This is a genomic window from Streptomyces sp. NPDC031064 (genome assembly GCF_055570965.1).
Window position 1 is genome coordinate 180,786 of the sequence record NZ_JBVIGF010000004.1, and the last position, 56,023, is coordinate 236,808.

General features: G+C 69.3%; 56 protein-coding genes (2 of these 56 only partly in view). 28 read left to right on the top strand and 28 right to left on the bottom strand.

Translation table 11 applies throughout. From position 1 onward, the window contains the following. Positions 1 to 498 carry the 3' end of a YibE/F family protein gene (locus ACZ46W_RS16130; RefSeq protein WP_468337481.1) on the top strand. Its footprint begins 837 nt before the window's first position, so 498 of the gene's 1,335 nt are visible here — the last part of the coding sequence; its start codon lies beyond the left edge, outside the window; its stop codon occupies positions 496 to 498. 13 nt (positions 499 to 511) lie between these two features. Here ACZ46W_RS16130 and ACZ46W_RS16135 read toward each other — a convergent pair whose 3' ends face one another. The 4 genes from ACZ46W_RS16135 to ACZ46W_RS16150 all read right to left on the bottom strand — a co-directional run bounded on the left by ACZ46W_RS16135 (position 512) and on the right by ACZ46W_RS16150 (position 2,788). Next, positions 512 to 946 carry an SsgA family sporulation/cell division regulator gene (locus tag ACZ46W_RS16135; protein WP_366128505.1) on the bottom strand — a complete coding sequence of 145 codons (435 nt, stop codon included), beginning with the start codon at positions 944 to 946 and terminating at the stop codon, positions 512 to 514. 149 nt (positions 947 to 1,095) lie between these two features. Next, on the bottom strand, positions 1,096 to 1,833 hold the full coding sequence (locus tag ACZ46W_RS16140; protein WP_468338764.1) for an IclR family transcriptional regulator: 738 nt from the start codon (positions 1,831 to 1,833) through the stop codon (positions 1,096 to 1,098). A 271-nt stretch (positions 1,834 to 2,104) separates the two neighbouring features. Continuing rightward, positions 2,105 to 2,326, bottom strand: coding sequence for a DUF5326 family protein (locus ACZ46W_RS16145; RefSeq protein ID WP_468337483.1), 222 nt, complete (start codon positions 2,324 to 2,326; stop codon positions 2,105 to 2,107). A gap of 144 nt (positions 2,327 to 2,470) precedes the next feature. Further along, the gene (locus ACZ46W_RS16150; RefSeq protein WP_351815522.1) at positions 2,471 to 2,788 is read right to left on the bottom strand and encodes a cupin domain-containing protein; all 318 of its coding nucleotides are present in this window, start codon (positions 2,786 to 2,788) and stop codon (positions 2,471 to 2,473) included. 51 nt (positions 2,789 to 2,839) lie between these two features. Between ACZ46W_RS16150 and ACZ46W_RS16155 the strand changes: the two genes are divergently transcribed. From ACZ46W_RS16155 to ACZ46W_RS16175, 5 genes are all read left to right on the top strand, one after another. Further along, positions 2,840 to 3,220: a phage holin family protein gene (locus ACZ46W_RS16155; RefSeq protein ID WP_468337486.1), complete on the top strand. Its 381-nt coding sequence runs from the start codon at positions 2,840 to 2,842 to the stop codon at positions 3,218 to 3,220. 71 nt (positions 3,221 to 3,291) lie between these two features. Beyond that, on the top strand, positions 3,292 to 3,732 hold the full coding sequence (locus ACZ46W_RS16160; RefSeq protein WP_468338766.1) for a low molecular weight protein-tyrosine-phosphatase: 441 nt from the start codon (positions 3,292 to 3,294) through the stop codon (positions 3,730 to 3,732). Then, entirely contained in the window at positions 3,729 to 4,850 is a 1,122-nt protein-coding gene (locus tag ACZ46W_RS16165; RefSeq protein WP_468337488.1) for a cystathionine gamma-lyase, read from the top strand. The genes ACZ46W_RS16160 and ACZ46W_RS16165 overlap by 4 nt, the downstream gene beginning before the upstream one ends. A 217-nt stretch (positions 4,851 to 5,067) precedes the next feature. After that, positions 5,068 to 5,964: a LysR family transcriptional regulator gene (locus tag ACZ46W_RS16170; RefSeq protein ID WP_366127974.1), complete on the top strand. Its 897-nt coding sequence runs from the start codon at positions 5,068 to 5,070 to the stop codon at positions 5,962 to 5,964. Positions 5,965 to 6,026: 62 nt separating this feature from the next. Next, positions 6,027 to 6,506, top strand: a complete 480-nt coding sequence (locus ACZ46W_RS16175) for an NUDIX hydrolase (protein ID WP_366127975.1) — start codon at positions 6,027 to 6,029, stop codon at positions 6,504 to 6,506. Between the two features lie 12 nt (positions 6,507 to 6,518). Here the strand turns inward: ACZ46W_RS16175 and ACZ46W_RS16180 are convergent, their stop codons facing one another. Both ACZ46W_RS16180 and ACZ46W_RS16185 read right to left on the bottom strand, forming a co-directional pair. Next, on the bottom strand, positions 6,519 to 8,396 hold the full coding sequence (locus ACZ46W_RS16180) for a globin domain-containing protein (protein ID WP_468337492.1): 1,878 nt from the start codon (positions 8,394 to 8,396) through the stop codon (positions 6,519 to 6,521). Between the two features lie 278 nt (positions 8,397 to 8,674). After that, on the bottom strand, positions 8,675 to 9,316 hold the full coding sequence (locus ACZ46W_RS16185; protein ID WP_468337495.1) for an HAD family hydrolase: 642 nt from the start codon (positions 9,314 to 9,316) through the stop codon (positions 8,675 to 8,677). Positions 9,317 to 9,392: 76 nt separating this feature from the next. On the opposite strand from ACZ46W_RS16185, the gene ACZ46W_RS16190 reads away from it, so the two are divergent. After that, the gene (locus ACZ46W_RS16190) at positions 9,393 to 9,947 is read left to right on the top strand and encodes a DUF2269 domain-containing protein (RefSeq protein ID WP_468337498.1); all 555 of its coding nucleotides are present in this window, start codon (positions 9,393 to 9,395) and stop codon (positions 9,945 to 9,947) included. A gap of 5 nt (positions 9,948 to 9,952) precedes the next feature. On the opposite strand, the gene ACZ46W_RS16195 is transcribed toward ACZ46W_RS16190, so the two are convergent. Together ACZ46W_RS16195 and ACZ46W_RS16200 are read right to left on the bottom strand one after the other, a co-directional pair. Beyond that, positions 9,953 to 10,378, bottom strand: coding sequence for a GlcG/HbpS family heme-binding protein (locus tag ACZ46W_RS16195; RefSeq protein ID WP_468337501.1), 426 nt, complete (start codon positions 10,376 to 10,378; stop codon positions 9,953 to 9,955). A gap of 44 nt (positions 10,379 to 10,422) precedes the next feature. Continuing rightward, positions 10,423 to 11,637, bottom strand: coding sequence for an MFS transporter (locus ACZ46W_RS16200; protein WP_468337504.1), 1,215 nt, complete (start codon positions 11,635 to 11,637; stop codon positions 10,423 to 10,425). 141 nt (positions 11,638 to 11,778) lie between these two features. Between ACZ46W_RS16200 and ACZ46W_RS16205 the strand changes: the two genes are divergently transcribed. Beyond that, a complete protein-coding gene (locus tag ACZ46W_RS16205) occupies positions 11,779 to 12,240 on the top strand; it encodes a MarR family winged helix-turn-helix transcriptional regulator (RefSeq protein ID WP_468337507.1) in 462 nt (153 codons plus the stop codon). Between the two features lie 47 nt (positions 12,241 to 12,287). After that, a complete protein-coding gene (locus ACZ46W_RS16210; protein WP_468337510.1) occupies positions 12,288 to 12,740 on the top strand; it encodes a GNAT family N-acetyltransferase in 453 nt (150 codons plus the stop codon). A 30-nt stretch (positions 12,741 to 12,770) separates the two neighbouring features. Here the strand turns inward: ACZ46W_RS16210 and ACZ46W_RS16215 are convergent, their stop codons facing one another. The 3 genes from ACZ46W_RS16215 to dnaB form a co-directional block, all read right to left on the bottom strand. Beyond that, positions 12,771 to 14,147: a serine hydrolase domain-containing protein gene (locus ACZ46W_RS16215; protein ID WP_468337513.1), complete on the bottom strand. Its 1,377-nt coding sequence runs from the start codon at positions 14,145 to 14,147 to the stop codon at positions 12,771 to 12,773. A 41-nt stretch (positions 14,148 to 14,188) separates the two neighbouring features. Next, positions 14,189 to 15,277 (bottom strand): DNA polymerase III subunit beta family protein, encoded by a 1,089-nt coding sequence (locus tag ACZ46W_RS16220; protein WP_468337515.1) that lies wholly within the window; start codon positions 15,275 to 15,277, stop codon positions 14,189 to 14,191. 70 nt (positions 15,278 to 15,347) lie between these two features. Next, positions 15,348 to 16,838, bottom strand: coding sequence for a replicative DNA helicase (gene dnaB, locus ACZ46W_RS16225; protein ID WP_468337518.1), 1,491 nt, complete (start codon positions 16,836 to 16,838; stop codon positions 15,348 to 15,350). Between the two features lie 424 nt (positions 16,839 to 17,262). Between dnaB and ACZ46W_RS16230 the strand changes: the two genes are divergently transcribed. Next, entirely contained in the window at positions 17,263 to 18,600 is a 1,338-nt protein-coding gene (locus ACZ46W_RS16230; protein WP_468337521.1) for an MATE family efflux transporter, read from the top strand. 154 nt (positions 18,601 to 18,754) lie between these two features. Here the strand turns inward: ACZ46W_RS16230 and rplI are convergent, their stop codons facing one another. From rplI to rpsF, 4 genes are all read right to left on the bottom strand, one after another. Further along, positions 18,755 to 19,201 (bottom strand): 50S ribosomal protein L9, encoded by a 447-nt coding sequence (gene rplI / locus ACZ46W_RS16235; protein ID WP_126884150.1) that lies wholly within the window; start codon positions 19,199 to 19,201, stop codon positions 18,755 to 18,757. A 17-nt stretch (positions 19,202 to 19,218) separates the two neighbouring features. After that, a complete protein-coding gene (rpsR, locus tag ACZ46W_RS16240; RefSeq protein ID WP_005315025.1) occupies positions 19,219 to 19,455 on the bottom strand; it encodes a 30S ribosomal protein S18 in 237 nt (78 codons plus the stop codon). A gap of 62 nt (positions 19,456 to 19,517) precedes the next feature. Further along, complete coding sequence (locus ACZ46W_RS16245) at positions 19,518 to 20,099, bottom strand: single-stranded DNA-binding protein (RefSeq protein WP_366127987.1); 582 nt, start codon at positions 20,097 to 20,099, stop codon at positions 19,518 to 19,520. 75 nt (positions 20,100 to 20,174) lie between these two features. Then, positions 20,175 to 20,465 carry a 30S ribosomal protein S6 gene (rpsF, locus tag ACZ46W_RS16250; RefSeq protein WP_004950685.1) on the bottom strand — a complete coding sequence of 97 codons (291 nt, stop codon included), beginning with the start codon at positions 20,463 to 20,465 and terminating at the stop codon, positions 20,175 to 20,177. Positions 20,466 to 20,737: 272 nt separating this feature from the next. Between rpsF and ACZ46W_RS16255 the strand changes: the two genes are divergently transcribed. The 3 genes from ACZ46W_RS16255 to ACZ46W_RS16265 all read left to right on the top strand — a co-directional run bounded on the left by ACZ46W_RS16255 (position 20,738) and on the right by ACZ46W_RS16265 (position 23,387). After that, complete coding sequence (locus ACZ46W_RS16255) at positions 20,738 to 21,052, top strand: hypothetical protein (protein ID WP_468337524.1); 315 nt, start codon at positions 20,738 to 20,740, stop codon at positions 21,050 to 21,052. Positions 21,053 to 21,160: 108 nt separating this feature from the next. Continuing rightward, entirely contained in the window at positions 21,161 to 22,279 is a 1,119-nt protein-coding gene (locus ACZ46W_RS16260) for a lipid II:glycine glycyltransferase FemX (protein ID WP_468337527.1), read from the top strand. 76 nt (positions 22,280 to 22,355) lie between these two features. Next, positions 22,356 to 23,387: an alanine racemase gene (locus ACZ46W_RS16265; protein ID WP_366127990.1), complete on the top strand. Its 1,032-nt coding sequence runs from the start codon at positions 22,356 to 22,358 to the stop codon at positions 23,385 to 23,387. A gap of 117 nt (positions 23,388 to 23,504) precedes the next feature. On the opposite strand, the gene ACZ46W_RS16270 is transcribed toward ACZ46W_RS16265, so the two are convergent. After that, positions 23,505 to 24,992, bottom strand: coding sequence for a glycosyltransferase family 87 protein (locus tag ACZ46W_RS16270; protein WP_468337531.1), 1,488 nt, complete (start codon positions 24,990 to 24,992; stop codon positions 23,505 to 23,507). A gap of 212 nt (positions 24,993 to 25,204) precedes the next feature. Beyond that, positions 25,205 to 27,925: a transglycosylase domain-containing protein gene (locus ACZ46W_RS16275; RefSeq protein WP_468337534.1), complete on the bottom strand. Its 2,721-nt coding sequence runs from the start codon at positions 27,923 to 27,925 to the stop codon at positions 25,205 to 25,207. A 373-nt stretch (positions 27,926 to 28,298) separates the two neighbouring features. On the opposite strand from ACZ46W_RS16275, the gene ACZ46W_RS16280 reads away from it, so the two are divergent. The 3 genes from ACZ46W_RS16280 to ACZ46W_RS16290 all read left to right on the top strand — a co-directional run bounded on the left by ACZ46W_RS16280 (position 28,299) and on the right by ACZ46W_RS16290 (position 31,491). Next, positions 28,299 to 29,015 carry a PadR family transcriptional regulator gene (locus tag ACZ46W_RS16280; RefSeq protein WP_468337538.1) on the top strand — a complete coding sequence of 239 codons (717 nt, stop codon included), beginning with the start codon at positions 28,299 to 28,301 and terminating at the stop codon, positions 29,013 to 29,015. Between the two features lie 49 nt (positions 29,016 to 29,064). Further along, the gene (locus tag ACZ46W_RS16285; protein WP_468337541.1) at positions 29,065 to 30,147 is read left to right on the top strand and encodes an inositol-3-phosphate synthase; all 1,083 of its coding nucleotides are present in this window, start codon (positions 29,065 to 29,067) and stop codon (positions 30,145 to 30,147) included. A gap of 75 nt (positions 30,148 to 30,222) precedes the next feature. Beyond that, positions 30,223 to 31,491 (top strand): MFS transporter, encoded by a 1,269-nt coding sequence (locus ACZ46W_RS16290; protein ID WP_468337544.1) that lies wholly within the window; start codon positions 30,223 to 30,225, stop codon positions 31,489 to 31,491. 22 nt (positions 31,492 to 31,513) lie between these two features. Here ACZ46W_RS16290 and ACZ46W_RS16295 read toward each other — a convergent pair whose 3' ends face one another. Further along, a complete protein-coding gene (locus tag ACZ46W_RS16295) occupies positions 31,514 to 31,669 on the bottom strand; it encodes a hypothetical protein (protein ID WP_468337547.1) in 156 nt (51 codons plus the stop codon). Between the two features lie 108 nt (positions 31,670 to 31,777). Here ACZ46W_RS16295 and ACZ46W_RS16300 point away from each other — a divergent pair, with 108 nt between their 5' ends. Beyond that, complete coding sequence (locus tag ACZ46W_RS16300) at positions 31,778 to 32,098, top strand: LppU/SCO3897 family protein (RefSeq protein ID WP_468337550.1); 321 nt, start codon at positions 31,778 to 31,780, stop codon at positions 32,096 to 32,098. A gap of 96 nt (positions 32,099 to 32,194) precedes the next feature. Here the strand turns inward: ACZ46W_RS16300 and ACZ46W_RS16305 are convergent, their stop codons facing one another. Continuing rightward, complete coding sequence (locus ACZ46W_RS16305) at positions 32,195 to 33,661, bottom strand: CCA tRNA nucleotidyltransferase (protein WP_468337553.1); 1,467 nt, start codon at positions 33,659 to 33,661, stop codon at positions 32,195 to 32,197. Between the two features lie 205 nt (positions 33,662 to 33,866). On the opposite strand from ACZ46W_RS16305, the gene ACZ46W_RS16310 reads away from it, so the two are divergent. The 7 genes from ACZ46W_RS16310 (at position 33,867) to trxA (ending at position 43,468) form a co-directional block, all read left to right on the top strand. Then, positions 33,867 to 36,248, top strand: a complete 2,382-nt coding sequence (locus tag ACZ46W_RS16310) for a DUF6049 family protein (RefSeq protein WP_468337555.1) — start codon at positions 33,867 to 33,869, stop codon at positions 36,246 to 36,248. A gap of 46 nt (positions 36,249 to 36,294) precedes the next feature. Beyond that, positions 36,295 to 38,469, top strand: coding sequence for a murein biosynthesis integral membrane protein MurJ (murJ, locus tag ACZ46W_RS16315; protein WP_468337558.1), 2,175 nt, complete (start codon positions 36,295 to 36,297; stop codon positions 38,467 to 38,469). A 117-nt stretch (positions 38,470 to 38,586) separates the two neighbouring features. Then, a complete protein-coding gene (locus tag ACZ46W_RS16320; protein WP_468337561.1) occupies positions 38,587 to 40,320 on the top strand; it encodes a serine/threonine protein kinase in 1,734 nt (577 codons plus the stop codon). 61 nt (positions 40,321 to 40,381) lie between these two features. After that, on the top strand, positions 40,382 to 41,086 hold the full coding sequence (gene sigM / locus ACZ46W_RS16325; RefSeq protein ID WP_468337563.1) for an RNA polymerase sigma factor SigM: 705 nt from the start codon (positions 40,382 to 40,384) through the stop codon (positions 41,084 to 41,086). After that, entirely contained in the window at positions 41,083 to 41,976 is an 894-nt protein-coding gene (locus ACZ46W_RS16330) for a hypothetical protein (RefSeq protein WP_468337566.1), read from the top strand. Before sigM ends, ACZ46W_RS16330 begins: the two co-directional genes overlap by 4 nt. 125 nt (positions 41,977 to 42,101) lie before the next feature. Next, positions 42,102 to 43,076 (top strand): thioredoxin-disulfide reductase, encoded by a 975-nt coding sequence (gene trxB, locus ACZ46W_RS16335; protein ID WP_468337569.1) that lies wholly within the window; start codon positions 42,102 to 42,104, stop codon positions 43,074 to 43,076. Positions 43,077 to 43,120: 44 nt separating this feature from the next. Further along, entirely contained in the window at positions 43,121 to 43,468 is a 348-nt protein-coding gene (trxA, locus tag ACZ46W_RS16340; protein WP_468337573.1) for a thioredoxin, read from the top strand. A gap of 94 nt (positions 43,469 to 43,562) precedes the next feature. On the opposite strand, the gene ACZ46W_RS16345 is transcribed toward trxA, so the two are convergent. The 9 genes from ACZ46W_RS16345 to rpmH all read right to left on the bottom strand — a co-directional run bounded on the left by ACZ46W_RS16345 (position 43,563) and on the right by rpmH (position 50,417). Beyond that, complete coding sequence (locus ACZ46W_RS16345) at positions 43,563 to 44,180, bottom strand: GNAT family N-acetyltransferase (protein ID WP_084900672.1); 618 nt, start codon at positions 44,178 to 44,180, stop codon at positions 43,563 to 43,565. Positions 44,181 to 44,516: 336 nt separating this feature from the next. Beyond that, the gene (locus tag ACZ46W_RS16350; RefSeq protein ID WP_468337576.1) at positions 44,517 to 45,620 is read right to left on the bottom strand and encodes a ParB/RepB/Spo0J family partition protein; all 1,104 of its coding nucleotides are present in this window, start codon (positions 45,618 to 45,620) and stop codon (positions 44,517 to 44,519) included. Next, positions 45,617 to 46,693, bottom strand: a complete 1,077-nt coding sequence (locus ACZ46W_RS16355; protein WP_382665590.1) for a ParA family protein — start codon at positions 46,691 to 46,693, stop codon at positions 45,617 to 45,619. Before ACZ46W_RS16355 ends, ACZ46W_RS16350 begins: the two co-directional genes overlap by 4 nt. Before the next feature lie 235 nt (positions 46,694 to 46,928). Beyond that, positions 46,929 to 47,639 (bottom strand): 16S rRNA (guanine(527)-N(7))-methyltransferase RsmG, encoded by a 711-nt coding sequence (gene rsmG / locus ACZ46W_RS16360; RefSeq protein ID WP_468337578.1) that lies wholly within the window; start codon positions 47,637 to 47,639, stop codon positions 46,929 to 46,931. Between the two features lie 159 nt (positions 47,640 to 47,798). Next, positions 47,799 to 48,308, bottom strand: a complete 510-nt coding sequence (locus tag ACZ46W_RS16365; RefSeq protein WP_126884172.1) for a Jag family protein — start codon at positions 48,306 to 48,308, stop codon at positions 47,799 to 47,801. A 14-nt stretch (positions 48,309 to 48,322) separates the two neighbouring features. Further along, positions 48,323 to 49,561 carry a membrane protein insertase YidC gene (gene yidC, locus ACZ46W_RS16370; protein WP_468337581.1) on the bottom strand — a complete coding sequence of 413 codons (1,239 nt, stop codon included), beginning with the start codon at positions 49,559 to 49,561 and terminating at the stop codon, positions 48,323 to 48,325. Positions 49,562 to 49,564: 3 nt separating this feature from the next. Continuing rightward, entirely contained in the window at positions 49,565 to 49,891 is a 327-nt protein-coding gene (yidD, locus tag ACZ46W_RS16375) for a membrane protein insertion efficiency factor YidD (RefSeq protein WP_468337584.1), read from the bottom strand. Then, entirely contained in the window at positions 49,888 to 50,259 is a 372-nt protein-coding gene (rnpA, locus tag ACZ46W_RS16380; protein WP_366128010.1) for a ribonuclease P protein component, read from the bottom strand. The genes yidD and rnpA overlap by 4 nt, the downstream gene beginning before the upstream one ends. Positions 50,260 to 50,279: 20 nt before the next feature. After that, on the bottom strand, positions 50,280 to 50,417 hold the full coding sequence (rpmH, locus tag ACZ46W_RS16385) for a 50S ribosomal protein L34 (protein WP_018846094.1): 138 nt from the start codon (positions 50,415 to 50,417) through the stop codon (positions 50,280 to 50,282). Between the two features lie 359 nt (positions 50,418 to 50,776). Here rpmH and dnaA point away from each other — a divergent pair, with 359 nt between their 5' ends. From dnaA to recF, 4 genes are all read left to right on the top strand, one after another. Further along, on the top strand, positions 50,777 to 52,555 hold the full coding sequence (dnaA, locus tag ACZ46W_RS16390) for a chromosomal replication initiator protein DnaA (protein WP_468337588.1): 1,779 nt from the start codon (positions 50,777 to 50,779) through the stop codon (positions 52,553 to 52,555). An 853-nt stretch (positions 52,556 to 53,408) separates the two neighbouring features. Next, positions 53,409 to 54,539 carry a DNA polymerase III subunit beta gene (gene dnaN / locus ACZ46W_RS16395; protein WP_126884177.1) on the top strand — a complete coding sequence of 377 codons (1,131 nt, stop codon included), beginning with the start codon at positions 53,409 to 53,411 and terminating at the stop codon, positions 54,537 to 54,539. A gap of 140 nt (positions 54,540 to 54,679) precedes the next feature. Further along, complete coding sequence (gene gnd, locus ACZ46W_RS16400; RefSeq protein ID WP_468337591.1) at positions 54,680 to 55,558, top strand: phosphogluconate dehydrogenase (NAD(+)-dependent, decarboxylating); 879 nt, start codon at positions 54,680 to 54,682, stop codon at positions 55,556 to 55,558. A gap of 67 nt (positions 55,559 to 55,625) precedes the next feature. Continuing rightward, on the top strand, positions 55,626 to 56,023 hold the 5' portion of the coding sequence (recF, locus tag ACZ46W_RS16405) for a DNA replication/repair protein RecF (RefSeq protein WP_468337594.1). 721 nt of this gene lie beyond the right edge of the window; 398 of the gene's 1,119 nt are visible here — the first part of the coding sequence; its start codon is at positions 55,626 to 55,628; the stop codon falls past the right edge of the window.

Genomic DNA, 56,023 nt, shown 5'->3' on the forward strand with positions numbered 1-56,023 from the left:
ACCGGCAACACCGACGACAACACGGGCCTCATCCACGGCCTCTACCCGAACATCGACATGTCCGGCCTGCTGCTGGCCGGTGTCATCATCGGTTCGCTCGGTGTGCTCGACGACGTGACGGTGACCCAGACGTCGGCGGTGTGGGAACTGCACCAGGCGGACCCGAGGATGGGGCCGCGCGCCCTGTACCGGGCCGGCATCCGGATCGGCCGCGACCACATCGCCTCGGTGGTGAACACGCTGGTGCTCGCCTACGCGGGTGCGGCACTCCCCCTGCTGCTGCTGTTCTCGATCGCGCAGAGCAGCGTGGGGACGGTCGCCAACAGCGAACTGGTCGCGGAAGAAATCGTGCGGACTTTGGTGGGTTCCATCGGTCTGGTGGCCTCGGTCCCGGTGACCACCGCGCTGGCCGCCCTGGTCGTCTCGGCCGACCGGCCGGGTGCCGAGGCCCCCGCGGCGGCGCGCGCCGGGGGACGGGGCCGGCGACGTAAGCGGTAGCCACCGGGAGCGGTCAGCCGGCGTTCTCCTCGGCGAGGATCCGGCCGAGCGCTTCCTCCAGGTGGTCCTCGAAATCACCGAGCGTGCGCTCCTGCCCCAGCGGCACCAGCTTGTCGGTGCGGTCGAGGAAGGCCACCAGGGGCGGCGCGCTGGACCGGAACACCGCACGGTCGCCACCGACCTGGAGCCGGATGCTGACGTCCGACAGGTCCTCGGGCCCGGTCGGCGTGATGTGCACATCGCCGTCACCGGTCGGCCCGTTGATGCCGTCCACCAGCAGTTCCCTGCCGAATGCCCACGTCACCGGCGTATCGCCGGGCAGGTGGAACGTCATCCGGACCGCGAACGGGTCCCTCGTCTCGTACCCCAGCTCGACCGGAATCCTGAAGGAAAGCTCCTCGGAGACGACGAAGCTCATCAGGACTTCGGCCTGAACCGACTCGCGCATCATGTACCCCGCAGTGGATGAAGCAGTGGTGAACAACAGCAGATGAAGATCGGTGAGAAAGCGGCTGGAAAATCGGCCGGGAATGATCGGCGCCTGACCTCTTGACGCCATCGTCCTGTACGCGCTACAGGATCACAAGGAGTGAGTTTTCAGATACTGATAGAGAACACGAGTGAGCTGAAGAGCCTCCCCACCTCCTTGCGCAGCCGGTCGACCGCCGGCAGCAACCGTTGTTCCTGGTGGGAGGGCACGGAAATGGCCATCGTGGCGGCGGTGGAGCCCGCGGTGATGGGGATGGCCGCGCAGACAGTGCCGAGCGCGTACTCCTGACGCTCGACGACCGGCTGCATCCGTTCCGTGTTCTTGAGCCGTTCCAGCAGCGTCCGCCCGTCACGGACGGTGTACGGGGTGATCGCCTGCACGGGGTGGCGGTCCAGGTGGTCCCGGCGGGCCCGGTCGTCGAGCTGGCTCAGCAGGCACTGGCCGATGGCGTGGGCGTGCCCGGTCTCGCGGAAGTCCGCCCACTCGTCCACGGCGGGGGCCGCCGGAGTGTCGGAGACCGAGATCAGCTCGATCTCCCCGTCGCGGTAGACCGCGAAGTACACGGGAACGCCGATCACGTCGCGCCAGTGCGCGAGCGAACTCTCGATCTTGCTGCGACGATTCTGCAGAGCTCCGCCGCCCGCCAGCCGCGCTGCCGCCTCACCGAGCAGGAACACCCCGTTCTCCCGGCGCAGATAGCCCTCGTGCGTCAGGGTCCGCAGCAGGTGATAGGCGGTGGGCAGCGGCAGCCCCGTCTCGCGCGCCAACTGCTTGGCGGGGGCACCGTCGGCATGGGATCCCACCGCCTCCAGCAGCCTCAGCGCCCGCTGCACGGAACCGATCAGCGTGGGGGAAGGCGTGGGGGAAGGCGTCGTGGAAGGGACAGGGGTACGGGTGGGAGGGGAATGCGGTGCCGTGGCCAAAGGTCACCCCCAGGCGTTTCGCCCATTCAGTCGTACAAACCGCTGGTAGGGCGTTCGTAAACCCCTTGATTCCAAGGCCAGCGGAGGCTTGCCACTCTAATGGCAGCCTCCGTTCGGGGTGAGGTTTCGCCGGTGCCGTTCCCCCGCCCGGGCTAACACCCGGGCGGACGGCCGGACGAATGGCCGGGAGAACTCACCAGTCGCTCCGGGACGACGAAGAGGACATGAACTTCCGTACGACATAAATGAGTCCACCGACCAGAACGGCGAACACCAGCACCTTGAACAGCAGACCGATCAGCACACTGATCACGGTCCCGATGAGGCTCCCGAAGACCACCAGGGCGATGACGGGTATGGCGATCCACTTAACCCACCAGGGCATCCCTGTGAGAATTTCCCGTACCGCCGCCATTGTCCCTACCTCATCTCTGGTGACATTTCCTACCGTTGGACACCTTCGATGCTAGGTGCCGGGAGCTGGCCGCGGGCGCTCCGCGGCCCCCGCTCTCCCCTGATCCTCCCCCTAGGGAACCCGGACCCCGCCGGGCGCCCGCCGTCAGCTCTCCGGAGGAGAGAAGACCACCATCACCCGCAGGTCCTCGGTGATGTGGTGGAACTTGTGCGGGACGCCGGCCGGCACGTACACCACGCTGCCCCGCCCCACCTGTGTCGTCTCCATCCCCACCGTGATCGACGCGCGCCCGCTGACGACGAAGTAGACCTCGTCCTCCTTGTGCGGCTGCTGCGGATCGAGCTGCCCGGCGTCGAGCGCGTACAGGCCCACCGACATGTTCCGCTCCCGAAGGAACTGCAGATACGCGCCGTCATTGGCGACGCGCTCCGCCTCCAGCTCATCCAGTCGGAATGCCTTCATCGCCCGTCCGCCCCTGCCCTTGGTCCGATCACTTCTGCCACGATCAGACACATGATGAATTTCCTAGTCAAGACGATCGCGAACGCGGCCGCTCTGGCCGTGGCGATCTGGCTGCTCGCCGACATCACACTGACCGGTGACAGCACCGGCAAGAAGGCCCTGACCCTGATCCTGGTGGCCCTGGTCTTCGGCATCGTGAACACGCTCGTCAAGCCGGTCGTGAAACTGCTCACACTGCCGCTGTTCATCATCACGCTGGGCCTGTTCACCCTGGTCGTGAACGCGCTGATGCTGCTGCTGACCTCGTGGCTCGCCGACAAACTGGACCTGAACTTCCACGTCGAGGGCTTCTGGACGGCCGTACTCGGCGGCCTGATCATCTCCGTCGTCTCGTGGGCCATGAACGTCGTTCTGCCCGACGGCAGGGACTGAGCAAGGTGAGACCGGTGAGCACCGCATACCGTGTCTGCTTCGTCTGCACCGGCAACATCTGCCGTTCGCCGATGGCCGAGTCCGTCTTCCGCGCGCGGCTGGCGGAGGCCGGGCTCGACGGCGTGGTCGAGGTGGACAGCGCGGGCACCGGCGGCTGGCACGAGGGGGACGGCGCCGACCCGCGGACCGTCGCCGTCCTCGCCGAGCACGGTTACGGGACCGATCACACCGCCCGGCAGTTCCGCGCGTCGTGGTTCGCGCGGCTGGACCTGGTGATCGCGCTGGACGAGGGCCACCGGCGTGAGCTGATCCGGCTCGCGCCCACGCCGCTGGAGGCCGCGAAGATACGGCTGCTGAGGTCGTACGACCCGGCGGCACCGGCCGGCCTCGACGTCCCCGACCCGTACTACGGCTCGCGCGCCGGCTTCGAGGAGTGCCTGGAGATGGTGGAGGCGGCGAGCGAGGGGTTGCTCGACGCCGTACGGGAGAGCCTCAAGGAGCGTGCCGCATGACGTGGGGCGACGGAACCAGGGCGGTACGGGCCGGACTGCCCGAACCGAAGGCGTACGAGCCGACCCTGCCCGGGCCGGTGTTCGCGGCCCACTACCACCTGCCCGGCGAGCCGACCGGCCCGTACACGTACGGGCGGGACGAGAACCCCACCTGGACGCATCTGGAACGCGCCATCGGCGAGCTGGAAGCACCCGGCGAACCGGATGTCGAGACAGTCGTCTTCGCATCCGGGATGGCCGCCATCTCCTCCGTACTGTTCTCGCAGCTCAGGGCCGGTGACGCGGTCGTCCTGCCGGCCGACGGCTACCAGGCACTGGCGCTGGTACGCGAACAGCTTCAGGCGTACGGAATCGACGTGCGCACCGCGCCGACCGGTGGCGACGCCCAGCTCTCGGTGCTGGACGGGGCGCGGTTGCTGTGGATCGAGACCCCGTCGAACCCGGGGCTGGACGTGTGCGACATCCGGCGGCTGGTGGCCGCCGCGCACGCCGGGGGCGCGCTCGTCGCGGTCGACAACACGCTCGCCACCCCGCTCGGGCAGCGCCCGCTGGAGCTGGGCGCGGACTTCTCCGTGGCCAGCGACACGAAGGGCCTGACCGGGCACGGTGACATCCTGCTCGGCCATGTGACCTGCCGTGACGCGGCCCTGGCGGCTTCGGTGCGGCGCTGGCGCAAGATCGCCGGGGCGATCCCGGGGCCGATGGAGGCGTGGCTCGCCCACCGCTCGCTGGCGACGCTCCAACTGCGCGTCGACCGGCAGTGCGGGACCGCGCTGGCGCTCGCCGAGGCGCTGTCGGGGCGCGAGGACGTGTCCGGTCTGCGCTACCCCGGGCTGCCGGGCGACCCCTCGCACAAGGTGGCGGCCGGGCAGATGCGGCGGTTCGGGTCGGTCGTCTCCTTCGTCCTGTCCGACCGGGAGCGGGCGGAACGCTTCCTGGCCGGGCTGCAGCTGGTGGACGACGCGACCAGCTTCGGCGGGGTGCGGTCCACGGCCGAGCGGCGCGGACGGTGGGGCGGGGACGCGGTGCCCGAGGGCTTCGTCCGCTTCTCGGTCGGCGCGGAGGACGCCGACGACCTGGTGGCGGACGTACTGCGCGCGCTGGACGAGGCGGGCTGAGCGGTTCCGCTACGACGAACGGACGGTCCGAGCCTCCCCCCTCATGGCTCGGACCGTCCGCGTTTTCCTGCGGATGACCGCGAGAACAAGGCTAGTTGACTCTGTGTCAGTGTCCAATCACGCTAGCGACAGCGACCTATCGACTTATTTATAGTTGGACGGTCGGATTTGAGGTGACGTCAGCCGCGCGTGGCCGGGGGTGGAAGGGGCGAGGCGCATGGACCTGGCGTTGCTGCGTACGTTCGTCACGGTGCACCGGGCAGGTTCCTTCACCCGCGCCGCCGCCCTGCTGGGCCTCTCCCAGCCGGCCGTGACCAGCCAGATCCGCACGCTGGAGCGCCAGCTCGGCCGCCCGCTGTTCCTCCGCCAGGCCCGCGGCGTCACGCCCACCACCATCGGCGACGAACTCGCCCACCGGGCCGCACCGCACCTGGACGCCCTCGTCGAGATCGCCGAGGCGGGGCTCGACGACGAGTCCGGGGTACGCACCCTCCACCTCGCCGGGCCGCCCGAGTTCACCTCCGTACGCGCCCTGCCCGCCCTCACCACCCTGGTCTCCCAGGGGCTAGCGGTCCGCACGTCACTCGTCTCCGCCGCCGAGGAGGTCCTCGACGGGCTGGCCGCCGGCCACCACGACCTGGCCATCGCCACCGCCCGCCCACGCGGCGGTCTGCTCACCGCGACCCCGCTCTGCGACGAGGAGCACGTCCTGGTCGCCTCCCCGCGCTGGGCCGCCCGGCTGGCCCCCGGCGTCCTGCTCCGCAAGGGCGCCGTCGTTCTGGAGCAGTTACCGGTCGTCGAGGTCCACGAGTCGCTGCCGTTCGTGGCCCGCTACTGGGCGGCCGTCTTCGAGTCCAAACCGGCCGCCGCGGCCACCGTCATCGCCCCCGACCTGCGCGCCGTCCAGGAGTCGGCCGCCTCGGGCGCCGGCTTGGCCGTGCTGCCCCGCTACCTCTGCGAGGACGACCTGGCCAGTGGCCGGCTGGTCGCGCTGCTGGACCCGCCGGTGCCCCCGCTGCGCACGTACTTCGTGGTCGTGCGCACCGGCACGCTCTCCCTGCCGCACATCGCGCGGGCGCACGAGTCGCTGCTGCGCGCTGCGACGGACTGGTGACGGCAGGTCGATGCGGGTGCCGGAGGTGTTTCAGAAGGGGCCCGCCGGGCCATTTTCAAGCCATGACCGAACGTCCAGTGGTCAAGCGCACCGCACGCGCCATCCTGCTCGACGGCGACGACCTCATTCTGATCAAGCGCACGAAGCCCGGCATGGATCCTTACTGGCTCACTCCGGGCGGCGGTGTCGAGCCGGGCGACACGACGGTCGTCGACGCGCTCCACCGGGAGGTCCACGAGGAACTGGGCGCCAAGATCACCGACGTGGTGCCCTGTTTCGTCGACACCGTCGAGCACATCGTGGACGGCGGCGTCTCGGGCGTGAAGGTGCAGCACTTCTTCGTCTGCCGACTGGAGTCCATGGACCCCGCACAGCGGCATGGACCGGAGGTGGACGAGCCGCTCGGCGAGTACGAAATCGTCCGGGTGCCCTTCAGCCGGGTCGGGATCGCCGCCGTCAACCTCGTACCGCTGTCGCTGCGGCACTACCTGGACGGCAACATCGAGGGCGTACGGGCGATGCACGCCCCCGACCTGGGCTAGCGCCCCGTCCCGCTAGTCGGCCGCTGCCACGAGTTCTTCCAGCGAGTCGTGACGGATCCGCTCGTAGGGCACGCCGACGCCCCTGAGCGCGTCGACGCCGCTGCGGATCATGCCGACCGGACCCGAGAGGTAGGCGTCGTACTCGTTCCACGGCCCGTACTCGCGCACCACGTCCGGCAACTGCGTCTTTCCGTCGATGATCGCGCGCACCTCCAGCCACGGGTGGGACTGCTGGAGCCGCAGCATGGTGTCGATGTCGTACAGGTCGTGATCGGTACGGGCCCCGTAGAAGACCTCGACGGGGCGCCGCGCGCCGTGCTCGGCGACATCCTCGACCAGCGCCTTGATCGGCGCGATGCCCGTGCCGCCGCCCAGGCAGAGCAGGCCGTTGTCCCTGGTGTGGTCCACGGTCATCGAACCGGCCGGCGGGCCCAGCCGCAGGACGTCGCCGGGGCGGGCGTGGTGGACCAGCGCGTTGGACACCCAGCCCGCCGGGACCGCCTTGACGTGGAAGGACAGCAGTCCGTCCGAGCGGGGCGCGGACGCGAAGGAGTAGTGCCGCCAGATCCGCGGCCACCAGGGCGTTTCCAGGCTCGTGTACTGGCCGGCCAGGAAAGGGTACGGCTGGTCGGGGCGGACCGTGATGACCGCGATGTCGGGCGTTCTCAGGTCGTGCGAGACCACCTCGGCGTGCCACCAGGCGGGCGCGTGCCGCTCGTTCTCGGCGGCCGCGTCGATCATGATCTGGGAGATCGTGGTGTACGTCCGGACCCAGGCGGCCTCGGTCTCCTCGTCCCACGTCGTCGTCGCGTACCGGCTGAGCGCCCCGATGAGCGCTTCGCCGACAGCCGGGTAGTGCGAGGCCTCGGTGCCGTACTTGCGGTGGCCGCGGCCCAGGTGCTGGAGGTAGTCGGTGAGCACGGCGGCGTTGTCCATGTGCTCGGCGGCGGTCAGCAGCGCCTTGAGGAGCCGGTCGCGCTGGGCCTCCATGGCGGCCGGGAAGAGCGCGCGCAGCTCGGGGTTGCGGGTGAAGAGCAGGGCGTAGAAGTACGACGTGACCTTGTCGGCCACGGGCCCCACCTCGGCGAGCGTCCGCCGCACCCGCACGGCGTCGGGGGACCCGGTCTCCACGGCGTCCACCCGCGCCGGTCCGTCGGCGGCGTCGCCGGCTGAGGGCGGGGCCTGGCCCGGCTGCTCGGCGCCGTGGCGGCTGAAGGCGTCACCGCCGACGCCGTGGCCACCGCGGCCACCGTGGCCGCCAGGAGCGTCGTACGGGGCGTCCCGGCGCTCGGCGGCGTACGAGGTGCCGAGGGGGGCACCCTGGGCCGCGGGGCCGGTGGGGCGGTCGGAGGGATACGTCACGTCGACGGGGCCGCCCTCGGCCGCGGGGGCGGTGGGGCGGTCGGAGGGATGCTCGCGTACCGGCTCCGCGGAGCCGCCGGGCCACGGCACGTCCGAGGGCTCGGGTGTGTCCGCTTCAGGCGCCGGAGAGGCCGGGGCCTGGGGGTCGGGCGCCTGGGTGCCGGGGGCCGGGGGCGGGGATGCCTGGGTGCCGGGGGCCGGGGACGGGGAATCCGGGCGCTGGCCGTCGGGGGCCGGGTCGGCGGGGGCCGGGGAGTGGGGGGCCGGCTTTGGCTGGGCCGTGCGGGTCGCGCCGGAACCGACCATGCGTATGGACGTGAGCGGCCGGCGCGGGCCGGCTATCCGTTCCTGGCTGCCGTCCGGGGCCTCCCGGGCATCGGACGGTTGGCCGGGCCGCCCCTCGGCGCGGGCAGCCCCGGATTCGGCGGGCCGGTCGGTGACCGGCTTGCGGGGAGTGAACCAGCCGCCGCCCCCGCCGCTGCCGCCGGAAGTGCCGTTGTCGGCCGACGTGGTGGTCGGAGCGTCCATAGAGTGCCTCGCCTCGAACATCTTTCGGTCGGTCTGCGCACGTTCCGCCGGCCCGGAAGGTGCCTCAATTCGCCGCTTTTCGGCTCGTATTCGCTGCCCGCCGCCCACAGTAACTCTCAGCCACACCACGAATCGGGACGAGTGCGACTGGCTGTGACATTGACCGCAGTTGCTGTGGTCGCAGCATGGCAGGAGTTGCCGGCTCGTCTGAGCGAGAGTGGAAAGCCCGGATTTCGTCCCCAGTTTTCGTTAGGCTGCGTTACCGTCGTGTCCTTGAACTAACGGCCGAGTCGTACCAGTTCGTAAGCCTCGCGGAGATCGCCTCCCGTATAAGCGTGTGTGGCAAGCCCGGCCAGATGATGGTCCGCGTTGATCGCCACCGCTACCGGGACCGTCGCGAAGATCTCCGCGTCGGACATGGAATCACCGTATGCAACACACTCGTCCAGTTCCACCCCCAACTCTGCACAGAGTTGGTTCGCGATCTTCACTTTCGCCGACGCATTGAGAATGCCCTCCCGATTGACCGGCTGGGTGAATGGCACGGCAGGCCAACGTGAACCGTGGGCGGCATGCGCTCCCCAGTCGAGCAGACGCTCGACGAAGAAATCGGGTGACAGGGAGATGACCGCGCAGAAGCCACCGCCGGCCCGGATGTCCGCCCAGACCTCGCGGATGCCCTCCAGCCATGGCGCGCCGTCGAACGCCGCCGCGACATGCGCCTGGGTCAGCTCGGACCACAGTTCCCTGGCCCGTACCGCGAACTCGTCCGGAGTCAGGGACCGGGCCAGGAACGCGCGCTCCAGCTCGGCGATCTCGGCGCTCAGTCCAAGCTGGCGGGAGATCTCCACAGCCGCCGCGGACCCGCGGATCAGCGTGCCGTCGAGGTCGAACAGATGGAGTCTGGGTGGGATCGCCATGTACGCCGAGGTTAGTACGTGGGGTTACTCCCGTCGTCAGACGCCTTGGCGCATCCTGCCCGGGACCGTGTTTCACGTGAAACCACTCAAGCGTCCCGCTCGCCGGGCTCTCCTCGTCCTCCACGTCGCCGTGTCCGTGAGCTGGCTGGGCCTCTCGCTCGGCCTGCTGGCGCTCGGTGTGACCGCCTATACGACCGCCGATACCTCCCTCACCGAGGCCGCCTACCGTGCCATGCAGGTCTTCGGTGACTGGCTGCTCGCCCCGGTCGCACTGGCCTCCCTCATCAGTGGCCTCGTCCTGTCCCTGGGCACACCATGGGGCCTGGCCCGGCACCGCTGGGTCTGGATCAAGTTCTGGCTCACCGTGATCACGGCGGCGGCGACGGTCTTCTCCCTACGGCCGGAGATCGACCGGGCGGCGGCCGCCGGGGTGCCCGACAGCAGCCTGGTGGCGGCACCGCTCGTCGCCACCGTCGCGTATCTCTTCATGACGGCGCTCTCCGTCCTCAAGCCCTGGGGGCTCACCCGGCGTGGCCGCCGCCTCCGCGCCTCGACGCCGGCGAAACAGGCTCGTCCCCCTGGCCGGGAACCGTTCCAGGCCAGGGGGACGAGGGTGAAGCAGGTCCGCTGACGCCCTTACGCCAGGGCCTCCAACGCCGCGATGGCGAAACCGTGGTCCTGCTCCGGGGCGCCGCCACCCACGCCGATCGCGCCAATCAGGCGGCCGTCGCGGTGGACCGGGACGCCACCCGCGATGAATAGGAGCGGGCGGTCGAGGGCGGTGGGGAGGGTGTGGAAGGGGCCGCCGGGCTGGACGGCGTCGACCAGGTCGGCGGTCGGGGCGTTCAACTGAAGGGCGGTGAACGCCTTACGGGTGCTGGTCTCACCGGCGATCAGAACGGCGCGGTCGTCGCGACGGAAGGCCAGCAGGTGGCCGCCCGCGTCCAGGACGGTGATGGCGACGGTGACCCCGGCCGCTTCAGCGGCACGACGGGCGGTGTCCACGAGGGTCTCGGCGTCCTGGGTCGTCAGCGGGGCGACGGCGGTCGTGGTGGTGCTCATGGGGGGAGGCTCCTTGATGAGGGGATTTCGAAGGGTTCGGCGTTTCAGTGGCGAGCCGCCGGGACGGCGGCCTGCTCGGGGGTGGCGCCCGCGACGATGCGGCTCACGTACCGCCCGTCCCGGCGCTCCAGCGCGCTGGAGAGGACCGCGAGAAGGAGCGCGGAGGCGGCGAGGGCGGCCCCGACCCAGTTGGGGGCCGTGAAGCCCAGGCCGGCCGCGATGACGAGGCCGCCGAGCCAGGCCGCCAGCGAGTTGCCCAGGTTGAAGGCGCCGATGTTCACGGCCGAGGCCAGCGTCGGAGCGCCGGATGCGTAGTCGAGCACCCGCTTCTGGAGGGGCGGCACGGTCGCGAAGCCGAGCGCACCGACCAGGGTGAGAGTGATCGCGGCTGCCACCTTGTCGTGGGCGGTGAAGGTGAACAGGGCGAGGACCAGGGCGAGCGCACTCAGCGACACGTACAGCAGGGGCATCAGCGCGCGGTCGGCGTACTTGCCGCCGATCAGGTTGCCGCCCACCATGCCGAGGCCGAAGAGGACCAGCAGCCAGGTGACGGAGCCGGCGGAGTATCCGGCGACATCGGTCATCATCGGGGTGATGTAGGTGATCGCGGCGAAGACACCGCCGAAGCCCAGGATCGTCATCGCCATGGCGAGCAGGACCTGCACGTTGCGGAAGGCCGCGAATTCATGGCGAAGCCGCACGCCCTCGGGCCTGGGCTGTTCCGGTACGAGCTTGGCGACACCCAGCAGGCCCAGCACTCCGAGCGCGGCGACCAGGAAGAACGTGGTCCGCCAGCCCGCGCTCTGCCCGATGAAGGTGCCGAGGGGCACGCCCACCACATTGGCGACGGTCAGACCGGTGAACATCATGGCGATCGCTCCGGCCTTCTTCTCGGGGGCGACCAGGTCGGCGGCCACCACCGAGCCGATGCCGAAGAAGGCACCGTGGGCGAACGAGGCGACCACGCGGCCGGCGAGCATCACGCCGAAGACGGGCGCGATGGCGGAGAGCAGGTTGCCCGCGATGAACAGGGCCATCAGCAGCATCAGCATCCGCTTGCGGGACACCCGCGTGCCGAGGACGGTCATCAGAGGGGCACCGAGGACCACGCCGAGGCCGTAACCGGTGACCAGCAGCCCGGCCGTGGGAATCGAGACGTGGAAGTCGGTCGCCACCTCGGGAAGCAGGCCCATGATCACGAATTCCGTGGTCCCGATGCCGAAGGCCCCGATGGCGAGGGCCAGAAGCGCGAGCGGCATGAAGTACACCTTCCAGAAGTTTGCATCTGCGCCTTACGAGCGTTGACAATAATTGCAAACGCGGGTTAATTGCAAGCGCGGGCTATTGCAGCGGTCGTCTATCCTGGTGGACAAGCCGCTCCGGGACGGAGGAGAGACCCCATGACAGCCACAGATCCGGCGCTCACCGCCCTCTCCCAGGGCTGGTGCGCACTCTCGCTGCTCCACGGGAAGATCGAGGCCCGTATCGAACGCGAGCTGGAGGCCAAGCACGGCCTCAGCGTGCGCGAGTTCTCTCTGCTCGACGTCCTCAGCCGACAGCACAACGGCCCCGGCGGCCATCTCCAGATGAAGCAGGTCGCCGACGCCGTCGTCCTCAGCCAGAGCGCCACCACCCGCCTGGTAACCCGCCTGGAGGACCGCGGCCTGCTCACGCGGTACCTCTGCGACACGGATCGACGCGGCATCTACACCGACGTCACCGAGGCCGGCCTGACGCTGCTCGCGGAGGCCCGGCCCACCAATGACGCGGCCCTGCGCGCAGCGCTCGACGAGGCCGCGAAGAACCCGGGGCTCGTCCCGCTGGTCAGGGTCGTCGAAGAGCTGCACGCGCCCGTGAGCTGACCGGCCGCCGAAGGGGCGGGCGCAGCAGGAGAAGTAGTCTGCGCCCCATGAGCGATCTTGAGATCAGGCCCGCCACACCTGCCGACATTCCCGCGATCGTGGCCCTGCTCGCCGACGACCCCCTGGGGGCGCAGCGGGAGTCGCCCGACGACCTCACTCCGTACACGGCCGCCTTCGAGCGGCTGGCGGACGACCCGCGTCAGCACCTGGTCGTCGCCGTACGCGAGGAGCGGGTCGTCGGAACACTTCAGCTCACATGCGTTCCCGGGCTGTCACGGCGTGGCGCCACCCGTTCGATCATTGAAGCCGTCCGCATACACGCCGATGAGCGCGGCGGGGGCCTTGGCACTCAGCTCATCGAATGGGCCATCGCCGAATCGCGGCACCGGGGCTGCCAGTTGGTTCAACTGACGTCCGACGCCACCCGCACCGACGCCCACCGCTTCTACGAGCGGCTGGGGTTCCAGGCCTCCCACCTGGGCTTCAAGATGACGCTGTGATGCCCTGGGCGCACCGTTTCACGTGAAACATCACAGGCCGCGCCAGCCGTCCGGGTCCACACCGCCCGGCACCGCGTCCCCGGCCTCGTACGGCTTGCGCGTGAACACGAACGACCCCAGGTCGAGGTGGCTCACGGAGCCGTCCTCGCGCCGCATGACTCGCAGCGTCTCACCCGCGTAGTAGCCGTCCAGGCCGGTCCAGGTGCCATCCGCCTCCGCCCGGAAGTGCGAGGCACGCCCTTGGCCACGCAAGGGGCACAGCTCCACACCGCCATTGGCGACCACCCTCAGCCCGTAGGCGTACGTGCCCCAGTACCAGGGCCCGGCCAGCTCCAGCAGCGCCGGATCGACGTCGGGCAGCGGCCGCCACGGCTCAGGGATACGTGGCTCGGCGTCGGCCACGATCCGTACGAGGTCTGCGGCGACGGCGCCGGGCATGGGGCCCGAGGTGGCGTTGGCCAGCACGACGGCGGCGACACCGTCCTCCACGCTGACCCACAGCCCCGCGAGGAAGCCCGGCAGGGAGCCACAGTGGCCCACCAAGGTGCGCCCGTCACTGCGTACCAACTGCAACCCGAGCCCATAGCCACCGTCCCAGTTGCCCGCCTCCGGCGGCACGGCAGGCGTCCGCATCTCCCGCAGCGTCTCGGCCCTCAGCACCCGCTCGTCGCCCTCCGCCAGGAAGGAGGCGAACCGGCACAGATCCGAGGCGGTCGACCAGAGCTGGCCCGCCGACGCCATCAGCCCGAGGTCCTCGGCCGGTTCGGGCAGCATGACATCGGCCCACGGGTGCACCGCCCAGCCGCCGGCATGCGGCGCCATGGGCTGGGTGCTGGTACGTCCCAGTCCCAGGGGCTCCAGGATCTCCGCCTTCAGCGCCTCCTCCCAGCTCACCCCGCGCACGGCCTCGACCAGCGAACCCAGCAGCGTGTAACCGGTGTTGGAGTAGTGGTGACGCCGCCCCGCCGGATGCAGCAGCGGCCGCTCACCCAGCACGTCGGCGAGCTCCGGCCGTACCGTCCCCGGCGTACGCTCCCACCACGGTGACGGTGACTCGGCCGCCAGACCGGCACTGTGACCGAGGAGCTGAGCGATCGTCACATCGCCCACGCCCGTCCCGGGCAGGTGCTTCTCCAGCGGGTCGCCCAGGTCGAGCAGCCCCTCGTCCCGCAGCCGCATCACCAGGACCGCTGTAAAGGGCTTGGTGATGGAACCGATCCGGTACTGCGTATCGGCATCGGGCACATGCCCGTCCACACAACTGCGCCCGCCCTCCCACCGCAGTTGACCATCCCTGGCGACCGCGCCGACGAGAGAGGGCGTCCGGCCTTCCGCCTGCGCGGTGGCCACCCGGTGCAGCAGAGCGCGTTCGGTGCTGGGGAGAAGTGCTTCGAAGGATGACGTCATGGCCCAGGTGTATCCGCCCGCACGGGCCACCGTCGACCGCTTTAGGCCGCCACCGGCATGACCAAGGTGGTGAAGCTGCCCTGGTCGGCGGAGCGGACCACGACGGGCTGCGTCGGCGACGACATCTCCAGCAGGACGTCCGGCCCGACCGCCGCGTCGAGCGCCGCCAGGAGCACACCCGGGTCGAAGGCGATGCTCACCGGCGCTCCGGAGCAGAGGCCACGGAGCGTGGTGCGTGCCGTGTCGGCGCCGGAGACCACCAGCCGCTGCTCTTCGGTGTCCAGGACGACCGCCCGACTGCCGCAACGGTCTGCCAGAGCCTCGCGGAGGTCGCCCCGTGCGGTGATGATCCGGTGCCGGGGCCGTGGCAGGCCGTCCAGGACCATCCGGTAGTCCGGGAACGTGCCGTCATGAACCGGCACCGTACGGGTCCGGTCACCGCTGTGGACGCGGACGCCCTGCCCGTCGACCGTGACGGTGACGGTGACCTCAGGCAGGCACAGGGCCCAGGACGCGAGGTCCCTCATCTCGGAGACGTCCACCAGCGCCTGCCGTGGCTCGCCCACGACAGGGTCGGCGCGCAGCACCCGGACCGCCATGCGGAAACGGTCCGTCGCCACGAACCGCACTTCCTGGCCGTCGAGTTCGACCAGGACACAGCCGAGCTCGGGGAACTCCTCCCGTACGCCCGCACCGGCCACGGCCGGCGCCACCTGCCGTACGGCGCTGGCGAGCTCCGCTCCGCCGATCCGGGCCCGGGTGCCAGGCGCCGCTCCCGTCTCCGCCGCACCGGGCAGGTCGCGGAGGATGTCCTCGACGGCCGCCTGGACCGCCGCAGCCGTGTCGCGGCTCCTGCGCGCATGGTCCGCCAGCACCGAACGAGCCGCCTCCCGACCGCCGTCGAGCACCACCAGGGCGTCCACCAGCGGCAGCTCCGCCTCCCGCAACCGCCGCACCAGACGCGCACGCGCCTCTTGGCCCGGCTCGTAGTAGCGGTAGCCCGTCAGGCCGTCGACGTGGGCGGGACGCAGAACCCCGCAGTCGTCGTAGAACCGCAAGGCACTCGGCGCCAGTCCCACCCGCCGGGCGAAGGCTCCGATGCTCAACCGTGCTTCGGTCTCGTCGTCCATGGGCGTGATTGTTGACCTTCAAGCAACATGAAGGTCAAAACGGGTTCGTCCGGCGTCCGGAGCGGTCCGGTCAGGTCTGCGCCATGTCGACGAACCGCGAGTAGTGACCCTGGAAGGCCACGGTGATCGTCGCGGTCGGGCCGTTACGGTGCTTGGCCACGATCAGGTCCGCCTCGCCGGCGCGGGGCGACTCCTTCTCGTAGGCGTCCTCGCGGTGCAGCAGGATGACCATGTCCGCGTCCTGCTCGATGGAGCCGGACTCACGGAGGTCCGAGACCATCGGCTTCTTGTCCGTACGCTGCTCGGGGCCACGGTTGAGCTGCGACAGCGCGATCACCGGCAGTTCCAGCTCCTTGGCCAGCAGCTTCAGGTTTCGCGACATGTCCGAGACCTCCTGCTGCCGGCTCTCGGCGCGCTTGGAGCCGCCGGACTGCATGAGCTGGAGGTAGTCGATGACGACCAGCTTGAGGTTGTTCCGCTGCTTGAGCCGGCGGCATTTCGCGCGGATCTCCATCATCGACAGGTTCGGGGAGTCGTCGATGTAGAGCGGGGCCTGCGAGACGTCCGGCATACGCCGGGCCAGTCGCGTCCAGTCCTCGTCCGTCATCGTGCCGGAGCGCATGTGGTGCAGCGCCACGCGGGCCTCCGCCGACAGCAGACGCATCGCGATCTCGTTGCGGCCCATTTCAAGGGAGAAAATGACGCTCGGCAGGTTGTTCTTGATCGATGCTGCGCGTGCGAAGTCCAGGGCCAGCGTCGACTTACCCATGGCGGGACGGGCCGCGATGACGATCATCTGGCCGGGGTGCAGGCCGTTCGTCAGCGAGTCGAAGTCCGTGAAGCCGGTCGGTACGCCGGTCATCTCGCCGCTGCGCGACCCGATCGCCTCGATCTCGTCGAGAGCGCCCTCCATGATGTCGCCGAGCGGCAGGTAGTCCTCGCTGGTGCGCTGCTCGGTGACCGCGTAGATCTCCGCCTGGGCCGAGTTGACGATCTCGTCCACGTCGCCGTCGGCGGCGTATCCCATCTGCGTGATCTTGGTGCCGGCCTGGACGAGCCGGCGGAGCACCGCCCGCTCGTGGACGATCTCCGCGTAGTAGGAGGCGTTCGCCGCGGTCGGAACCGACTGGACCAGGGTGTGCAGGTACGACGCACCACCGACGCGGTTGATCTCCCCGCGCTTGGTCAGCTCCGCGCCGACCGTGATGGGGTCCGCCGGCTCGCCCTTGGCATAGAGGTCGAGGATCGCGGTGTAGATCGTCTCGTGGGCCGGCTTGTAGAAGTCATGGCCCTTGATGATCTCCACGACGTCCGCGATCGCGTCCTTGGAGAGCAGCATGCCGCCGAGCACGGACTGCTCGGCGTCGAGGTCCTGCGGCGGCACGCGCTCGAAGCCGCCGGCGCCGCTGTCCCAGGGCCCGCTCTCGCTGCCCCGCTCGTGCTGCTCCTCACGGCTCAGGCCACGCCCGCGACTGTCGCTCCCCCGCTGACGGGTGACGGGCAGACGGTCACTGGGCCCGGTGTCGGCCCAGGGGTCGTCCAAGGGCTCGGGAATGCTCACCGGCCCACCTCCTCCCGTCCGCTCCGCGGACCCTCGCCGTGCCACTCTTTCTACGGCACGACACTGACAAAGCGAGAGGCTCAACTCCGCTTCTGGCGCGTCGAGCGCCGGACCACGGTAGGCCCGCGGGCACCGTCAGCCAATCTGGTTATCCACAGGGCCTGTGGGTGAAGACCCAGATGCTGTGGAGAACCCCGCAGAACCTGTGCACGGAGCGGGGGACAGCCGTGTGGACAAACTCATAGCCAAACCGACAGACCCCGTCTGACCTGCTGTTTTTCCATCCACCGGCTGTGGGGGAGAAAAACTTTCCCAGCCGGACCAAGATCAGAACAAACGGCGCACACCAGAAGCGTCAACTCCCTGATGAGTAAGGATCACTAGGCCCTTGCATGTCTTACCTGTGGAAGATTAGATTGCACCCATGACCGAGGCCCTCACCCGACCGAAGAGCGAACGACGCCGGCACGACCGCGAGATCATCGCGCTCGCCGTGCCGGCCTTCGGCGCGCTCGTCGCCGAGCCTCTCTTCGTGATGGTCGACAGTGCCATCGTCGGCCACCTCGGCACCCTCCAGCTCGCCGGTCTCGGCATCGCGGCCGCCCTGCTGGCCACCGCCGTGAGCGTCTTCGTCTTCCTGGCCTACGCCACCACTGCGGCCGTCGCCCGACGGGTCGGCGCCGGTGATCTGCCGTCGGCCATCCGGCAAGGCATGGACGGCATCTGGCTGGCGTTGCTCCTGGGCCTGGCCGTTATCGCCGTCACCCTCCCCGCCGCACCCTGGCTGATCGACCTGTTCGGCGCCTCCGGCACCGCCGCCCCGTACGCCACCACCTACCTGCGCATCTCCAGCCTGGGGATACCGGCGATGCTGATCGTGCTGGCCGCCACCGGCGTGCTGCGCGGCCTCCAGGACACCCGGACGCCCCTGTACGTCGCCATCGCCGGCTTCGCGGCTAACGCGGTGCTCAACGTGGCGCTTGTGTATGGCGCCGGCCTCGGTATCGCCGGCTCCGCCTGGGGCACCGTGATCGCGCAGTGCGGCATGGCCGCTGCCTACCTCTTCGTGGTCGTCCGAGGAGCACGGCTCCACGGCGCCTCGCTGCGGCCCGATGCCGCCGGTATACGGGCCAGCGCCCAGGCCGGGGTGCCGCTCCTGGTCCGTACGCTCTCGCTGCGCGCGATCCTGATGATCGCCACCGCCGTCGCCGCCCGGCTGGGCGACGTCGATGTCGCGGCCCACCAGATCATCCTGTCCCTGTGGAGCCTGATGGCCTTCGCTCTGGACGCCATCGCCATCGCGGGGCAGGCGATCATCGGCCGCTACCTGGGCGCCGGTGACGCCGAAGGAGCACGGAGGGTCTGTCGCCGCATGGTCGAGTGGGGCATCGCCTCGGGACTGGTGCTCGGAGGATTGATCGTCCTCGCGCGCCCCCTGTTCATTCCGCTCTTCACCGCCGACTCGACCGTGCAGGACACGCTCCTGCCCGCGCTGCTCGTCGTGGCACTCTCGCAGCCGATCGCCGGAGTCGTCTTCGTCCTGGACGGTGTGCTCATGGGCGCGGGAGACGGCCCCTACCTGGCCGGTGCCATGGTCCTGACGCTCGCCGTCTTCGCGCCGGTCGCGCTGCTGGTGCCCGCGCTGGGCGGCGGGCTGACCGCCCTGTGGTGGGCCATGGCCCTGATGATGACGGTCCGGATGCTGACGCTCTGGCAACGGACGCGGTCCGGCCGCTGGCTGGTCACGGGCGCCACGCGCTGACCGCCCGATGCCATGTTTCACGTGAAACAGCGAGTGGTGAATGAGCGGGTTTCACGTGAAACAGCGCATGGCGCACACAGCGAAAGGGCCGCACCCGGAGGTGCGGCCCTTCCCTACTGCTGGACGATCGCTAGCCGACCGCTGAGCGCAGTGCTCAGGCGGCGACGATCTCGACGCCGAGCTTCGCGACGACCTCGGCGTGCAGGCGCACGGAGACCTGGTGCGAACCCAGGGTCTTGATCGGCGAGCCGAGCTCGACACGGCGCTTGTCGACCTCCGGGCCACCCGCCGACTTGATCGCCGCGGCGATGTCGGCCGGGGTCACGGAGCCGAAGAGACGGCCGGCGTCGCCGGAGCGAACGGCCAGGCGCACCTTCGTGCCCTCGAGCTGAGCCTTGATCTCGTTGGCCTGCTCGATGGTCGCGATCTCGTGGATCTTGCGGGCGCGGCGGATCTGCGCCACGTCCTTCTCGCCACCCTTGGTCCAGCGGATCGCGAAACCACGCGGAACCAGGTAGTTGCGAGCGTAACCGTCCTTGACGTCGACGACGTCACCGGCGGTGCCGAGGCCGGAGACCTCGTGCTTGAGGATGATCTTCATGTTTCGGTCACCCTCCCTTATCGCGCGGTGGACGTGTAGGGCAGCAGCGCCATCTCACGGCTGTTCTTGACGGCCGTGGCGACGTCACGCTGGTGCTGCGTGCAGTTGCCGGTCACGCGGCGGGCACGGATCTTGCCGCGGTCGGAAATGAACTTCCGCAGCATGTTCGTGTCCTTGTAGTCCACGTACGCGGTCTTGTCCTTGCAGAATGCGCAGACCTTCTTCTTCGGCTTGCGCACAGGCGGCTTCGCCATGGTGTATCTCCTGTGTGATCAAGAAGTGGGGTGCGAGCCTGAGCCCTAAATCCCTCGCGGGACTAGAAGGGGGGCTCGTCCGAGTAGCCGCCGCCGGAACCGCCGGAGCTTCCGCCCCAGCCGCCTCCACCGCCCTGCTGCTGGCCACCGGCCGGCGCGCTGGTCGCCCACGGGTCGTCGGCGGGAGCACCGCCGCCACCCTGCTGGCCACCACCCGGGGCACCGCCCCAGTTGCCGCCGCCCTGCTGGCCACCGCCGTAGCCGCCCTGGCCACCGCGGCCGGTGGTCTTGGTGACCTTGGCCGTGGCGTTCTTGAGGCTGGGGCCGACTTCCTCGACGTCCAGCTCGAAGACCGTGCGCTTGACGCCCTCGCGGTCCTCGTACGACCGCTGCTTCAGCCGGCCCTGCACGACGACGCGCATGCCTCGCTGGAGCGACTCGGCGACGTTCTCCGCCGCCTGGCGCCAGACCGAGCAGGTCAGGAACAGGCTCTCGCCGTCCTTCCACTCATTGGTCTGACGGTCGAAGGTGCGGGGAGTGGACGCGACGCGGAACTTCGCGACCGCCGCACCGGACGGGGTGAAGCGCAGCTCGGGGTCGTCGACAAGATTGCCGACGACCGTGATGACGGTCTCGCCTGCCATGGGGAACCTCTCGGCGGGATTGCTTCTGGCTGCTTGCTGCTGCTACTCGAAACCCGATGACCTCTGAGCGAGAGCTCAGTGGGTCTCGGGACGGAGGACCTTGGTCCGGAGGACCGACTCGTTCAGGTTCATCTGGCGGTCGAGCTCCTTGACGACCGCAGGCTCGGCCTGCAGGTCGATGACCGAGTAGATGCCCTCGGGCTTCTTCTTGATCTCGTAAGCGAGACGACGACGGCCCCAGGTGTCGACCTTCTCCACCTTTCCGTTGCCCTCACGGACGACGGAGAGGAAGTTCTCGATCAGCGGGGAGACAGCGCGCTCCTCGAGATCGGGGTCGAGGATGACCATCACCTCGTAGTGACGCATGTGGAACCCACCTCCTTTGGACTCAGCGGCCACGGTCGTTCCGTGGCAGGAGGGTCGTGATGCGTGCGCAACGGTATCGGCCACCACTGACAATCGCCCTCAGCGAGTGAGGGACCCTGATCAGGACATGGGCAGACACCGGTGCAGACCGTACAGAGTACCCGCACACCGGCTTCCGGTTGAAATCCCGTGGCCAGGGGACGCAATCTGTACACATCGGGTGCGTGCGGCGCTACGATGCGCCGCCTTCCGGCACAGCCAGGAGGTACCTCATGGCCCAGGCATTCCACCGTCACCCCACCTCGTCGCTCTTCGCCACGGACGGCAAGCCCCATCCGCTCCAGGACACGCTGATGGCGGTGACCGTGGTACTCGGTCTGCTCGCCTTCATCACGGCCCAGTTCCACAGCCTCCACCTGATCAGCTCGTGGGCGGGCCTGGTGGGCATCCTCACCGGTGCCTACGGCCAGTACATCTCCGAGACGACACGTGAGCGCACCCTGCTGATCATCGGTCTGGGCGCCTCGGCGATCGGTTTCGGGCTCGGAATGGCCCACGGCGGCCTCTTCGGCGGTGTCCTGGGTTAGGCCCTCCGGCGTACGGCCAGTCGGGGCGCTCCCCGGTGCCAGTAGGCTTCGGCGCGTGAGCCGGAGCCCCTGTACCCATGGGGACACACCTGCCGAGGAGCGCCCCGCATGAGCCTGACCCTGAGGACCATCAGCCGAGAGCAGCATCTGGCGTACATCCAGAGCCTGCCTGCGGCGAGTCACTGCCAGGTCCCCGCATGGGCTGATGTGAAGACCGAGTGGCGTTCGGAGAACCTGGGCTGGTTCGACAAGGACGGCCAGTTGGTCGGTGCCGGCCTGGTGCTCTACCGCCAGCTCCCGAAGATCAAGCGGTACCTCGCCTACCTCCCCGAGGGCCCGGTGATCAACTGGTACGCGCCGAACCTGGACGACTGGCTCCAGCCGATGCTGGCGCACCTGAAGCACCAGGGCGCCTTCTCCGTGAAGATGGGCCCGCCGGTCGTCATCCGCCGCTGGGACGCGTCCGCGATCAAGTCCGGCATCCAGGACCCGGACGTCAAGCGCCTGCGTGACGTCGAGGCCACGCACATCGAGCCGCGTGCCTTCGAGGTGTCCGACCGGCTGCGCAAGATGGGCTGGCAGCAGGGCGAGGACGGCGGCGCCGGCTTCGGTGACGTACAGCCCCGCTACGTCTTCCAGGTGCCGCTGGCGAACCGTTCGCTCGACGACGTCCTCAAGGGCTTCAACCAGCTCTGGCGGCGCAACATCAAGAAGGCTGAGAAGGCCGGTGTCGAGGTCGTCCAGGGCGGCTACGAGGACCTCGCCGAGTGGCAGCGGCTGTACGAGATCACCGCCGTGCGCGACCGGTTCCGGCCCCGCCCGCTGTCGTACTTCCAGCGCATGTGGACCGTCCTCAACAACGAGGACCCCAACCGCATGCGGCTGTACTTCGCGCGCCACAACGGCGTGAACCTGTCGGCGGCCACCATGCTCGTCGTCGGCGGGCACGTCTGGTACTCCTACGGCGCCTCCGACAACATCGGCCGCGAGGTCCGCCCCTCGAACGCGATGCAGTGGCGAATGCTGCGCGACGCCTACGCCATGGGCGCGACCGTCTACGACCTCCGCGGCATCTCCGACTCGCTGGACGAGACGGACCACCTCTTCGGCCTGATCCAGTTCAAGGTGGGCACGGGCGGCGAGGCCGTCGAGTACATCGGCGAATGGGACTTCCCCCTCAACAAGCTGCTGCACAAGGCGCTCGACATCTACATGTCACGCCGCTGACGCTTCCGTAATCTCGTACGCACGTCTCGTAAGCACCTTCGATACACCGCAGCCACAGAAAGGTTCCGGGCCGGCCATGGCGCTCTCCCTCTACGTCGACACCGCTCGCTGGCGGGCGCACCAGAAGTCCGTGATCGACCAGTTCCCGGGCCTGGTCCCGGTGTGCAAGGGCAACGGCTACGGCTTCGGCCACGAGCGGCTCTCGGAGGAGGCGTCCCGCTTCGGCGCCGACATGCTGGCCGTCGGCACGACGTACGAGGCGGCCCGCATCAAGGACTGGTTCAGCGGTGACCTCCTGGTCCTGACGCCGTTCCGGCGGGGCGAGGAGCCGGTCCCGCTGCCGGACCGGGTGATCCGCTCGGTGTCCTCCGTGGACGGCGTCCACGCCCTCGTCGGTGCCCGGGTCGTCATCGAGTGCATGAGCTCGATGAAGCGGCACGGCATCGGCGAGCACGAGCTGGGCCAGTTGCACGCGGCGATCGAGGACGTGCGCCTGGAGGGCTTCGCGCTGCACCTGCCGCTCGACCGCACGGACGGCACCGACGCCGTCGAGGAGGTCATCGGCTGGATGGACCGGCTGCGCGCCGCCCGCCTGCCGCTGCACACCATGTTCGTCAGCCACCTGAAGGCCCAGGAGCAGGCGCGGCTCCAGCAGCAGTTCCCGCAGACCCGGTTCCGGGCGCGGATCGGTACGCGGCTGTGGCTGGGCGACCACGAGGCGACGGAGTACCGGGGCGCGGTGCTGGACGTCACGCGCGTGGCCAAGGGGGACCGCTTCGGCTACCGCCAGCAGAAGGCGGCGTCCGACGGCTGGCTGGTGGTCGTCGCCGGCGGTACCTCGCACGGCGTGGGCCTGGAGGCCCCGAAGGCGATGCACGGCGTGATGCCGCGCGCCAAGGGCGTGGCCCGGGCCGGCCTGGCGACGGTCAACCGGAACCTCTCGCCGTTCGTGTGGGCGGGCAAGCAGCGCTGGTTCGCCGAGCCGCCGCACATGCAGGTGTCGATCCTGTTCGTCCCGTCGGACGCGCAGGAGCCGAAGGTCGGCGACGAGCTGGTCGCCCACCTGCGGCACACCACGACCCAGTTCGACCGCCTGGTCGAGCGCTAGGGGTCCGGTCGAGCGCCGAGGCCGGCCAGGCGAGCGCCAGGCCGGTCGAGACCCAGGGCCGGCCCGGGGAGACCCGGGGCCGGCCGGCGAGCGCCAGGCCGGTCGAGGCCGCGGGCCTCACTCCCGTACGACGCCCCAGTCCACACGCGGTCCCTGGACCGCGTGTGCCGCGTGCTGCGGCGGATGTGCGGCCCGCCCGAGCACGAAGACGTCCTCCGCGCGGTCCAGGACGCCCCCGGACGGGTCGTCCGAGCCGTCGCGCCGTACCCCGTCCCGCTCGGGCAGCAAGATGTCCCGCACCACCATGGCGCACAGGAACAGCGTCCCGGCCAGGTGCAGGACGATGGCGAACTGGTAGCCCTCCGTGGGGAGCCCCTGCTTGTTGCCGCTCGTGGTGTACGCCAGGTACATCCAGATCCCGACGAAGTACATGACCTCGCAGCCCTGCCAGATCAGGAAGTCCCGCCAGCGCGGGCGGGCCAGGGCGGCGAGCGGTATCAGCCACAGCACGTACTGCGGTGAATAGACCTTGTTGGTGAGGATGAAGGCGGCGATCACCAGGAAGGCCAACTGCGCGAACCGCGGACGGCGCGGAGCGGTGAGCGTCAGTGCGGCGATCCCGGCGCAGGCCAGCAGCATCAGCACCATCGCGTACGTGTTGACGTCGTCGGGTGTGATGTTCACGCCGGTGCGCTGAGTGATGACCAACCAGAAGGACCCGAAGTCGATGCCCCGGTCGTGGCTGAAGGAGTAGAACTTCTTCCAGCCCTCGGGGGCCAGCAGCATCACCGGCACGTTGACCGCGAGCCACGAGCCCACCGTGCCCACCACGGCGACCCCGAGCTCCCGCCACTTCCCGGCCCGCCAGCACAGCAGCAGCAGCGGCCCGAGCAGCAGGAACGGATAGAACTTGGCGGCCGTGGCGAGGCCGAGGAGGATCCCGAAGGCCAGAGCGCGGCCGCGTGACCACATCAGCATGGCGGCGGCGGTGAGCGCCACGGCGAGCAGGTCCCAGTTGATCGTGGCGGTGAGCGCGAAGGCGGGCGCCAGCGCGACCAGCAGGGCGTCCCAGGGGCGGTTGCGGTGCGTGCGCGCGACACAGACCGCGAGGACGGCCACGCAGACCATGAGCATGCCCGCGTTGACCATCCAGTACATCTGCTCGCGGTACTGGAGGTCGCCGTCGAAGGGCAGCGTCAGCCAGGACGCGACCTGCATGAAGAGCCCGGTCAGGACCGGGTATTCGAGGTACTCCATGTCGCCGCCGAGGCGGTCGAAGTACGGGATCAGCCCGTCGGCGAAGCCCCGCCCGATGAACAGGTGCGGAATGTCGGAGTAGCAGGCGTGGGTGTACTGCGAGCTGGTGCCGCGGAACCACGCCCAGTTGTAGCAGGGCAACTTCTGCACCATGCCGAGCGCGAACATCCCGATCGCGACCAGTGCGACCACACGGACGGGGGTGAAGGCGCTGCCACCGAGCTGCGCCCAGCGGCCGATGGGGCCACCGATCAGCTCGCTGCCCGCGGCTGCGACCTCGTCCCGCCTGGTCGGGGGCACGACGGGCCGGTCCTGGTGGGCGCTCGTCGTCTTCTGTGGGCTCGGCATGGGGACATCCTGCCGTACGGGGCTGTCGACCGGCGCGGCCTGTGGACAACGCCCTGTGGACAACGCCGGATGGACAACCCTGTCGACAACGCCGGGTGGGCAGGGCGCCCGTGGAATACGGCGAGGGCCGCCGCACCCTGCGTACGTACGCGATGTACGTACCGGGTACGGCGGCCTTCGGCTGCCGGGAGTGGGGGGGCGAACGGCGGGCGCTAGCCCTCCGTGCCGCCGAACCAGCCTCCGTTGCCGCCACCGTTGCCGTTGCCGTTGGTGCTGCCGGTGGGCGGCGACGGACTTGTGGTGATGCCGCCGCTGGTGGCCCCTTCATCCGTACCGCCGGTGTCGGTCCCGCCGGTGTCGGTGCCGCCGGTGTCGGTGCCACCGTCCTGGCCACCGTTCTGGCCGCCGTCCTCGTTGTTGCAGTCCCAGTCGAACGGGCCGCACGAGGGCTTCGTCGGCTCGGTGCTCTGCGACTGCGACGGGGTCGGCGACGGGCTCTGGGACTCCGTCTGGGACGGCGTCGGCGAAGGCGAGTTCGAAGGCGTGGGCTCCGGGCTCTTGGCACCGCCGCCGTACACGGTGTCGGCCTCCAGCTTCTCGGGCTCGGGGAAGGGCATCGCTTCCGCGCCCTTGAGCGCCGCCGACATGTACTTCTGCCAGATCTCCGACGGGAAGGACGAACCGTGGATCTTCTTCTGGCCACCCGTGCCGAACATCTCCAGGAACTTGCGGTTCTTGTTCGCCGCGTTGTCGTCCATCCGGTACATGTCGATGGCCGTGGCGAGCTGTGGCGTGTAGCCGACGAACCAGGCCGACTTGTTGCCGTCGGTGGTACCGGTCTTGCCGGCGACCTGACGGCCCGGGATGGCCGCGTTGTTACCGGTGCCCTCGGGGTCCTCGACGACGTCCCTCAGGACGTCGGTGACGTTGCTGGCGATGGCGGTCGAGAAGGCCTGCTTGGTGGTGGCCTCGTGCTTGAAGATCACCTCGCCGCGCTTCTTCACCTCCGTCACGGAGAACGGGTCGCGCTGCTTGCCATTGGCCGCGAAGGTGGCGTAGGCGCCGGCCATACGGATGGCACTGGGGTCGGAGATACCGATCGAGAAGGAGGGGACGTTCGCCCCGACGAGGCTCTCCTTGCGCAGGCCGGCCTTGACCGCCGTCTCCCTGACCTCTTCGATACCGACGTCCATGCCGAGCTGCACGAAGGGCGAGTTGGCGGAGTGGATCATCGCCTCGCGGAGGTTGATGTCCCCGTAGCTCTTGTCACCGTCGTTGACCTGGAGCCACTCTTCGCCGTCCTCGTTGTGCCAGACGCTGCCGTCGTACTTCTTGATCTTGAGCTTGTTCTTGCCGTTGTAGTACGTCTTGTCCGGATCGACCGTCCGGCGCTGGTCAGGGCCCTGCACGGGCTCGCCCTGGGGGTCGCGTACGCCGTACTCCATGGCGGCCGCCAGCACGAACGGCTTGAACGTCGAACCGACCTGGGCACCGGTCTGGTCGGCGTTGTTGGTGAAGTGCTTGGTCGCGTCGGAGCCGCCGTAGATGGCGACGATCGCACCGGTCTTCGGGTCGACCGAGGCACCACCGAACTGGACGTGGGTGTCCGTGTCCGGGCGCTTCTTGGGGTCGATGTTGGCGGCTTCGACCTTCTTCACGGCAGCCGACAGGGCCTCGACCTTCTTCCTGTCGAAGGTCGTGTGGATCTCGTAACCGCCCTGGGAGAGCTTCTTCGCCGTGATGCCCACGTCGTTGTTGTTGATGACGAACGCCTTGGCCAGGTCCACCATGTACCCCACCTGGCCGCCGAGCCGTGCTTCCTTCTTCGGTGGCTTGGGCATCGGGAACTTGGTGTACCCGGCCCGCTCGGCGGCACCGAGCTTCCCGTCCTTGACCATCTCGTCAAGGATCCACTTCCACCGCTTGGTGGCCGCCTCCGTGTTGGCCGCCGGCGTGGCCTTGGGGTCGATGTCCACCGACCCGGCCGGGTCGTAGTAGGTGGCGCCCTTCAGCAGAGCGGCGAGGAACGCGCACTCGCTGGCGTTGAGCTCGTCCGCGTCCTTCTCGTAGTACGTGCGCGCCGCGGCCTGGATCCCGTACGCACCCCGCCCGTAGTACGAGGTGTTCAGGTAGCCGGCCATGACGTCCTTCTTGTCCTCCTCCACACCGGCCTTGAGGGAGATGAACAGCTCCTTGAGCTTCCGGCTCACGGTCTGGCTCTGGTCGTCCAGCATCGCGTTCTTCACGTACTGCTGGGTGATGGTGGAACCACCCTGGGTCTGCTCGCCCATGGCCATGTTGACCACGGCGCGGCTGATGCCCTTGGGGTCGACGCCCATGTCGTCCCAGAAGGTCTTGTTCTCGGCCGAGATCACCGCGTTCTGCATGGCCATGGGGATCTTGTCGTAGTCGAGGATCTGGCGGTTGACCTCGCCACCCGTGGCGGCCATCTGCGTGCCGTCGGCGTAGTAGTAGACGTTGTTCTGCGCGGTCGCGATCTTGACCGCCTCCGGCACCTCCACCATCGAGTACACGATCGCCGAGGCGCCCAGCACCGTGGCCGCGAACCCGAGGGACAGCCCGGAGACGAGCTTCCAGGACGGCACCCAGCGGCGCCACCCGTACTTGTTGTGGCGCGGGTAGTCGATCAGCCGCTTCTTGCCCGGGTGCCCGCCGCGTGCACCGCGTCCCGCCGCCGCCCCGGCGGCGCCCTCGGCACCGCGGCGGCGTCCGCCGCGCTGAGCGGCCCGGCGGGCCTCGGCCCGGCTGCCGTACACCCGCTCCTCACCGCCTCCGGGCGGCGCGGAACGGGATCCGGTACTGGTTCCTCTCGCCTGGGCCGCCCGGCGGCCTGAGGACTGCTGGGCGGCTCGCCTGGCCGCGGCACGTCCGCCACCCTGCGGCTGCGGCGGTTTGCGACGGTGCTCGCTCATCGAACGACTACTCCTCGGGCAGGCGAGTACGCCTGGAAGCGGCAGCTGGGTTCCGGTCCCCCCGAAATCGATACGGACCAGCCCTGGCTCGGGCTCATCCGCCATGCACTCAGAACGAGGACGCCGACTCGCGTCGCATGGTTCCCACTGGTGTGCATGCCGCACAGACTACGCACGGTCAAAAACCCCTGAGGACCGAAGTTCATCCCAAATCAGGCAAGTCGTTTACTGCGAATTGACTATGTGACGCCGCTCACCCTAGCCCCCCTTGTCGAGGCTTCCAGCCCGTTCTATCGTCGGGATGTATCGAGCCGATACATCAGCACGGCATAGGTCACGGCACACGAGTCGGCGAAGGTGGAGGAGGCGACGGATGAGCAGGCGCTCCGGCATCCTCGAGTTCGCCGTCCTCGGCCTGCTCCGCGAAGCCCCGATGCACGGGTACGAGCTGCGTAAACGGCTCAACACGTCGCTGGGGATCTTCCGCGCGTTCAGCTACGGGACCCTTTACCCCTGCCTCAAGACGCTGGTCGCAAACGGCTGGTTGATCGAGGAACCGGGCAGCGCCCCGGAGGACGCCCTCGCCGCCTCGCTCGCGGGGCGCCGCGCCAAGATCGTCTATCGGTTGACGGCCGAGGGGAAGGAGCACTTCGAGGAGCTCCTGTCCCACACCGGCCCCGATTCCTGGGAGGACGAGCACTTCGCCGCCCGTTTCGCCTTCTTCGGTCAGACGGAGCGCGAGGTGCGCATGCGGGTGCTGGAGGGCCGGCGCAGCCGCCTGGAGGAGCGTCTGGAGAAGATGCGCGCCTCCCTGGCCCGTACGCGCGAGCGCCTGGACGACTACACGCTTGAGCTTCAGCGGCACGGCATGGAGTCCGTGGAGCGCGAAGTGCGCTGGCTGAACGAGCTCATCGAGAGCGAGCGGGCGGGGCGGGACCAGCGACGGTCCGCCTCCGGGACCCCGGAGGCCGGCCAGGCCACCGAGGGCGCCGCCGACGCTCAGCAGGACAACATATCTGGAGAGACGGGCGGCCTGCCCCGGCACGGGGGCAGCACCCGGCCGGATCCGTCCGACGACACCGCCAAGTGAGGCCCTGCGACCCGCAGGGCTTCGAAGATCAACACAGGGAGCAACCGGAATGGGTTCGGTTCGCGTAGCCATCGTCGGCGTGGGCAACTGCGCCGCCTCGCTGGTGCAGGGCGTCGAGTACTACAAGGACGCCGACCCGGCGGGCAAGGTGCCGGGTCTGATGCACGTGCAGTTCGGCGAGTACCACGTCCGCGACGTCGAGTTCGTGGCCGCCTTCGACGTGGACGCGAAGAAGGTCGGCCTCGACCTGGCGGACGCCATCGGCGCCAGCGAGAACAACACCATCAAGATCTGCGACGTGCCGTCGACGGGCGTGACCGTCCAGCGCGGCCACACGCTGGACGGCCTGGGCAAGTACTACCGCCAGACCATCGAGGAGTCCTCCGAGGCCCCGGTCGACGTCGTCCAGGTCCTCAAGGACAAGCAGGTCGACGTCCTCGTCTGCTACCTGCCGGTCGGCTCCGAGGACGCGGCGAAGTTCTACGCCCAGTGCGCCATCGACGCCAAGGTCGCCTTCGTCAACGCCCTCCCGGTCTTCATCGCCGGCACCAAGGAGTGGGCGGACAAGTTCACCGAGGCCGGTGTCCCGATCGTCGGTGACGACATCAAGTCGCAGGTCGGCGCCACCATCACGCACCGCGTCATGGCCAAGCTGTTCGAGGACCGGGGCGTCATCCTGGACCGCACGATGCAGCTCAACGTCGGCGGCAACATGGACTTCAAGAACATGCTCGAGCGCGAGCGCCTGGAGTCCAAGAAGATCTCCAAGACGCAGGCCGTCACCTCCCAGATCCCCGACCGGGACCTCGGCGAGAACAACGTCCACATCGGCCCGTCCGACTACGTGGCCTGGCTGGACGACCGCAAGTGGGCCTACGTCCGTCTCGAGGGCCGTGCCTTCGGTGACGTCCCGCTGAACCTGGAGTACAAGCTCGAGGTGTGGGACTCCCCGAACTCGGCGGGTGTCATCATCGACGCCCTGCGTGCCGCGAAGATCGCCAAGGACCGCGGCATCGGCGGCCCGATCCTCTCCGCGTCCTCGTACTTCATGAAGTCCCCGCCGGTCCAGTACTTCGACGACGAGGCCCGCGAGAACGTCGAGAAGTTCATCAAGGGCGAGGTCGAGCGCTAAGCGCCGACGGCTCGCCTGCCGAAGGTCCCCGTGGCATCTGCCCGGGGGCCTTCGTCGTGTGTGACCCTTGCTGCCATGCCTGTCGTACGTGATCTGCGCGTACTCGTGCGCCTGACGGACTTCCGCCGCCTGCTGGCCGTACGACTGCTCTCCCAGTGCGCCGACGGGGTCTACCAGGTCGCCCTCGCCACGTACGTCGTCTTCTCACCCGAGAAGCAGACCTCGCCCGCCGCGATCGCGTCCGCCATGGCGGTTCTGCTGCTGCCGTACTCGTTCGTCGGCCCGTTCGCGGGGGTCCTGCTGGACCGCTGGCAGCGCCGCCAGGTCCTCCTGTACGGGAACCTGCTCCGCGCCCTGCTCGCCGGCGGCACGGCCTTCCTGATCCTCGCCTCCGTACCGGACTGGCTCTTCTACGCCTCGGCGCTCTCCGTCACCGCCGTCAACCGGTTCGTCCTCGCGGGGCTCTCGGCCGCGCTCCCCCGGGTCGTGGACGCGGACCGGCTCGTGATGGCCAACTCACTGTCGCCCACCGCCGGCACGCTCGCCGCGACCGCGGGCGGCGGGCTGGCCTTCGCCGTGCGGCTGCTGGTCGCCGACTCCGACGCGGCGGTGGTCGTGCTGGGCGCCGGCCTCTACCTGTGCTCGGCCCTCGCCTCGCTGCGCATGGGCCGCGGGTTGCTCGGCCCCGACCCGGACGTGGTGCAGCCCCGGCTGGGCGCGGCGCTGGCCTCGACCGCCCGGGGGCTGGTCGGGGGGTTGCGCCACCTCGCCGAGCGGCGGGCGGCGGCCCGGGTGCTCGCCGCGATGACGGTGATGCGCTTCTGCTACGGCGCGCTGACCGTGATGGTGCTGATGCTGTGCCGGTACGCCTGGACGTCGACCGAGTCGGCGGGCCTCGCACTGCTCGGCCTGGCCGTCGGCGTCTCGGGGGCGGGCTTCTTCGCCGCCGCGGTGCTCGCGCCGTGGGCGGTGGAGCGGCTGGGGCAGGGCGGCTGGATGGTGGTGTGCGCCGCGTCGGCCGCGGTACTGGCGCCGGCGCTCGGCCTGTGGTTCTCCCCGGCGCCCATGCTGGTCGCCGCCTTCGTGCTCGGGCTCGTCACACAAGGCACCAAGATCGCCACGGACACGGTGGTGCAGCTCGCGGTGGACGACTCCTTCCGGGGGCGGGTGTTCTCGCTGTACGACGTGCTCTACAACGTGGCCTTCGTCGGTGCGGCCGGGATCGCCGCGCTGATGCTGCCGCCCGATGGCCGCTCGGTCGCACTGGTCGTCATGGTCGCCGTCCTGTACGCGGGCATCGCCGCCATGCTGCTGGGTTGGAGGCGGAGCGAGGCGTTGCTATAGCGTGCACGCGTCAAAATGACGATCACACGCCTCGGGGGACTCTCCTTTGACGTATCCGCCACAGCAGGGCGCCGGGCCGTACGGCCAGCCAGGGCCGTACGCCCAGCAGCCGCCCCAGCCTTATCCGCCGCAGCCGGGCTATGGGTATCCGCAGCAGCAGCCGTACCCGCCCCAGCACCCCCAGCAGCCGCAGGCTCCTTATGGCGCTCCTCCCCAGCAGTGGAGTGCCACTCCGCCCCCGCCGCCCCCGCCCCCGCCGCCGTCCCGCTCCGGCGGCCCCGGCGTCATGAAGATCCTGAAGACCATTGGCGTCGTGCTCGCGCTGATCACCATCGCGGTCTTCTGGTTCCTGAGCCAGGACGACGCCGATCACGCCGAGGCGGGTGACTGCCTGAAGAACAACGGCACCACCATCACGCCGGACCTCCAGATAGTCGAGTGCGGTGGCACCGACGCCGAGTTCAAGGTCGTCGAGGTGATCCCCGACACCCTGGACACCAAGCTGTGCGAGGGGAAGTCGGACATCGGCTACCACGAGCAGACGAGCGGGGGCCGACGCAGCTCGGGCAAGCAGTTCGTGCTCTGCATCGACGAGATCAAGAAGTAGCGCACACAACGAGGAGCGATGTTTCACGTGAAACATCGCCCCTCGCGTCGTCGTCTCCGCCGCCATGTTTCACGTGAAACATGGCGGCGGCTCCGTTCAGCCCTGAGCTGCCCACCACTCCTTGAGTGCGGCGACGGCGGCGTCATGCTCCATCGGGCCGTTCTCCAGCCGCAGCTCCAGCAGGAACTTGTACGCCTTGCCGACAGCCGGCCCCGGCCGGATTCCGAGGATCTCCTGGATCTGGTTACCGTCCAGGTCCGGACGGATGGCGTCCAGCTCCTCCTGCTCCTGGAGCTTGGCGATGCGCTCCTCCAGCCCGTCGTAGGCGCGGGACAGCGCGGCCGCCTTGCGCTTGTTGCGGGTGGTGCAGTCCGAGCGGGTCAGCTTGTGCAGGCGGCTCAGCAGCGGACCTGCGTCGCGCACATAGCGGCGTACGGCAGAGTCGGTCCACTCGCCGGTGCCGTAGCCATGGAAGCGGAGGTGCAGCTCCACCAGGCGCGACACGTCCTTGACCATGTCGTTGGAGTACTTCAGCGCGGTCATGCGCTTCTTGGTCATCTTCGCTCCGACCACCTCGTGGTGGTGGAAGGAGACCCGGCCGTCCGACTCGAAGCGCCGCGTGCGCGGCTTGCCGATGTCGTGCAGCAGGGCGGCGAGCCTCAGGACCAGGTCCGGGCCGTCCTCTTCGAGGTCGATCGCCTGCTCCAGCACGGTCAGCGAGTGCTCGTAGACGTCCTTGTGCCGGTGGTGCTCATCACTCTCCAGCCGCAGCGCGGGCAGCTCGGGCATCACGCGCTGGGCAAGGCCGGTGTCGACCAGCAGGCCCAGGCCCTTGCGCGGGTACGCGGAGAGGATCAGCTTGTTGAACTCGTCCCGTACGCGCTCGGCGGAGACGATCTCGATCCGGTCGGCCATGCGCTTCATGGCGTCCACGACCTCGGGGGCGACCTCGAAGTCGAGCTGCGCGGCGAACCGCGCGGCCCGCATCATGCGCAGCGGATCGTCGGAGAAGGACTCCTCGGGCGTGCCCGGCGTCCGCAGGACGCGCTCGGCCAGGTCCTCCAGACCACCGTGCGGGTCGATGAACTCCTTCTCCGGCAGCGCGACGGCCATCGCGTTGACGGTGAAGTCACGGCGGACCAGGTCCTCCGCGATGGAGTCGCCGTAGGAGACCTCCGGCTTGCGCGAGGTCCTGTCGTAGGCCTCCGAGCGGTACGTCGTGATCTCGATCTGAAAGATCTGTTCAGCGTCTCCGACGCGGGCCGCCTTCTGCGCGCCCACCGTGCCGAAGGCGATCCCGACGTCCCACACCGCGTCGGCCCACGGCCGGACGATCTTCAGAACGTCCTCGGGCCGGGCGTCAGTGGTGAAGTCCAGATCGTTGCCGAGCCGGCCGAGCAGTGCGTCCCGAACCGAGCCACCAACCAGGGCGAGACTGAATCCGGCCTCCTGGAAGCGGCGAGCAAGGTCATCGGCGACGGGGGACACGCGCAGTAGTTCACTGACCGCGCGGCGTTGCACCTGGCTCAGTGCAGTCGGGTTGTCTTCGTTGGCGTTCGGCACAACAGAAAAGGGTACGTGCCCGCGCCGAGGGCGGCGTCCCCGTTTTCCCCGGTCCGGCGCCCGGCGTGCGCGATCTTCCGCACGGCATTTCTCCGATCATGTGGAGCAGTCCGCGGCACTTAGCCACGGCGCGCCTCGTTACCATGCGTGGACGCAGGAACCGACGAACCACCAACGGCAACAGACGACGAGGACGGGCGAGCGCGTGGCCGAGGCGGCAGACTTCCAGAGCACGATGCGCTCTCCTGCCCGGCGGTGGCTACGGCGTATGGCCTCCGCCCTGGTGGGTGTGCCGCTCCTGGCGGGCCTGCTGTACGTCCCCTCGGCGTCCCCCGCGTCCGCCGCGGAGAAGGCGGCCCCGTCCGCGGAAAAGGCGGCACCATCCCGCACGGTCGATGTGTCGCTGGACACCCTCACGCCCACGACGCCCGTGGAGGGGGACACCCTCACGATCAGCGGCACGGTGACCAATGAGGGCAAGGAGACGGTCACCGGGGCGCAGGTCGACCTGCGGGTCGGACCGCGCATGTCCAGCCGGGGCGAGATCGACGCGGTGGCCAAGCGTGACGGCTTCCTGCCGGGCAATGACGGCGCGGTCCTCGGAGGCCCGTACAGCATCAAGATCCCGACGCTGGCGGCCGGCCTCAGCAAGGACTTCAGCATCACCGTGCCGGTCGAGAAGCTGAGCCTCGACAAGGACGGTGTCTATCAGCTCGGTGTCTCCCTGTCCGGCCGGACCGGGAGCGCACGGTACGACCAGGTGCTCGGCATCGAGCGGACCTTCCTGCCCTGGCAGCCCGAGGCCACCGAGAAGAAGACCCAGGTCACCTATCTCTGGCCGCTGATCTCCTCGACGCACCTGTCCGCGGAGACCGGCTCGGACGATCAGCAGACGCCGGTGTTCGAGGACGACGACCTGGCCGCCGAGCTCGCCCCGGGTGGACGGCTCGAACGGCTCGTCTCGCTGGGCGCGGAACTCCCCGTCACCTGGGTCGTCGACCCGGACCTCCTCGCCACCGTCGACGCGATGACCCGGAACTATCAGGTCAAGGACGGTACGGAGCGGGTCCCCGGCAAGAACCAGGCCGTTGCCAAGCAGTGGCTGAACGCCCTCGACAAGGCAGTGCAGGACGACAAGGTGATCGCGCTGCCGTACGCCGACCCCGACCTGGCGTCGCTCGCCCACCGGGGCAAGGACGTCTCCGGCTCGCTCAGCCACCTCCAGCCGGCCACCGAGGTCGCCGAGACCACGGTCGAGACGATCCTCCATGTGAAGCCGTCCGTCGACTTCGCCTGGCCGGTGGACGGCGCCGTCGACCCCTCGATCGTCGACATCGCCACCTCGGCAGGCGCCGACAAACTCATCGCCCGCAGCGACAGCATCCGCGACGAGCTGCCCTACACGCCCAACGCCGCCCGGCCCATCGGCGGCGGAACCACCGCCGTCGTCGCCGACGCGTCGCTGTCCACGGCCTTCCAGGGCGACATGACGGGCGCCGGCGACTCGACACTGGCCGTCCAGCAGTTCCTCGCCCACACCCTCGCCGTGACCCAGCAGCAGCCGGGCAAGCTGCGCAGCATCGTGGTCGCCCCGCAGCGGATGCCGACCGCCACGCAGGCCCAGTCGATGGCGACCGCGCTGCGCGCCCTGTCCGCGCAGCGCTGGACGCAGCCCAGCGACCTGATCACGGCGGCCGAGGCCAAGCCCGACGACCGCGCCACGACCAATGTGCCGGGCGCCGGAAAGTACCCGGCCAAGCTGCGCAAGCAGGAGCTGCGCGTCCAGGCGTTCCAGGACATGAAGACGACCCAGGACACGCTGGACAACTTCAAGGTCATCCTGACCGCGGCGTACCGGGTCGTGACGCCCTTCGGCAACGCGATCAACCGGGAGATGTCGACGTCCTGGCGCGGCCGGACCGAGCCCGCCACGGCGTACCGGGCGAGCGTGCAGCAGCATCTGAAGGACCTCACCACCGAGGTCCAGCTCATCGAGAAGTCGGACCTGACCCTCTCGGGCCGCAGCGCGACCATCCCGGTCACCGTGCAGAACCAGTTGCTCCAGGGCGTGGATCACCTGGTGCTGCGGCTGACGTCCACCAAGCCGACCCGTCTCAAGCTGAACGGCGACGCCGCCGTCGCCGAGCTTCCGGTCCGGATCGACGGCGGGCACAGCCAGTCGGTGAAGTTCACGGCCTCCGCCAACGCCAACGGCCCGGTCCCGATGACGGCCCAGTTGTACACGGAGGACGGCAAGCCGTACGGCAAGCCGATGAACTTCACCGTCAAGGTCTCCGAGATCACCCCCACCGTGATGCTGGTGATCGCCGGCGGGTTCTTGCTGCTCGCCCTCGCCGGCATCAGGATGTACACCCACCGCAAGCGCACCGCGGCGCGCGACACCGCCCCGGAGGCAGAGTCGAGCACCGGAACGGGAACCGGCACGGGAACCGGCACGGGAGCGGAGCCGGACACGAGCGGGACGGCTGCGCAGAGCGACGATCCCGAGCAGCCGAGTGACCCGACACCGGACACCGGAGCGCAAAGCACCGACCCGTCGGGCCAGGGTGAGAAAGTGGACCGTTGAGCGATGTCGTGGCCGGTCGGCCGGGGACGATGAGGTGGGGTAAACCATGAACGCGCCGTACGACGGTGACCGCGGTCAGGGCGCGGGCGGCGGCAGCGCGCCTTCCGGCGAGGTGCCCCCCGCGACGGGGCACGTCCCGCCCCCGGCCACGCCGCCCGCTCCGGATCCGTACGTCCAGCACGCCTACGAGCAGGATCCGTACGGCAGCCAGGACCTCTCCGCACAGGACCCGGTCGGTGAGGCGCTCTACGACCGGGCCGCGCACCCGCCACCCCCGCCCGGCACCTACGAGGAGCCGCCGCCGCTCTACCAGCAGCCCGCCGCGCCGCAGTACGCCCCGGACCCGAGGATCTGGGCGCAGACCCCGCCGCCCGAGCCCGACGGCCCCTCCCGCCACCTGCCGTACGGTGACGACCCCCGAACCGTGCAGTTCACGGGCGTCGACGACCTCGTCACGCGCGCCGGCGAGGAGCAGCCCGAGCCGGACGCGTTCGCGCACCTCTACCGCGACCAGCAGGGCCACGGGCAGCCGCCCGCCCCGCAGGAGCCCGAACCGGCACCCGCGCCCGCGCCCGCCCCGAAGAAGTCCGGCGGCCGTGCCTCCGGGCTGCTGAAGTCGAGCGCCGTGATGGCGGCCGGCACGCTGGTGTCCCGTCTCACCGGCTTCGTACGCAGCCTGGTGATCACCGCCGCCCTTGGCGCCGCCCTGCTCGGTGACACCTACACCATCGCGGCCACCCTGCCGACGATGATCTACATCCTGACCGTCGGTGGCGGCCTCAACTCGGTCTTCGTGCCTCAGCTCGTCCGCTCGATGAAGGACGACGAGGACGGGGGCGAGGCGTACGCCAACCGCCTGCTGACGCTCGTGATGGTCGCGCTCGGCGTCATCGTCACCATCGCGGTGTTCGGGGCACCGCTGCTGATCCGCGCGATGTCGGACACCATCGCGAGCGACGCGGCCGCGAACAGCGTGGCCGTCACCTTTGCACGCTTCTGTCTGCCCACGATCTTCTTCATGGGCGTGCACGTGGTGATGGGTCAGATCCTCAACGCCCGGGGCCGGTTCGGCGCGATGATGTGGACCCCCGTCCTCAACAACGTCGTCGTCATCTTCACCTTCGCCATGTTCATCTGGGTCTACGGCTCCTCTGCCGAGACCGAGATGGGCGTCACGACCATCCCCGACGAGGGCATCCGGCTGCTCGGCATCGGTACGCTGCTCGGCCTGGTGGTCCAGTCGCTGGCGATGATCCCGTACCTGCGTGAGGCCGGCTTCCGCTTCCGCCCGCGCTTCGACTGGAAGGGACACGGACTCGGCAAGACGGTCAAACTCGCCAAGTGGACCGTCCTGTTCGTCCTCGCCAACCAGGCAGGCGTCGTCGTCGTCACCCAGCTCGCCACGGCGGCCGGCAAGGCCTCCGGCACGGACGGCGCGGGCTTCCTCGCGTACTCCAACGCCCAGCTCATCTGGGGCATGCCGCAAGCCATCATCACCGTCTCGGTCATGGCCGCGCTGCTGCCGCGCATCTCGCGCGCGGCGCACGACAACGACCCGGGCGCCGTACGCGACGACATCTCGCAGGGCTTGCGGAACTCGGCCGTCGCGATCGTGCCCGTCGCCTTCACCTTCCTCGCCCTCGGCGTCCCGATGTGCACCCTGCTGTACGCGTCCAGCGGCACCGAGGCCGCGCGCAGCATGGGCTTCATCCTGATGGCGTTCGGGCTCGGCCTGATCCCCTACTCGGTGCAGTACGTCGTCCTGCGCGGCTTCTACGCCTACGAGGACACCCGCACGCCCTTCTACAACACCGTGATCGTGGCCGCCGTCAACGCCGCCGCCTCCGCCGCGTGCTACGTCCTGCTGCCCGCTCAGTGGGCCGTGGTCGGCATGGCCGCCTCCTACGGCCTGGCCTACGCCGTCGGCGTCGGTGTCGCCTGGCGGCGGCTGCGCAACCGGCTGGGCGGCGACCTGGACGGCGCGCACGTCGTCCGCACCTACGCGCGGCTCTGCATGGCGTCCGTCCCCGCTGCCGTCCTCGGTGGCGCGGCGGGCTTCGGCATCCTCAAGGCCCTGGGCGACGGCGCCCTCGGCTCGCTCGTGGCCCTGATGGGCGGCGGGATCGTACTGATGGGCGTCTTCTACGCCGGGGCACGGAAAATGCGAATCGAAGAGCTCAACGCGATGGTCGGCATGGTCCGCGGCCGACTCGGACGCTGATTGCACGGGACCGCACAACCATCGTCGGCGGCCGCGTGTCGTGCATAGCGCCGGACTGTGGGCACAATTGGCATGGCTGTTGGATGTGGCGCAACGGATGGGGAGGCAGGAACGACGGTGGCGGAACGTAGCACGGCTGCCGTCGACGTGGCCGACAACAGCGGTGACGACCCGCTGACCGCCAAGGCGGACAAGGCCGCGAGCGACGGGGTGGCGGAAGCGCAGGACGCGGCGGAGCAGTCCGCCCGGAACAGCGACGGCGAACGGCGGGAAAGCGAGCAGTCCGTCATCACGACGCCCGAGCTCCACAGTGGCCACAAACTCGCCAGACGTTACCGACTTGAGGAGTGCGTCACCCGTCTGGACGGTTTCAGCAGTTGGCGTGCCGTCGACGAGAAACTGCGCCGGGCCGTCGGGGTCCATATCCTCCCCGCCGACCACCCGAGGGCCCGTTCGGTGCTGGCCGCCGCACGCTCCTCGGCGCTCCTCGGCGACCCCCGTTTTGTCCAGGTCCTCGACGCGGTCGAGGAGAACGACCTCGTCTACGTCGTCCACGAGTGGCTGCCGGATGCCACCGAGCTCACCGCGCTGCTCGCGGCCGGCCCGCTCGAGGCGCACGACGCCTACCAACTCGTCAGCCAGGTCTCCCAGGCCATGGCAGCCGCCCACCGCGAGGGCCTCGCCCACCTGCGGCTCACCCCCAGCGCCGTCCTGCGCAGCTCCACCGGCCAGTACCGCATCCGTGGACTGGCCGTGAACGCCGCGCTCCGCGGCATCAGCGCCGACCGCCCCCAGCGCACCGACACCGAGGCGATCGGCGCGCTGCTGTACGCGGCGCTGACCCAGCGCTGGCCGTACGAGAACGACGCCTACGGGCTGTCCGGGCTGCCCAAGGGCGTCGGGCTGATCCCCCCGGACCAGGTACGGGCCGGAGTCCACCGCGGCCTGTCCGAGATCGCCATGCGCGCCCTGGTCAACGACGGCGCCACCGCGTCCCGCCAGGAGCCGCCCTGCACCACGCCCGACGAGCTCGCCAAGGCCGTCGCGGCCATGCCGCGCATCCGCCCGCCGGAGCCCGACTTCCCGACCCCGCCCGAGTACCAGCGCACGACGTACCAGCAGGGCAACTACGGCCGCCCCCAGCCGCGCCCGGGCTCGGCGGCCCCCGTCGCGGCACCGCTTCCGCCGCCCCCGCTCCAGAGCCGTACGGGCAAGGCCCTCAAGTGGGCCGTCTCCGCCCTCCTGATCGCGGCCCTGGGCCTGGGTAGCTGGCAGGTGGCCGACAGGCTGCTCGACCAGGGAAGCAACGAGAAGACGGGCGACACCGGGACCCAGACGTCTCCGGGCGGCCAGAACCAGCAGAAGCCGGAACCTCCGAAGGCCCCGCAGCCGCTCCGGATCAGCGAGGTCCATGAATACATGCCTCATGGGTCCGGGATACAGGTGGACGACGTGCCCAACGCGGCGGACGACAGGGGCGACACCGCCTGGATCACGCCGCAGTACAAGGGCTACGCCAACTTCGGCAACCTGCAGGAACGCAAGCAAGGCAGCGGGATCATCGTGGACCTGGGCAGCGTGCAGAGTGTCCGGGGCATCGACATCGCCATGTACCGCGCGGGGCAGAAGGCCCAGGTCCTCGTCGCCGACCAGAACGCGACCGATCCGAGCGGCCCCGGTGACTTCCCGCACTCCCTGACCGAGCTCCAGACGGTTGGGGATACGTTGAAGGCCACGGTGGACAAGCCCGTGCGCACGCGTTACGTGCTCATCCACATCACCGAGCTGCCGCCCGACGGGGCTCCGAATGTGTTCCGCGGAGGTATCTCCGAGATCAAGGTTCTCGGCTGACGGCTGCCCAAGCGGCAGAGATGATGCCGGGAGGCGGGACTGGGAGAGGGGAGGTGGCGGCATGACGAGCGGGACATCCGAGGAACGCAGCGACCAGGATCTCCTGGCGCGGCATGTCGCCGGGGATCCGGATGCCTTCGGTGAGCTCGTGCGCCGGCACCGTGACCGGCTCTGGGCCGTCGCCCTCCGCACGCTGGGGGACCGTGAGGAGGCCGCCGACGCCGTCCAGGACGCCCTTGTGTCCGCCTTCCGGGCCGCCCACACCTTCCGTGGCCAGTCCGCCGTCACGACCTGGCTGCACCGGATCACCGTGAACGCCTGCCTCGACCGCGCCCGCAAAGCCGCCTCCCGCAAGACGTCGCCCGTCGATGACACCGAGCGACTGGAACAGCTCCTGGAGCCGCACGAATCGGCCGAGGCACCGGCCGAGCGACAGGACCTCCACCGCGAGCTGCTGGCCGCCCTCGCGCAACTGCCCACGGACCAGCGCGCCGCTCTGGTGCTCGTGGACATGCAGGGCTATCCCGTCGCCGAAGCGGCGCGCGTCCTCGACGTACCGACGGGCACCGTCAAGAGCCGCTGTGCGCGAGGGAGGGCCCGGCTCCTTCCGCTGCTCACTCATCTGCGCGGTGACACCGTGGATAACAGCAGCCCCGACGGGGGAAGGAACCGGACGCCAGGGACATCCGTCCCACCGGCGTCGGGACCAAGGGATGCAGGGCCGAGTGATCCTGCTGCTGTGAAGGGCGGAGGTGGGCGCGCGTGACATCCACGACCGACACGACTCAGCACCCGGACGTCTCGGAGATCTCCGACCTCACCGAAGGCCTCCTCCCGCCGTCCCGGACAGCCGACATCAAGGCGCACGTCGATGGCTGCACCCTGTGCGCCGATGTCCGGTCCTCCCTGGAGGAGATCCGGGGCCTGCTGGGCACCCTTCCGGGCCCCGCCCGGATGCCGGCCGACATCGCCGAGCGCATCGACGCCGCCCTGGCCGCCGAGGCGCTGCTGGATGCCACCGCCCCCACGGAGACGGCCGAGCATGTTTCACGTGAAACAGCGCCCCCGCCCCTCCGCTCCGAGCCGGTCCACTCCGACCGTCCCGCCGGCCGACCCAGTGCGGCCACCGGGCCTGGCCGTGGGCGTCCCGCACGGCGCCGGCGCCGTACCGCGGTGCTCGGCGCGGTCTTCGGCGCGGCGGCCATCGGGGTGAGCGTTCTTCTCTTCCAGGCGGTCCAGCCGTCCGGAGACGGCTCCAGGACGACCGACTCCGCAGTCAGCGCGCCCGCCAGCAGCTTCTCCGGCGTGGCCGTGGAAGAGCGGGTCAAGGCGCTCCTGAGCCCGGGAGAGAAGGGCAAATCTCCCCGCGTCGAGAAGCAGCAGCCCTCTGTCGACGAGACCGACAAGCCATCGACGATGTTCACCCAGGAGGCGGTGACGGTTCCGGCCTGTGTCCAGGCGGGGACCGGCCGCAGCGATCAGGCCCTCGCCGCACAGCCGGGCACGTACGCCGGCAAGCCCGCCTACCTGGTCGTCCTGCCGCACACCACGGACCCCGCCAAGGTCCAGGCATACGTCCTCGACTCCTCCTGCACCGCCACGCAGAAGAGCACCAAGGCAGAGCTTCTGCTGACACAGGCCTACCCTCGTCCCTGACTCACGCTCCGTGCCGCTCGGCCACTGCGGGAATGCGCGCCCCGTAGGATCCGTTGGGTGGGGTGAGAGTCCTTGACCCGGCCCACGTAGGCAGTAGGCAGTCTGCAGAGACGAGGAAGAAACCCGTGAGCGACGTCCGTAACGTGATCATCATCGGCTCCGGGCCCGCCGGCTACACGGCTGCGCTCTATACGGCGCGAGCCTCGCTGAAGCCGCTGGTCTTCGAAGGTGCCGTCACCGCCGGTGGTGCGCTCATGAACACGACCGACGTGGAGAACTTCCCCGGCTTCCGTGACGGGATCATGGGCCCCGACCTGATGGACAACATGCGGGCCCAGGCCGAGCGCTTCGGCGCCGAGCTGGTGCCGGACGATGTGGTCTCGGTCGACCTGACGGGTGACATCAAGACGGTGACCGACACAGCCGGTACCGTGCACCGGGCCAAGGCCGTGATCGTGACCACCGGCTCCCAGCACCGCAAGCTGGGCCTGCCGAACGAGGACGCGCTGTCGGGCCGCGGCGTCTCCTGGTGCGCCACCTGCGACGGGTTCTTCTTCAAGGACCAGGACATCGCCGTGGTGGGCGGCGGCGACACCGCCATGGAGGAGGCCACCTTCCTCTCCCGGTTCGCCAAGTCCGTCACCATCGTCCACCGCCGGGACACCCTGCGGGCCTCCAAGGCCATGCAGGAGCGTGCCTTCGCCGACCCGAAGATCAAGTTTGCTTGGGACAGCGAGGTCGCGGTGATCCACGGCGAGCAGAAGCTCACCGGCCTGACGCTGCGCAACACCAAGACCGGTGAGACGTCCGAACTCCCGGTGACCGGCCTGTTCATCGCCGTGGGCCACGACCCGCGCACGGAGCTGTTCAAGGGCCAGCTCGAGCTGGACGACGAGGGCTACCTCAAGGTGGACGCGCCGTCGACGCGCACCAACCTGCGCGGTGTTTTCGGCGCCGGTGACGTCGTGGACCACACCTACCGCCAGGCGATCACCGCCGCCGGCACGGGCTGCTCCGCCGCTCTCGACGCCGAGCGCTTCCTGGCGGCTCTGGCCGATGGCGAGAAGGCCGCCGAGCCCGAGAAGACCGCCGCGGTCTGATCACCATCCCCCACCCACACCCCGCAAAAGTGAAGGAGGCCGCCGTGGCCGGCGACCTGAAGAACGTGACCGACGACTCCTTCGAAGAGGACGTCCTCAAGAGCGACAAGCCCGTCCTGGTGGACTTCTGGGCCGCCTGGTGCGGTCCCTGCCGCCAGATCGCGCCGTCGCTGAAGGCCATCGCCGACGAGCACGGCGACCAGATCGAGGTCGTCAAGCTCAACATCGACGAGAACCCCGCCACGGCCGCCAAGTACGGCGTCATGTCCATCCCGACGCTGAACGTCTACCAGGGCGGCGAGGTCGTCAAGACCATCGTCGGTGCCAAGCCGAAGGCCGCGATCGTCCGCGACCTGGAGCCCTTCCTGGGTGACCAGGTCAGCAAGGCCTGACGCCACTGTTTCACGTGAAACACGACGGCCCATCCCGACGCGGGATGGGCCGTTCGGCGTCTTGAGCAGCGGCACGCGACTGCCGCAACTGTCCTCACAGGGGCCGCAGCACCGGCTCCTTCTGCACGGCTCCCAGCAGGCGGTCCAGCGCCAGCTCGACGTCTTCCTTCCAGGACAGCGTGGTCCGCAGCTCCAGCCGAAGCCTCGGGTACGTCGGATGCGGGCGCACGGTCTTGAAGCCCACGGCCAGCAGATGGTCCGCCGGCAGCACACAGGCCGGTTCCTTCCAGCGGGCGTCACCGAACGCCTCGATGGCCTTGAACCCACGGCGCAGTAGATCCTTCGCCACGGTCTGCACCATCACCCGGCCCAGCCCCTGTCCCTGGTAGCCGGGCGTGATCCAGGCCGTCATGAGCTGAACGGCATCGGGGGACACCGGGCTCGTCGGAAAGGCGGTCGAGCGGGGCACATAGGCGGGCGGGGCGTAGAGAACGAACCCGACCGGTACCTCGTCCACATAGACCACACGGCCGCAGGACCCCCAGTCGAGCAGCACAGCGGAGATCCAGGCTTCCTTCTCCAGCTCCGGAGTGCCCGCCTTTACCGCGGCTTCTCCACTGACCGGATCAAGTTCCCAGAAAACGCACGCGCGGCACCGTTTGGGGAGATCCGGAAGGTTGTCCAACGTGAGCGGTACGAGCCGACGCCCCATGAAGGCTGTTCCTCACTTCCTTCGCCTGCCGCTCCAAGAGCGGCGGTCAGCGCGCTCCGTTCCCGGAGCAGGCTGCCGATGAACCCGCCGACCGCACCGAGTCCCAGTCCTGCTGTCAGCAGTTGGCTGCGGCTCACCTCTCGCATGCCTGGCTCTCCCTCCGAGGTGGATCAGGCGGATGCGCATACCCGAACGCATCGTATCGATCGGGTGATGACACGCATACGGGAAGAGGCCAAAGGGCGGACCGTGTTCCGGTGAACACCGGATCCGATCCGCCCCAGAGGCTGTCTCCGCAGGCTCCTCTCCCAGGAGAGTGCGGGAGAAGGCCCCGACTCAGCCCTCGTCGCCGTCCTGGTCCTTCTCCTCGGCCAGTCCCTTCTCCAGGACGCGCCCCTCGCCGGGGGCGAGGGTGCCAAGGATGCGCTCCAGATCCTCCATCGAGGCGAACTCGACGACGATCTTGCCCTTCTTCTGACCCAGGTCGACCTTCACCCGCGTCTCGAAGCGGTCGGAGAGCCGGGAAGCGAGCTCGGAGAGCGCAGGCGAGACCCGCGCACCGGCCCGGGGACCCTTCGCCTTGGGGGTGCTGCTGGGCTCGGAGCCCATCAGCGTCACGATCTCCTCCACCGCCCGGACCGAGAGCCCCTCGGCCACGATGCGGTAGGCCAGCTTGTCCTGCGTCTCGGGGTCCTCGACAGAGAGCAGGGCCCTCGCGTGGCCCGCCGACAGCACACCGGCGGCGACCCGGCGCTGGACGGGCGGCGACAGCCGGAGGAGGCGCAGTGTGTTGGAGACCTGCGGGCGCGAACGCCCGATGCGGTCAGCCAACTGGTCGTGGGTGCAGTTGAAGTCCTTCAGGAGCTGGTCATAGGCCGCGGCCTCTTCCAGCGGGTTGAGCTGCGCCCGGTGCAGGTTCTCCAACAGGGCGTCCAGCAGGAGCTTCTCGTCCTCGGTGGCACGGACGATCGCCGGAATCCGTTCCAGACCGGCCTCCCGGCAGGCCCGCCAGCGGCGCTCACCCATGATGAGCTCATAGCGCTCCGGGCCGAGCTGCCGCACGACGACGGGCTGGAGCAGCCCGACCTCCTTGATGGAGGTCACCAGCTCGGCCAGGGCGTCCTCGTCGAACACCTCACGCGGCTGGCGCGGGTTGGGTGTGATGGCATCCAGCGGCAGCTCGGCGAAGTGCGCACCGGCCGGCGTCTCGACCTCGGCGACCGCTTCGGGCTCCGGGGTCGGCAGAGCACTGTCCACGGGCGCTTGGCTCTGCGGAAGCGTGGCCACCTTCGCGGCGGCCACCCCACGCTCGGCCGTCAGCGAGGGAATCGCTCCCGGAGAGGTGGAACCCGCCCCCACCGACGTCGTCGACCGTTCCTGGGGTGCGGCAGGGATCAGCGCACCGAGCCCACGCCCCAGCCCTCTACGTCGCTCACTCACTGGATCCCCTCCGACATGCTGTGCTGGTTGTTCTGGCTGGCCGCATGGCCGTGCTGGGCGTCGTAGTGGATACCGACTCCCCGCAGTGCGATCTCGCGGGCCGCTTCGAGGTAGGACAGCGAGCCGCTGGAACCGGGGTCGTACGTCAGGACCGTCTGCCCATAGCTCGGCGCCTCCGAGATACGGACAGAACGCGGAATGCTGGTCCGCAGCACCTCGTCGCCGAAGTGGCTGCGCACCTCCTCGGCGACCTGCGACGCGAGCCTGGTCCGGCCGTCGTACATGGTGAGCAGGATCGTCGAGACATGCAGCGCCGGGTTCAGATGGCCGCGCACGAGATCGACGTTCCTCAGCAACTGCCCGAGGCCCTCCAGCGCGTAGTACTCGCACTGGATGGGGATGAGCACCTCGGCACCGGCCACCAGGGCATTGACCGTGAGCAGGCCGAGCGAGGGCGGGCAGTCGATGAGGATGTAGTCCAGCGGCTGCTCATACGCCTGGATTGCTCGCTGAAGCCGGCTTTCGCGCGCCACCAGCGACACCAGCTCGATCTCCGCACCGGCGAGATCGATGGTGGCCGGGGCGCAGAAGAGACCCTCGACATCCGGGACGGGCTGGACGACATCGGAGAGCGGCTTGCTCTCCACCAGGACGTCATAGATCGAGGGGACTTCGGCATGGTGATCGATGCCGAGAGCCGTGGAGGCGTTGCCCTGCGGGTCGAGGTCGATGACCAGCACGCGGGCACCGTGCAGTGCCAGCGAAGCAGCGAGGTTGACCGTCGTGGTCGTCTTGCCCACGCCGCCTTTCTGGTTGGCGACCACCATGATGCGGGTCTGCTCAGGCCGGGGGAGCCCCTCGCCCGCACGGCCCAGCGCCTCCACCGCCAGTTGGGCAGCTCGACCAATGGGGGTGTCGTCCATCGGGGGCGGTGTTTCACGTGAAACATCCTCCCCCGCCGATTCGGTACGGGGACCGGGGACCGGATCGGTCATCGGTCCCGCGATGTTGGCGTTGGACCGCAAGGATTCACTCTCCTCGGCTTCAGGCTCGCGATGCACAGAGCCTGCCATGCTTTCGGGGTCGTGAACCAGCGAGGCCCGTGGTTCTGTGGAGAACTCCACCTCTGTGGACAACTCCGTAGCCCTCGTGAGTGGCTTACGGTCGCGTGGCGTGGCAGCCGCGCGACCGCGGCTGATGATTCCCTGCAGCAGTGAGCGACGTTTCACGTGAAACATTGATGCACTCGCCGCAGGGTCAGGACGTCACGACACTCCGAAATGCGTACGTATGAGGATCAACCAGGCGTCAACGGCGACGACGTGAGGTCCTGGCGGCCTTGGCCCGCTTGGCGGCGAACCGTACGCCGCCGGGGCTCTCGCCGACCTCCACCCGCACGACCGTCGACAGGGGTTCCACGATCCCTTCGCCGACATGCAGGACCGAGGTCCGCACGACGCCCAGCTTGCTCAGTGCGGCGCGGGCGCCCTGGATCTCCTCCTCGGCCGTGTCGCCCTTGAGTGCCAGCATCTCTCCGTAGGGGCGCAGCAGAGGCACACCCCAGCCGGCCAGTCGGTCCAGCGGGGCGACGGCCCGTGCCGTGACGACATGGACGGGCGGCAGTTGGCCGAGGACCTCCTCGGCCCGTCCACGCACCACGGTCACATGGTCCAGGCCCAGCAGCTCCACGACCTCCTGGAGGAAGTTCGTGCGGCGCAACAGCGGCTCAAGAAGGGTGATCTTCAGGTCCGGGCGGACCAGCGCCAGCGGGATGCCGGGCAGACCGGCTCCGGAGCCGACATCGCAGACGGTGACCCCCTCGGGCACGACCTCGGAGAGCACCGCGCAGTTCAGCAGGTGTCGCTCCCACAGCCTCGGCACCTCGCGGGGGCCGATCAGGCCGCGCTTGACGCCCGCGTCCGCGAGGAGCTCCGCGTACCGAACCGCCTCCGGGAAGAACTCACCGAAAACCGTCTGCGCCTCCTGAGGCGCATGGGGCAATTGCTCCGCCTCCGTCACGGGAACCGTCCTTCCGTACCGCATTACCGCACTGGGAGCTGGCGCCCAGTGATCAGTGGCTATCAGGCTGACAAAGATCGGCCCCGCCTGCGAACAGACGGGGCCGACTCCCCCAAGCTCTCAGCTTCGTTCGAGCAGGGGGGACCCCCACCAGAGCGATCAGGCAGGGAGTACGACGACGAAGCGCTGCGGCTCCTCGCCCTCGGACTCGCTGCGCAGACCGGCGGCGGCCACCGCGTCGTGCACAACCTTGCGCTCGAACGGGGTCATGGGCTTCAGCTTCACCGGCTCACCGGTGCTCTTCACCTCGTCGGCGGCCTTGGCGCCCAGCTCGGCGAGCTCGGTGCGCTTCTTGGCCCTGAAGCCCGCGATGTCCAGCATCAGCCGGCTGCGGTCACCGGTCTCCCGGTGCACGGCGAGGCGCGTCAGCTCCTGGAGCGCCTCCAGCACCTCGCCGTCGCGACCCACCAGCTTCTGGAGGTCACGGCTGCCCGAGTCGCTGATGATCGAGACCGCGGCGCGGTCCGCCTCGACGTCCATGTCGATGTCGCCGTCAAGATCGGCGATGTCGAGCAGACCCTCGAGGTAGTCGGCCGCGATCTCGCCCTCCTGCTCCAGGCGGGTCAGGGTGTCGCCACCCTGGGCGGCGGAGGTGGTGCCTTCCGTCACGGATGGACTCCTTCTTACTTCTTGGACGACGGGTGCTTGGGCCGCTGCTGGCCCTTGCGCTGTCCGGACTTTGCTTGGCGGGTGGAACCGCCGGCGGGCTTGGCCGGCTGCTTCGTCTTGGCGTCCTGGGGCTGGTCGGCCTTCTCCAGGGAGGTCTTCGCCGCCGTCTGCTGAGCGCCTCCGGCCTGGCGCTTCGCCTTGGGCTGACGCTTCGGCTGCTGGCGCCGGGTCGCGGCCGCGCTCTCCGCCTCGGCGGTCGCGGGGTCGACCTTCTTCACCGTGCCGTCGGCCTGCGGGGTGAACCCGGCCTTGGCGAGGGTGGTGACGAACTTGCGCTCGTTGTCGTTGCGGTCCGGGCCCTTGGCCACGATGGCCTGGACGACGGCGCGCCGGCGGCGGCCGCGGACCTCACCGTGGGAGTTGACGCTCTTCACCAGACGCTGGAGGTAGTGGTCCTGCGCCTTGCTGCCCGGGGTCGGGTTCTGGTTGATCACGTACATCTGCTGGCCCATCGTCCACACGTTGGTGGTCAGCCAGTAGACGAGGACACCGACCGGGAAGTTGATGCCCATCACGGCGAAGATGACCGGGAAGATGTACATCAGCATCTTCTGCTGCTGCATGTACGGGGTCTTCACCGTCAGGTCCACGTTCTTCTGCATGAGCTGGCGCTGGGTGAAGAACTGCGACAGCGACATCAGAACGATCATGACCGCGGTGACGATGCGGACATCCGTCAGCGAGGCGTTGAGGGCCTCGACCTTGCCCGGGTCGTCCATGAACTTCGCGGCGATCGGAGCCCCGAAGATGTGCGCCTCACGGGCGCTGTTCACCAGGTCCTGGTTGAGAACGCCGATGGTGTCACCCGAGGCGATCTTCGACAGCACGTGGTACAGGGCGAAGAAGAACGGCGACTGCGCCAGGATGGGAAGGCACGAGGAGAGCGGGTTGGTGCCCGTCTCCTTGTACAGCTTCATCATCTCTTCGGACTGACGCTGCTTGTCGTTCTTGTAGCGCTCCTGGATCGCCTTCATCTTCGGCTGGAGCGCCTGCATGTTCCGGGTCGACTTGATCTGCTTCACGAAGAGCGGGATCAGGCAGATCCGGATGACCACCACCAGGGACACGATGGACAGGCCCCAGGCCCAGCCGGTGTCGGCACCGAAGATCGCCCCGTACAGCTTGTGGAACTGGACGATGATCCATGAGACGGGCGTGGTGATGAAGGCGAACAGACTGGCAATCGTGTCCACTAATCAGGCTCCTTGAGCATTGGGCGAGGTCTCTGCGGCCGGGCTCGTCTCGGCGGAGTGCCCGCCCTTGCTGCCGCGCAGGGCGTCGCGCAGCAGTTCGTGCCAGCGAGGACGCTTACGTGGAGGGACATGGTCCACACCGCCCGGCGACCACGGGTTGCACCGCAGAATGCGCCAGGCGGTCAGGACCGTGCCCTTCACCGCGCCGTGCCGGTCGATGGCCGTGTAGCCGTAGTGGGAACACGACGGGTAGTACCGGCAGACCGGGCCGAGCAGCGGGCTGATCGTCCACTGGTAGAGCTTGATCAGAGCCAGCAGCGGGTACTTCATCGCGCGCCCCCTCCCAGCAACCGCTGAAGGGCGGCATCCAGGTCTCGGGCCATCTGGGCGTAGTCGGCGTCGCCCGCTCCGGGCAGCGCCCGTACTACCACCAGGCTACCGGGGGGCAGCGAAGGCAGCCGGTCGCGCATCAGGTGGCGAAGTCTGCGCTTCACCTGGTTACGCACGACCGCGCCGCCCACTGCCTTGCTGACGACGAAACCCGCACGTGTCGGGGGAGCGCTCTCCCCTGACGCGTGCGGGTCCGTTGCACCGCTTCTTAGGTGGACGACGAGGAGCGGGCGGCCGGCCCGGCGTCCTCGGCGTACCGCGGTCGCGAAGTCCTCGCGCCGCCTCAGCCGATTCTCGGTAGGCAGCACGTCATGACCTGTTTAAGCGATCAGGCGGACAGGTTGGCGCGACCCTTGCTGCGGCGGTTCGCCAGGATGGCGCGGCCGGCACGGGTGCGCATGCGCAGGCGGAAGCCGTGGGTCTTGGCACGACGACGGTTGTTCGGCTGGAAGGTGCGCTTGCTCACTCGGGGGCTCCAGAAATGATTCGTTGGTGGCGGGACATCGCCTGGCTGTCACCGTGCGCCCACGAGTAGCTCGCAATACGCCCGAGTGCACCGCTTCACGATCACTGACCGTGATCTTTGCCCATCGGAGGCAGGCGGCAGCAGCCATCGACAACTCGACCTGGTTACGGTACGCGCGGCTACGCCATCCGGTCAAACCGGCCCTGGGTCGTGGTCCACTATGCACAGGCTGTGGACAACAACTTGAACCACGCGAGCCGCCGCGACTACCGTGGCTGAACTCGGATTCCTTTCCTGCCTGTCCTTCCATCCCGTCCCGAGAACCACACATTCGTGGGACCTGTGAGAGAGCGTGCCTTGTGGCTGACGTACCTGCTGATCTTGCCGCAGTATGGCCACGAGTGCTCGAGCAGCTCCTCGGCGACGGCCAGCAGGGCATCGAGCCGAAGGACAAGCAGTGGGTCGAGCGCTGCCAGCCGCTCGCCCTGGTCGCGGACACCGCGCTGCTCGCCGTCCCCAATGAGTGGGGCAAGCGCGTCCTGGAGGGCCGGCTCGCCCCGCTGATCAGCGACACGCTCAGCCGCGAGTGCGGCCGCCCCATCCGGATCGCGATCACCGTCGACGACTCCGCGGGGGACCCGCCCCCCGCCCCGCCCGCGCCCGGCCGGCAGCAGCAGCCCCAGCAGCCGCGCTACGACGAGCGGCCGCAGAGCGAGGCGTACGACAAGCCGTACGACAAGTACGACGGATACGGCGGCCACCGCCCCATGCCCGACGACGGGCTGCCGACCGTGCGCCCCGCCTACCCCGAGTACCAGCAGCAGCGCCCCGAGCCCGGCGCCTGGCCGCGCACCCAGGAGGACCTGTCCTGGCAGCAGCCGCGCCTCGGCGGCTTCCAGGAGCGCGACCCCTACGCGACGGCCCGCCCGCAGCAGCCGCACCACGACTACCGCGGCCCGCAGGCGCCCGACCCCTCCCCGTACGACCAGCAGCGCGGCGACCGGCGCGACCTGCCCGACGCCCCGGGGCAGCAGCGCCCCGGCGGTGCCGGGAGCGCCGCGAACGGCACCGGCACGGCGGCCGCGGGCGGCCGGCCCGGTGAGCCGCACGCGCGACTGAACCCCAAGTACCTGTTCGACACCTTCGTCATCGGCTCGTCCAACCGGTTCGCGCACGCCGCCGCCGTCGCGGTCGCGGAGGCGCCGGCGAAGGCGTACAACCCGCTCTTCATCTACGGGGAGTCGGGGCTCGGCAAGACGCATCTGCTGCACGCGATCGGGCACTACGCGCGCAGCCTCTACCCCGGCACGCGCGTGCGGTACGTGAGCTCGGAGGAGTTCACCAACGAGTTCATCAACTCCATCCGCGACGGCAAGGGCGACACCTTCCGCAAGCGCTACCGCGATGTGGACATCCTGCTCGTCGACGACATCCAGTTCCTGGCGAGCAAGGAGTCGACGCAGGAGGAGTTCTTCCACACCTTCAATACGCTCCACAACGCCAACAAGCAGATCGTGCTGTCCTCGGACCGGCCGCCCAAGCAGTTGATGACGCTGGAGGACCGGCTGCGCAACCGCTTCGAGTGGGGCCTGACCACCGATGTGCAGCCGCCGGAGCTGGAGACGCGGATCGCGATCCTCCGTAAGAAGGCGGTGCAGGAGCAGCTCAACGCCCCGCCGGAGGTCCTGGAGTTCATCGCCTCCCGCATCTCGCGCAACATCCGCGAGCTGGAGGGAGCGCTGATCCGGGTGACGGCGTTCGCCAGCCTCAACCGGCAGCCGGTCGACCTGGTGCTGACCGAGGGCGTGCTGAAGGACCTGATCCCAGGGGGCGAGGACGCCGCCCCGGAGATCACGGCGGGCGCCATCATGGCGGCCACCGCCGACTACTTCGGGCTGACGGTCGAGGACCTGTGCGGCTCGTCGCGTAGCCGGGTGCTGGTGACGGCCCGCCAGATCGCGATGTACCTGTGCCGGGAGCTGACGGACCTGTCACTGCCGAAGATCGGCGCCCAGTTCGGCGGGCGCGACCATACGACGGTGATGCACGCCGACCGGAAGATCCGGGCGCTGATGGCGGAGCGGCGCTCCATCTACAACCAGGTCACCGAGCTCACGAACCGCATCAAGAACGGCTGACACGACCGGCACGGCGACACGGCCGGCACGGCCGGAAGCGGGCCGCGCAAGGGCACATAAGGGCTTGGAGGGCGTCCTGGGACACGGTCCCGGGGCGCCCTTCGTCGTTGTCCACACCCTGTGGCCGGCCGACGATGTTCGAATAGTTCGGTGGGTCACCGGGTTCTCCACAGATCTGGGCGCGATCTCCGATCCACAGCCTGGGGACTGCCGAGTTGTCCAGATCGCGTCCACAGGGTGGGGTGTGGAGAGCGCATCCTTGCAGGTCACCGGCTTGTGGAATTGTGGCCGAGCGCGCTCCACAGGCTGTGGACGGATCCGTCGTCCACAGGGCTTGATCACGGTTGTCCACCGGCGGCCCACAGGCACCGGTCCATGGTCCACAGCTTCTCCACACCGCTGTCCACTGTTCGGCAACGAAACGCCCGGGCTCACCGCGCCGAGTGAAAGCGGTCACACCAAGGTGGTCGGTTGGCCTGTGGGGAAGCTGGGTAAAACTGGGGACGGCGCTGGGGAGAAGTCGCCCTGTGCTGTGCATCGGGTGTGCAGAACTCTCCCGCGTCCACAGACAGGGGTGGTTGTCCACGGGCCCCGCCCACAGGTGCGGTGGACAAAAAACGTGCCGTGACCTGGGTGGATGGCGTTATCCACTGTTTCCACAGGCCCTACTACTACTCCCACTCAGAGTTACCGGGGAATTCGCTTCGAAGCGGGGCCTGTGCACAACTCGGCCCGGGAGCGCCCGGCGCCTCTCGTCACGACTTGACCCCGAGCCGCACCGACTGTCGGTGGCGTGCGTCAGACTGGTTCCCGCAGTCGACGAAAGAGCCAGCAACAGCAGGAGGCGGTTCCGGTGAAGATCCGGGTGGAGCGCGATGTACTCGCGGAGGCGGTGGCCTGGGTGGCCCGTAGCCTTCCGGCCCGTCCGCCGGCGCCCGTACTCGCGGGCCTTCTGCTGAAGGCCGAGGACGGCGCGCTGAGCTTCTCCAGCTTCGACTACGAGGTCTCCGCGCGGGTCTCGGTCGAGGCCGAGGTGGAGGAGGACGGCACGGTCCTCGTCTCCGGCCGCCTCCTCGCCGACATCTGCCGCGCCCTCCCCAACCGGCCGGTGGAGATTTCCACAGACGGTGTACGGGCGACCGTGGTCTGCGGCTCCTCCCGCTTCACCCTCCACACCATGCCTGTGGAGGAGTACCCGGCGCTGCCCGAGATGCCGACCGCGACCGGCACCGTCCCCGGTGAGGTCTTCGCCTCCGCCGCCGCCCAGGTCGCCATCGCGGCCGGCCGCGACGACACGCTGCCCGTCCTCACCGGCGTACGCATCGAGATCGAGGGCGACACGGTCACGCTGGCGTCCACCGACCGCTACCGCTTCGCGGTCCGTGAGTTCCTGTGGAAGCCGGAGTCCCCGGACGCCTCGGCGGTCGCCCTGGTGCCCGCGAAGACGCTGCTGGACACCGCCAAGGCGCTGACCAGCGGCGACACGGTCACGCTGGCGCTGTCGGGTTCGGGCAAGGGCGAGGGCCTGATCGGTTTCGAGGGCGCGGGGCGGCGTACGACCACCCGTCTGCTGGAGGGCGACCTCCCGAAGTACCGGACGCTTTTCCCCACCGAGTTCAACTCGGTCGCGGTGATCGAGACGGCGCCGTTCGTCGAGGCCGTCAAGCGCGTGGCGCTGGTGGCCGAGCGGAACACTCCGGTCCGGCTGAGCTTCGAGCAGGGCGTGCTCATCCTGGAGGCCGGTTCCAGCGACGACGCACAGGCTGTGGAGCGTGTGGACGCGCAGCTCGAGGGCGACGACATCTCGATCGCCTTCAACCCGACGTTCCTGCTGGACGGCCTGAGCGCGATCGACTCTCCGGTCGCCCAGCTCTCCTTCACCACCTCCACCAAGCCCGCGCTGCTGAGCGGCAAGCCGGCCGTGGACGCGGAGGCGGACGAGGCCTACAAGTACCTGATCATGCCGGTGCGGCTGAGCGGCTGAGCACGCCGCCGGGGACGGTGCGCCTGAGTGGCTGATCAAGCGCCTGATGAGCGCCTGACCCCACAGGTGTGCGCCCGCGTCCGGGCGTAGGCTCGGACGCGGGTACGAACTCTCCGCACACAACGATTGAGGAATCTCTGATGGAGCTCGGTCTCGTCGGTCTCGGCAAGATGGGCGGCAACATGCGCGAGCGCATCCGCCGCGCGGGTCACACCGTCATCGGATACGACCGCAACCCTGACCTCGCCGATGTCCACAGCCTCGAAGAGCTTGTGGGCAAGCTCAAGGGCCCGCGCGTCGTGTGGGTCATGGTCCCGGCCGGTGCCGCGACCCAGTCCACGATCGACGAGCTGGCCGAGCTGCTCTCCCCCGGCGACGTCGTCGTCGACGGCGGCAACTCCCGCTGGACGGACGACGAGAAGCACGCCGCCGAGCTGGGCGAGAAGGGCATCGGCTTCGTCGACTGCGGCGTCTCCGGCGGCGTGTGGGGCCTGGAGAACGGCTACGCGCTGATGTACGGCGGCGACGCCGAGAACGTGGCGAAGGTCCAGCCGATCTTCGACGCGCTGAAGCCGGAGGGCGAGTTCGGCTCCGTCCACGCGGGCAAGGTCGGCGCCGGCCACTTCGCGAAGATGGTCCACAACGGCATCGAGTACGCCATGATGCAGGCGTACGCCGAGGGCTGGGAGCTGCTGGAGAAGGTCGACTCCGTCACCGACGTCCGCGAGGTCTTCCGCTCCTGGCAGGAGGGCACGGTCATCCGTTCCTGGCTGCTGGACCTGGCGGTCAACGCGCTGGACGAGGACGAGCACCTCGACCAACTGCGGGGTTACGCACAGGACTCCGGCGAGGGCCGGTGGACCGTGGAGGCCGCCATCGACAACGCGGTCCCGCTGCCGGCGATCACCGCGTCGCTGTTCGCGCGGTTCGCGTCCCGGCAGGACGACTCGCCGCAGATGAAGATGATCGCCGCGCTGCGCAACCAGTTCGGTGGCCACGCGGTCGAGTCCAAGAAGTAGAACAAAGGCATCCACAGGCTGTGCACGACGGTGCACGGCCCATGCCGGGGGAAGGTCGGCGCACACCATGCACGTCACGCATCTGTCGCTGGCCGACTTCCGCTCGTACGCCCGGGTCGAGGTCCCTCTCGATCCGGGCGTCAGCGTCTTCGTGGGCGCCAACGGACAGGGCAAGACGAACCTGGTCGAGGCCGTCGGGTACCTGGCGACGCTCGGCAGCCACCGGGTGTCGTCCGACGCGCCCCTGGTGCGCATGGGCGCCGAGCGGGCGATCATCCGGGCGGCGGTGCGGCAGGGCGACCGGTCGCAGCTCGTCGAGCTGGAGCTCAACCCGGGGCGGGCGAACCGGGCCCGCATCAACAGGTCCTCGCAGGTCAGGCCGCGCGATGTGCTGGGGATCGTCCGGACGGTGCTGTTCGCGCCGGAGGACCTGGCGCTGGTGAAGGGCGACCCGGGGGAGCGGCG

Bases quoted from the DNA above. Each gene is read 5' to 3' on its own strand.
- gnd (WP_468337591.1), top strand. From the start codon at position 54,680: ATGGAGCTCGGTCTCGTCGGTCTCGGCAAGATGGGCGGCAACATGCGC.
- murJ (WP_468337558.1), top strand. From the start codon at position 36,295: ATGAACGCGCCGTACGACGGTGACCGCGGTCAGGGCGCGGGCGGCGGC.
- ACZ46W_RS16165 (WP_468337488.1), top strand. From the start codon at position 3,729: ATGACGTGGGGCGACGGAACCAGGGCGGTACGGGCCGGACTGCCCGAA.
- ACZ46W_RS16255 (WP_468337524.1), top strand. From the start codon at position 20,738: ATGGCCCAGGCATTCCACCGTCACCCCACCTCGTCGCTCTTCGCCACG.
- ACZ46W_RS16270 (WP_468337531.1), bottom strand. From the start codon at position 24,992: ATGCCGAGCCCACAGAAGACGACGAGCGCCCACCAGGACCGGCCCGTC.
- ACZ46W_RS16185 (WP_468337495.1), bottom strand. From the start codon at position 9,316: ATGGCGATCCCACCCAGACTCCATCTGTTCGACCTCGACGGCACGCTG.
- ACZ46W_RS16195 (WP_468337501.1), bottom strand. From the start codon at position 10,378: ATGAGCACCACCACGACCGCCGTCGCCCCGCTGACGACCCAGGACGCC.
- ACZ46W_RS16230 (WP_468337521.1), top strand. From the start codon at position 17,263: ATGACCGAGGCCCTCACCCGACCGAAGAGCGAACGACGCCGGCACGAC.
- ACZ46W_RS16170 (WP_366127974.1), top strand. From the start codon at position 5,068: ATGGACCTGGCGTTGCTGCGTACGTTCGTCACGGTGCACCGGGCAGGT.
- ACZ46W_RS16285 (WP_468337541.1), top strand. From the start codon at position 29,065: ATGGGTTCGGTTCGCGTAGCCATCGTCGGCGTGGGCAACTGCGCCGCC.
- rpsF (WP_004950685.1), bottom strand. From the start codon at position 20,465: ATGCGTCACTACGAGGTGATGGTCATCCTCGACCCCGATCTCGAGGAG.
- ACZ46W_RS16145 (WP_468337483.1), bottom strand. From the start codon at position 2,326: ATGGCGGCGGTACGGGAAATTCTCACAGGGATGCCCTGGTGGGTTAAG.
- ACZ46W_RS16260 (WP_468337527.1), top strand. From the start codon at position 21,161: ATGAGCCTGACCCTGAGGACCATCAGCCGAGAGCAGCATCTGGCGTAC.
- ACZ46W_RS16160 (WP_468338766.1), top strand. From the start codon at position 3,292: ATGGCCGAGTCCGTCTTCCGCGCGCGGCTGGCGGAGGCCGGGCTCGAC.
- ACZ46W_RS16215 (WP_468337513.1), bottom strand. From the start codon at position 14,147: ATGACGTCATCCTTCGAAGCACTTCTCCCCAGCACCGAACGCGCTCTG.
- ACZ46W_RS16220 (WP_468337515.1), bottom strand. From the start codon at position 15,277: ATGGACGACGAGACCGAAGCACGGTTGAGCATCGGAGCCTTCGCCCGG.
- ACZ46W_RS16275 (WP_468337534.1), bottom strand. From the start codon at position 27,925: ATGAGCGAGCACCGTCGCAAACCGCCGCAGCCGCAGGGTGGCGGACGT.
- ACZ46W_RS16300 (WP_468337550.1), top strand. From the start codon at position 31,778: ATGAAGATCCTGAAGACCATTGGCGTCGTGCTCGCGCTGATCACCATC.
- ACZ46W_RS16180 (WP_468337492.1), bottom strand. From the start codon at position 8,396: ATGGACGCTCCGACCACCACGTCGGCCGACAACGGCACTTCCGGCGGC.
- ACZ46W_RS16210 (WP_468337510.1), top strand. From the start codon at position 12,288: ATGAGCGATCTTGAGATCAGGCCCGCCACACCTGCCGACATTCCCGCG.
- ACZ46W_RS16290 (WP_468337544.1), top strand. From the start codon at position 30,223: ATGCCTGTCGTACGTGATCTGCGCGTACTCGTGCGCCTGACGGACTTC.
- ACZ46W_RS16200 (WP_468337504.1), bottom strand. From the start codon at position 11,637: ATGCCGCTCGCGCTTCTGGCCCTCGCCATCGGGGCCTTCGGCATCGGG.
- ACZ46W_RS16150 (WP_351815522.1), bottom strand. From the start codon at position 2,788: ATGAAGGCATTCCGACTGGATGAGCTGGAGGCGGAGCGCGTCGCCAAT.
- ACZ46W_RS16355 (WP_382665590.1), bottom strand. From the start codon at position 46,693: ATGGCAGGCTCTGTGCATCGCGAGCCTGAAGCCGAGGAGAGTGAATCC.
- ACZ46W_RS16280 (WP_468337538.1), top strand. From the start codon at position 28,299: ATGAGCAGGCGCTCCGGCATCCTCGAGTTCGCCGTCCTCGGCCTGCTC.
- ACZ46W_RS16205 (WP_468337507.1), top strand. From the start codon at position 11,779: ATGACAGCCACAGATCCGGCGCTCACCGCCCTCTCCCAGGGCTGGTGC.
- ACZ46W_RS16135 (WP_366128505.1), bottom strand. From the start codon at position 946: ATGCGCGAGTCGGTTCAGGCCGAAGTCCTGATGAGCTTCGTCGTCTCC.
- ACZ46W_RS16155 (WP_468337486.1), top strand. From the start codon at position 2,840: ATGATGAATTTCCTAGTCAAGACGATCGCGAACGCGGCCGCTCTGGCC.
- ACZ46W_RS16345 (WP_084900672.1), bottom strand. From the start codon at position 44,180: ATGGGGCGTCGGCTCGTACCGCTCACGTTGGACAACCTTCCGGATCTC.
- ACZ46W_RS16245 (WP_366127987.1), bottom strand. From the start codon at position 20,099: ATGGCAGGCGAGACCGTCATCACGGTCGTCGGCAATCTTGTCGACGAC.
- yidD (WP_468337584.1), bottom strand. From the start codon at position 49,891: ATGAAGTACCCGCTGCTGGCTCTGATCAAGCTCTACCAGTGGACGATC.
- sigM (WP_468337563.1), top strand. From the start codon at position 40,382: ATGACGAGCGGGACATCCGAGGAACGCAGCGACCAGGATCTCCTGGCG.
- rpsR (WP_005315025.1), bottom strand. From the start codon at position 19,455: ATGGCGAAGCCGCCTGTGCGCAAGCCGAAGAAGAAGGTCTGCGCATTC.
- ACZ46W_RS16265 (WP_366127990.1), top strand. From the start codon at position 22,356: ATGGCGCTCTCCCTCTACGTCGACACCGCTCGCTGGCGGGCGCACCAG.
- ACZ46W_RS16175 (WP_366127975.1), top strand. From the start codon at position 6,027: ATGACCGAACGTCCAGTGGTCAAGCGCACCGCACGCGCCATCCTGCTC.
- rplI (WP_126884150.1), bottom strand. From the start codon at position 19,201: ATGAAGATCATCCTCAAGCACGAGGTCTCCGGCCTCGGCACCGCCGGT.